The sequence below is a fragment of the Chryseobacterium paridis genome, from assembly GCF_016595215.1.
GTDB lineage: Bacteria > Bacteroidota > Bacteroidia > Flavobacteriales > Weeksellaceae > Chryseobacterium > Chryseobacterium paridis.
Genome location: NZ_JAENHK010000008.1, coordinates 115,343 through 173,013, shown reverse-complemented (window position 1 = coordinate 173,013; position 57,671 = coordinate 115,343). Strand labels below are relative to the sequence as shown.

At 34.8% G+C, this 57,671-nt stretch carries 45 protein-coding genes (2 of these 45 running past the window's edge); 12 read left to right on the top strand and 33 right to left on the bottom strand.

Features of this window, described 5'->3' with window-relative positions; translation table 11 throughout:
• A protein-coding gene (locus tag JHL15_RS09305) for a TonB-dependent receptor (RefSeq protein ID WP_200245268.1) crosses the window boundary here: on the top strand, positions 1–1,348 show its 3' portion. The gene continues 1,157 nt to the left of window position 1, outside the view; the window shows 1,348 of its 2,505 coding nt (coding positions 1,158–2,505); the start codon falls outside the window, past its left edge; the stop codon is at positions 1,346–1,348.
• Between the two features lie 38 nt (positions 1,349–1,386).
• Here the strand turns inward: JHL15_RS09305 and JHL15_RS09300 are convergent, their stop codons facing one another.
• From JHL15_RS09300 to JHL15_RS09285, 4 genes are all read right to left on the bottom strand, one after another.
• Positions 1,387–1,827, bottom strand: coding sequence for an adenylyltransferase/cytidyltransferase family protein (locus JHL15_RS09300; RefSeq protein ID WP_200245266.1), 441 nt, complete (start codon positions 1,825–1,827; stop codon positions 1,387–1,389).
• 76 nt (positions 1,828–1,903) lie between these two features.
• Complete coding sequence (galE, locus tag JHL15_RS09295) at positions 1,904–2,929, bottom strand: UDP-glucose 4-epimerase GalE (RefSeq protein ID WP_200245265.1); 1,026 nt, start codon at positions 2,927–2,929, stop codon at positions 1,904–1,906.
• A 21-nt stretch (positions 2,930–2,950) separates the two neighbouring features.
• The gene (locus JHL15_RS09290; RefSeq protein ID WP_200245264.1) at positions 2,951–3,367 is read right to left on the bottom strand and encodes a hypothetical protein; all 417 of its coding nucleotides are present in this window, start codon (positions 3,365–3,367) and stop codon (positions 2,951–2,953) included.
• 3 nt (positions 3,368–3,370) lie between these two features.
• Entirely contained in the window at positions 3,371–4,495 is a 1,125-nt protein-coding gene (locus JHL15_RS09285) for a DegT/DnrJ/EryC1/StrS family aminotransferase (RefSeq protein WP_200245263.1), read from the bottom strand.
• Between the two features lie 86 nt (positions 4,496–4,581).
• Here JHL15_RS09285 and JHL15_RS09280 point away from each other — a divergent pair, with 86 nt between their 5' ends.
• Positions 4,582–6,186, top strand: coding sequence for a S8/S53 family peptidase (locus tag JHL15_RS09280; RefSeq protein ID WP_200245262.1), 1,605 nt, complete (start codon positions 4,582–4,584; stop codon positions 6,184–6,186).
• A 217-nt stretch (positions 6,187–6,403) separates the two neighbouring features.
• Here the strand turns inward: JHL15_RS09280 and JHL15_RS09275 are convergent, their stop codons facing one another.
• The gene (locus JHL15_RS09275; RefSeq protein ID WP_200245261.1) at positions 6,404–8,938 is read right to left on the bottom strand and encodes a phosphoenolpyruvate carboxylase; all 2,535 of its coding nucleotides are present in this window, start codon (positions 8,936–8,938) and stop codon (positions 6,404–6,406) included.
• 151 nt (positions 8,939–9,089) lie between these two features.
• On the opposite strand from JHL15_RS09275, the gene JHL15_RS09270 reads away from it, so the two are divergent.
• Complete coding sequence (locus JHL15_RS09270) at positions 9,090–9,713, top strand: hypothetical protein (protein WP_234047727.1); 624 nt, start codon at positions 9,090–9,092, stop codon at positions 9,711–9,713.
• Positions 9,714–9,760: 47 nt separating this feature from the next.
• On the opposite strand, the gene lpdA is transcribed toward JHL15_RS09270, so the two are convergent.
• On the bottom strand, positions 9,761–11,161 hold the full coding sequence (lpdA, locus tag JHL15_RS09265; protein WP_200245260.1) for a dihydrolipoyl dehydrogenase: 1,401 nt from the start codon (positions 11,159–11,161) through the stop codon (positions 9,761–9,763).
• A gap of 97 nt (positions 11,162–11,258) precedes the next feature.
• Here lpdA and JHL15_RS09260 point away from each other — a divergent pair, with 97 nt between their 5' ends.
• The 4 genes from JHL15_RS09260 (at position 11,259) to JHL15_RS09245 (ending at position 14,392) form a co-directional block, all read left to right on the top strand.
• Entirely contained in the window at positions 11,259–11,663 is a 405-nt protein-coding gene (locus JHL15_RS09260; RefSeq protein WP_200245258.1) for a winged helix-turn-helix transcriptional regulator, read from the top strand.
• A 169-nt stretch (positions 11,664–11,832) separates the two neighbouring features.
• Positions 11,833–12,996, top strand: coding sequence for an iron-containing alcohol dehydrogenase (locus JHL15_RS09255; protein WP_200245256.1), 1,164 nt, complete (start codon positions 11,833–11,835; stop codon positions 12,994–12,996).
• A gap of 206 nt (positions 12,997–13,202) precedes the next feature.
• Positions 13,203–13,664: a lipocalin-like domain-containing protein gene (locus tag JHL15_RS09250; RefSeq protein WP_200245254.1), complete on the top strand. Its 462-nt coding sequence runs from the start codon at positions 13,203–13,205 to the stop codon at positions 13,662–13,664.
• A 71-nt stretch (positions 13,665–13,735) separates the two neighbouring features.
• Positions 13,736–14,392: a GDSL-type esterase/lipase family protein gene (locus JHL15_RS09245; RefSeq protein ID WP_200245253.1), complete on the top strand. Its 657-nt coding sequence runs from the start codon at positions 13,736–13,738 to the stop codon at positions 14,390–14,392.
• 44 nt (positions 14,393–14,436) lie between these two features.
• On the opposite strand, the gene JHL15_RS09240 is transcribed toward JHL15_RS09245, so the two are convergent.
• From JHL15_RS09240 to JHL15_RS09230, 3 genes are all read right to left on the bottom strand, one after another.
• Positions 14,437–15,789 (bottom strand): DEAD/DEAH box helicase, encoded by a 1,353-nt coding sequence (locus tag JHL15_RS09240; protein ID WP_200245252.1) that lies wholly within the window; start codon positions 15,787–15,789, stop codon positions 14,437–14,439.
• 254 nt (positions 15,790–16,043) lie between these two features.
• Complete coding sequence (locus JHL15_RS09235; RefSeq protein ID WP_200245251.1) at positions 16,044–16,553, bottom strand: hypothetical protein; 510 nt, start codon at positions 16,551–16,553, stop codon at positions 16,044–16,046.
• A gap of 37 nt (positions 16,554–16,590) precedes the next feature.
• Positions 16,591–18,240 carry an ABC1 kinase family protein gene (locus JHL15_RS09230; protein ID WP_200245250.1) on the bottom strand — a complete coding sequence of 550 codons (1,650 nt, stop codon included), beginning with the start codon at positions 18,238–18,240 and terminating at the stop codon, positions 16,591–16,593.
• 141 nt (positions 18,241–18,381) lie between these two features.
• Here JHL15_RS09230 and JHL15_RS09225 point away from each other — a divergent pair, with 141 nt between their 5' ends.
• The 3 genes from JHL15_RS09225 (at position 18,382) to JHL15_RS09215 (ending at position 20,635) form a co-directional block, all read left to right on the top strand.
• A complete protein-coding gene (locus JHL15_RS09225; protein ID WP_200245249.1) occupies positions 18,382–19,935 on the top strand; it encodes a rhomboid family intramembrane serine protease in 1,554 nt (517 codons plus the stop codon).
• 159 nt (positions 19,936–20,094) lie between these two features.
• Complete coding sequence (locus tag JHL15_RS09220) at positions 20,095–20,256, top strand: bacteriocin-like protein (RefSeq protein WP_200245248.1); 162 nt, start codon at positions 20,095–20,097, stop codon at positions 20,254–20,256.
• Positions 20,257–20,479: 223 nt separating this feature from the next.
• Positions 20,480–20,635 carry a hypothetical protein gene (locus tag JHL15_RS09215; RefSeq protein ID WP_200245246.1) on the top strand — a complete coding sequence of 52 codons (156 nt, stop codon included), beginning with the start codon at positions 20,480–20,482 and terminating at the stop codon, positions 20,633–20,635.
• A gap of 158 nt (positions 20,636–20,793) precedes the next feature.
• Here the strand turns inward: JHL15_RS09215 and JHL15_RS09210 are convergent, their stop codons facing one another.
• The 11 genes from JHL15_RS09210 to JHL15_RS09160 all read right to left on the bottom strand — a co-directional run bounded on the left by JHL15_RS09210 (position 20,794) and on the right by JHL15_RS09160 (position 35,474).
• A complete protein-coding gene (locus tag JHL15_RS09210) occupies positions 20,794–22,302 on the bottom strand; it encodes a carbon-nitrogen hydrolase family protein (protein ID WP_200245244.1) in 1,509 nt (502 codons plus the stop codon).
• 78 nt (positions 22,303–22,380) lie between these two features.
• A complete protein-coding gene (locus JHL15_RS09205) occupies positions 22,381–25,353 on the bottom strand; it encodes a glycoside hydrolase domain-containing protein (RefSeq protein WP_200245242.1) in 2,973 nt (990 codons plus the stop codon).
• Between the two features lie 326 nt (positions 25,354–25,679).
• Entirely contained in the window at positions 25,680–27,209 is a 1,530-nt protein-coding gene (gene guaA, locus JHL15_RS09200) for a glutamine-hydrolyzing GMP synthase (RefSeq protein WP_200245240.1), read from the bottom strand.
• A 161-nt stretch (positions 27,210–27,370) separates the two neighbouring features.
• On the bottom strand, positions 27,371–28,609 hold the full coding sequence (gene purD, locus JHL15_RS09195; protein ID WP_200245239.1) for a phosphoribosylamine--glycine ligase: 1,239 nt from the start codon (positions 28,607–28,609) through the stop codon (positions 27,371–27,373).
• A gap of 92 nt (positions 28,610–28,701) precedes the next feature.
• On the bottom strand, positions 28,702–30,219 hold the full coding sequence (gene purH / locus JHL15_RS09190; protein ID WP_200245237.1) for a bifunctional phosphoribosylaminoimidazolecarboxamide formyltransferase/IMP cyclohydrolase: 1,518 nt from the start codon (positions 30,217–30,219) through the stop codon (positions 28,702–28,704).
• A 121-nt stretch (positions 30,220–30,340) separates the two neighbouring features.
• A complete protein-coding gene (locus JHL15_RS09185) occupies positions 30,341–31,369 on the bottom strand; it encodes a proline-specific peptidase family protein (RefSeq protein ID WP_200245236.1) in 1,029 nt (342 codons plus the stop codon).
• 22 nt (positions 31,370–31,391) lie between these two features.
• The gene (purN, locus tag JHL15_RS09180; protein WP_200245235.1) at positions 31,392–31,955 is read right to left on the bottom strand and encodes a phosphoribosylglycinamide formyltransferase; all 564 of its coding nucleotides are present in this window, start codon (positions 31,953–31,955) and stop codon (positions 31,392–31,394) included.
• 76 nt (positions 31,956–32,031) lie between these two features.
• Positions 32,032–33,024, bottom strand: coding sequence for a phosphoribosylformylglycinamidine cyclo-ligase (gene purM, locus JHL15_RS09175; RefSeq protein ID WP_200245234.1), 993 nt, complete (start codon positions 33,022–33,024; stop codon positions 32,032–32,034).
• 275 nt (positions 33,025–33,299) lie between these two features.
• Complete coding sequence (locus tag JHL15_RS09170) at positions 33,300–33,854, bottom strand: NADPH-dependent FMN reductase (RefSeq protein ID WP_200245233.1); 555 nt, start codon at positions 33,852–33,854, stop codon at positions 33,300–33,302.
• 36 nt (positions 33,855–33,890) lie between these two features.
• Positions 33,891–34,619, bottom strand: coding sequence for a pirin family protein (locus JHL15_RS09165; RefSeq protein ID WP_200245232.1), 729 nt, complete (start codon positions 34,617–34,619; stop codon positions 33,891–33,893).
• A gap of 459 nt (positions 34,620–35,078) precedes the next feature.
• On the bottom strand, positions 35,079–35,474 hold the full coding sequence (locus JHL15_RS09160) for a winged helix-turn-helix transcriptional regulator (protein ID WP_234047726.1): 396 nt from the start codon (positions 35,472–35,474) through the stop codon (positions 35,079–35,081).
• Between the two features lie 89 nt (positions 35,475–35,563).
• Between JHL15_RS09160 and JHL15_RS09155 the strand changes: the two genes are divergently transcribed.
• Positions 35,564–36,160, top strand: coding sequence for an FMN-dependent NADH-azoreductase (locus tag JHL15_RS09155; RefSeq protein WP_200245230.1), 597 nt, complete (start codon positions 35,564–35,566; stop codon positions 36,158–36,160).
• A 136-nt stretch (positions 36,161–36,296) separates the two neighbouring features.
• Here the strand turns inward: JHL15_RS09155 and JHL15_RS09150 are convergent, their stop codons facing one another.
• From JHL15_RS09150 to JHL15_RS09110, 9 genes are all read right to left on the bottom strand, one after another.
• Positions 36,297–37,463: an MFS transporter gene (locus JHL15_RS09150; RefSeq protein WP_200245228.1), complete on the bottom strand. Its 1,167-nt coding sequence runs from the start codon at positions 37,461–37,463 to the stop codon at positions 36,297–36,299.
• Positions 37,463–38,992, bottom strand: a complete 1,530-nt coding sequence (locus JHL15_RS09145; protein WP_200245225.1) for a GMC oxidoreductase — start codon at positions 38,990–38,992, stop codon at positions 37,463–37,465. The genes JHL15_RS09150 and JHL15_RS09145 overlap by 1 nt, the downstream gene beginning before the upstream one ends.
• Positions 38,993–39,323: 331 nt before the next feature.
• The gene (locus tag JHL15_RS09140) at positions 39,324–40,706 is read right to left on the bottom strand and encodes an MFS transporter (protein WP_200245223.1); all 1,383 of its coding nucleotides are present in this window, start codon (positions 40,704–40,706) and stop codon (positions 39,324–39,326) included.
• 6 nt (positions 40,707–40,712) lie between these two features.
• Complete coding sequence (locus JHL15_RS09135) at positions 40,713–41,228, bottom strand: nuclear transport factor 2 family protein (protein ID WP_200245222.1); 516 nt, start codon at positions 41,226–41,228, stop codon at positions 40,713–40,715.
• 26 nt (positions 41,229–41,254) lie between these two features.
• The gene (locus JHL15_RS09130; RefSeq protein ID WP_200245221.1) at positions 41,255–43,117 is read right to left on the bottom strand and encodes a glycoside hydrolase family 13 protein; all 1,863 of its coding nucleotides are present in this window, start codon (positions 43,115–43,117) and stop codon (positions 41,255–41,257) included.
• A 73-nt stretch (positions 43,118–43,190) separates the two neighbouring features.
• Positions 43,191–45,347, bottom strand: a complete 2,157-nt coding sequence (locus JHL15_RS09125; RefSeq protein ID WP_200245220.1) for a glycoside hydrolase family 97 protein — start codon at positions 45,345–45,347, stop codon at positions 43,191–43,193.
• 72 nt (positions 45,348–45,419) lie between these two features.
• Positions 45,420–46,535, bottom strand: coding sequence for a SusE domain-containing protein (locus tag JHL15_RS09120; protein ID WP_200245219.1), 1,116 nt, complete (start codon positions 46,533–46,535; stop codon positions 45,420–45,422).
• A gap of 19 nt (positions 46,536–46,554) precedes the next feature.
• A complete protein-coding gene (locus JHL15_RS09115; protein WP_200245217.1) occupies positions 46,555–48,153 on the bottom strand; it encodes a RagB/SusD family nutrient uptake outer membrane protein in 1,599 nt (532 codons plus the stop codon).
• An 11-nt stretch (positions 48,154–48,164) separates the two neighbouring features.
• Positions 48,165–50,912, bottom strand: coding sequence for a SusC/RagA family TonB-linked outer membrane protein (locus JHL15_RS09110; RefSeq protein ID WP_200245215.1), 2,748 nt, complete (start codon positions 50,910–50,912; stop codon positions 48,165–48,167).
• A 335-nt stretch (positions 50,913–51,247) separates the two neighbouring features.
• Between JHL15_RS09110 and metG the strand changes: the two genes are divergently transcribed.
• Positions 51,248–53,284, top strand: a complete 2,037-nt coding sequence (gene metG, locus JHL15_RS09105; RefSeq protein WP_200245213.1) for a methionine--tRNA ligase — start codon at positions 51,248–51,250, stop codon at positions 53,282–53,284.
• Positions 53,285–53,494: 210 nt separating this feature from the next.
• On the opposite strand, the gene JHL15_RS09100 is transcribed toward metG, so the two are convergent.
• From JHL15_RS09100 to JHL15_RS09085, 4 genes are all read right to left on the bottom strand, one after another.
• Positions 53,495–54,199 (bottom strand): class I SAM-dependent methyltransferase, encoded by a 705-nt coding sequence (locus JHL15_RS09100; RefSeq protein WP_200245211.1) that lies wholly within the window; start codon positions 54,197–54,199, stop codon positions 53,495–53,497.
• 183 nt (positions 54,200–54,382) lie between these two features.
• Positions 54,383–55,192 (bottom strand): siderophore-interacting protein, encoded by an 810-nt coding sequence (locus tag JHL15_RS09095; RefSeq protein ID WP_200245210.1) that lies wholly within the window; start codon positions 55,190–55,192, stop codon positions 54,383–54,385.
• Between the two features lie 262 nt (positions 55,193–55,454).
• Positions 55,455–57,047: an efflux MFS transporter permease gene (locus JHL15_RS09090; protein WP_200245209.1), complete on the bottom strand. Its 1,593-nt coding sequence runs from the start codon at positions 57,045–57,047 to the stop codon at positions 55,455–55,457.
• Positions 57,048–57,142: 95 nt separating this feature from the next.
• Positions 57,143–57,671, bottom strand: the 3' end of a protein-coding gene (locus JHL15_RS09085) for an HlyD family secretion protein (RefSeq protein WP_200245208.1). 587 nt of this gene lie beyond the right edge of the window; the window shows 529 of its 1,116 coding nt (coding positions 588–1,116); its start codon lies beyond the right edge, outside the window — the gene reads right to left on this strand; it ends in the stop codon at positions 57,143–57,145.

The following is a 57,671-nucleotide window of genomic DNA, read 5'->3' as shown; positions in this document are numbered from 1 at the left end:
AGATCATAAATTCGATGATAAAGGTCAAAATTTATCATTATCAGCAAGCTTACAAAGAAACCGATCTAATAATGATACGGATATATCAGATACTAATAATGGAATTTTTCAATTACAAGATTTAGTAACACAGAAGACTCTTAACAAATCGTTCATAGGAAAAGCAGATTATGAACTACCTATTGGAGAAAACTCTAAAATTGAAGCGGGTTATAGAATAGATGTTAACAGAAATAACTACAATAATATGGTTATAGAAAGTACAGCATCTCATCCTCTTTCTTCATATCTGGAAGATTATTCTTACAATGCCACTTATAAAGAAATGTTCAACGCATTTTATCTTCAGTTCAAAAGCAAGGTCGGGAAACTTGGATACCAGTTGGGATTAAGAGATGAGATCTCTAAAGTGGATATTGACTATCTAAATCTTGCTGGTGGTGCTCAAAAAACAACAAAGAATTATAACAATCTTTTTCCAAGCGTTTTCTTAAGTTATGAAATTGCCAAGGACAACCAATTTTTAATTAACTATTCGAGAAGGATTGACCGTCCCCGTTCTTTCTTTATGATACCAAATCCTAGTTATAATGATAACCAGAATATTTTTGATGGGAATATTGACTTGAATCCATCTTATGTAGATTCTTATGAATTTGGATATAGTATTTCGAAAAAGAATTTCACGATTAACCCTACACTATATTATAGACATTCTAGCGATGATGTAAAAATGCTGGTTTATAAAACAGTGGATGCTAATGATATCACAACCTTCCACACCAAGCCTATCAATCTTGGAAATGATGATCGTTATGGTTTAGATTTAAATTTTAACTGGGATGCTACAAAATGGTTAAAATTCATGGGTAATGTAGATTTATTTGGATATAAAACGACAGGTACTTTCTTTGATGCTAAAACAATGGATAAGCCTATGTCTTTTGATGGAAGTGGATTTTCTACAAGAGCCAGACTTACTTCTACATTCAAAGTGGATAAAACTTTCAATTTCCAGCTTCAAGGTTTCTACAGAGGAGCACAGAAAACTCAGAGTCAGGATAGAAAAGATATGTATGCTGTAAGTTTTGGAGCTTCTAAGACGATCTGGAATGGTAATGGAACTATTGGTTTCAACATTCAGGATATCTTCAATACGAGAGCAATGAGAGCTACGACCTATGGTACTGACTTCACCAGAGATTCTTATATGCAATGGCAACCAAGACAGTTTGCTCTGTCTTTAACATACAGATTCAAACAAGGTGAGAAGATAGACCAGCCTAAAAAGAAAAAAGACATTAACTCCAATGCGGCTGGAGACGACCAGCAAGGCGGACCAATGTAAAATAAAAAAATCCCGATCAAGGTTGATCGGGATTTTTTTTATTTTACAGCTAATTTACTTTTTTCAGCTTCAAAAATTCTTTTTCTTAAGTCGCTCGAGGAAAATCGGTGATCCCTTTTATTATAAAAGATCTCTATTCCTTTTTCTTCACAGTATTTCTTTCCAGTAAAATCTTTGTCCATGTAATCATCTCCAATTATTCTTACATCGATTACAAAAGATTTTAAAATATCTTCTAAATCCTCTTCCGTATAATAAGGAATAATTTCATCTACCGCATTTACAGCTTTTAACTGAATATATCGCTCAACAATAGTTTGAGTAGGTTTATTTTTGGTAGGACGATCATGGGAAGGATCAATCTGCAAACCAACGATCAGATAGTCGCAAACTGTCTTTGCTTCTTCTAACATTTTTATGTGACCTGCATGGAGTAAGTCAAATGAAGAGAATGTAATCCCTATTCTTTCTGTTTTCATATTAGTCTATTTAGAACTTCGCTAAGATAGAAATCTTTTATACAATTCCTTTCATAGAGAAATAATTTGTTATTATTTAATTAGAATTTCTTGAGTTCAAATACTTCTGCCATTCCCAGACTGTTTTCAATGCTTCTTGCAAACTGGTTTCTGACTTCCAGTTCAACTCCTTTTCAGCTTTGTCAACATTAGCATATGCTATTGTAATATCTCCTTCTCTCCTATCACAAATCTGGTAAGCAACCTTTACATCATTCGCTATTTCAAAAGCATTTACTACATCCAATACAGATGAACCTTTTCCTGTTCCCAGATTATAAATATCAATGACTGTTTTTTCTTCGTTATCTGCCATTAATTTCTTTAAAGCAGCAACATGTGCCTTCGCAAGGTCTACCACATAAATATAATCACGAATAGGTGTTCCATCTTCAGTATCGTAATCGTTCCCCCAGATACTTAATTTCTCACGAATTCCAGCTGCAGTCTGCATGACATAAGGAACCAGATTATTAGGAACTCCAATTGGTAATTCTCCTAATTTCGCTGATGGATGTGCTCCAATAGGATTAAAATATCTCAATAAAGAAACTTTTCTTTTATACGCATTGGCAAAATCTTTAAGAATTTCTTCTCCCATCTGTTTGGTTTTGCCATATACACTCTCAGGCATCTTCAATGGAGTGTTTTCATCAATTGGCATTACATCTGCCTGACCATAAACCGTACATGAAGAACTGAAAATAAAATTAGAAATCTCTCTTCTCTTAAATTCCTGAAGAATATTGATCAGAGAAAATAAATTATTTTCATAATAATCAACTGGCATAATCTGACTTTCTCCCACTGCCTTTGAAGCTGCAAAATTAATGCATCCATCAATCTGGTGAGCATCAAAAACCTGAGTCAAAAGCTCCTTTCTCTTTAAATCAAAAGGATAGAATACAGGTTTCTTTCCTGCAATTTCTTCTATATTATTTAAAATAAACCGTTCTGAATTGGATAAATCATCCACAATAACAACATCAAAATTGTTATTCAGAAGTTCTACAACTGTATGCGAACCAATATATCCAAGACCTCCCGTTACGAGTATTGCCATTTATGTTTTATGTTTTGATTTTTATTCTTCTTGTTCTCCAATATTTTCTATTTCATTGTAATCTGGCTTTTTCTGAACTTTGTATTTATTTACAACTATAATAGTAACTATTAAAATAATAAGAAATTTAAAATATGAATAACTCATCATCTCATAAAATCCCTTGTTTAAAATTATTAATAAAACATAATAACCAATAAAAACAGTAGATACTACTAAACCCAGATTTAAAAATAAAATAGCTTTGTCATATTTTTCAACCAAATTAACAAATGCAAAAGAATTAACCACAATGGAAAAACCAGTAATTAATAATTTAAAAAAGCTGAAATCATTAAATAATGAAAAGATAGAAAATGCAGATATAAGAAAGAGTATTAGGCTAACAGTTATAGCTAAATAATAAACTGCCTTATACTTAAATATTCTTCTTTTCATTCATTACCCCATAAACTCCAACACAGCATCCGTAATATATTTCAACTGTTCTTCATCCAATTCTGTATGCATTGGAAGAGAAATAACCTGATCCAATAATTTATCTGTATTTACAAAATCAGCATCATTACTTTCCTGGAAGTATGCTTTTTGTTTTCTCAATGCTACCGGATAATAAATCATTGCAGGAATTTCTTTTTCTGTAAGGAATTTTTGCAATTCATTACGCTTCCCATTGAGTATTCTTAAGGTATACTGATGAAATACATGGGTTGTATTATCTGCTCTTTTTGGTGTTAATATATTTGGGTTTCCAGCAAAAGCCTCATCATAGTAATCAGCAGCCTTTCTTCTCGCTTCATTGTAAGAATCAAGATTAGGAAGTTTTTTTCTTAAAATAGCAGCCTGAATACTATCTAAACGTGAGTTCACCCCTACCTCATCATGGTAATATCTTTCGTACATTCCATGATTAACGATACCTCTTAAACGGTGAGCAAGTTCATCATTGTTGGTAAAAATAGCTCCACCATCTCCATAACATCCTAAGTTTTTAGATGGAAAGAAAGAAGTAGTTCCCACGGTAGACATAGTTCCAGCCTGTTTTACAGTGCCATCCGAAAAAGTATAATCTGAACCGATTGCCTGAGCATTGTCTTCAATAACAAATAAATTATTCTCCTCAGCTATTTTTAAGATTTCCTCCATATTAGCACATTGTCCGAATATATGTACAGGGATAATTGCTTTTGTTCTTGGAGTAATCGCTTTTCTAATTTCTTCTGTTGATATTGTGAATGTATCGTAATCTACGTCTACTAAAACTGATTTAAGCTTCAATAAATGGATAACTTCTACAGTAGCTGCAAAAGTAAAATCGGCAGTGATTACCTCATCCCCTTCTTTAAGGTCTAAAGCCATCAAAGCAATTTGCAAAGCATCCGTCCCGTTTGCACATGGGATAACGTGCTTTACCTCTAAATAAGATTCCAATTCATTCTGGAAGGACTTTACTTCTGGGCCATTAATAAAGGCCGCTGAATCCATTACATTTAACACTGCATTATCTACATCATTCTTTATTTTGTAATACTGACTTTGCAAGTCAACCATCTGAATTTTTTTCATAAATAAATATTTCCGTAAAAATAAGGAATTTAAAATCCATTCAAAAATTTTATTGATTTTGTTTTACCTTTATACAAAATAACTCCATGAAAAAAACTCTACTCTTTTGTCTCTTAATTGGTTATTCCCTCAATTTCGCACAAACAACGCTTGTTTTTGTTTTTTTTAACGACAAACCTAATAAAGCTGCATTCTATGCAAATCCCCTGTCTGAGCTTAGTCAGAAATCATTGAATAGAAGAACGTCCCTTGGAGTTGCTTTAAACGATCAGGATGCTCCCATTGAACAGTCATATATTCAAAACATCCAGAATCTTGGTTTTACAGTTATTGATTATTCAAAGTGGTTGAATGGTGTTGCAGTGAATGCCACTCCAGCGCAAATTACTACACTCCAATCTCAACCCTACGTACAATCTGTAGAAAGCTTTGCAAGAAACGCTTCCACAGGAACCAAGCAGATACATTTGAATAAATGGAGCGATCTTAACAATACAAATAAAAACTTAACCACTTTTGATTATGGTGTCGGCTCTGAACAGATTGATCAGATCAATCTCCGTCCACTTCATCTGGCAGGTTTTACAGGAACCGGAGTCTCAATTGCTGTAATAGACACAGGGTTTCCAACCGTGAATACAGGTTCTGCTTTTTCCAGATTATGGGCCAATAATAAAATTAAAGCAGGTTACGATTTTGTCACGAAGACCAATGACATTTATAATCCATCACTCAACGTTCATGGTTCTGTGGTTTTAGGAGCTATCGGAGGTTATATTCAGGATACATTTGTAGGTGCTGCACCCGATGCCGATTTTTATCTTTACCGCAGTGAAAACTCCCTTGTAGAAATTCCGGAGGAAGAACTCTATTGGATCGAAGCCGCCGAAGAGGCTGACAGGAAAGGCGTAGATCTCATCACAACTTCGTTGGGATATACCACATTTGATGATCCACGTTATAATTATGAGTATTCGGACATGAACGGAAGTACTTCTTTTATTGCAAGAGCTGCTGGAATTGCTACAACTAAAGGGATTTTTGTTTTAATTGCCGCAGGAAATTCTGGCCAGCAACCCTGGCATTATATCAATACTCCCGCAGATAATGCTCAAGTCTTTACAATTGGGTCTGTAGATTCAGTGGGAAATTCTTCTGGTTTCTCCTCTTATGGACCGAACGCATTGGGCACAGTAAAACCAGATGGTAGTACGAGAGGTTCAGCTGCTGCTACCGTTTTCAATAATGCAATAACTTCTGCTACCGGAACTTCTATTGCAACACCTATTGCCGCAGGTGGAGTTGCCTGCCTAATACAAGCTTTTTCCAATATGAATAGAGATCTAATGAAAAACAGATTACGACAAACGGCATCCTTATATCCTGGTCATACCGATCAAATGGGTTATGGAATTCTTAATTTTGGAAGCTTTTACAATGGAACTTTAAGCACATCGGAAACCGTAAAAAAGCAGAAAGTTGCTATATTTCCCAATCCGGCTAAGAGCATTTTAAACGTAGCTTCAGAAACAGATGTTTTATCATTGGAGATCTATGATAATCTTGGAAGGCTGATTATGAAAAATGCTCAACAAAGATCAATTAAGGTTGAAGATTTCCCGAAAGGAACTTATTACCTAAAGATCCAAACGAAGGATAAAATGTATTATGAGAAATTTATAAAAGAATAAACAACAGGCCACTCAAATTGAGCGGCCTGTTGTTATAATGGTTGAGTAATTAATTACTATTGTTTTGAGATTCTTCGCTTCGCTCTGAAATCGAAGATTAGACGGAGTCAATGACAATACCCTAGTTGACTGTTAATATCAATCTTAAAATTTTAAAATCTCAACTAAATTGAAGTTAGTCTCTTCAATGTCATTTCGAACATCGTGAGAAATCCCATTAAGCCGAATTTCTACTCGCATTAATATTTCCAAACAGCGATCTGGTTACCAGCTTTTCATAAGCTTCTTTGTTTCCTTCACCTTTCTGGATCTTCATTAAAGCATATTGCTGAATACTCAATAATGGCAAGACGATCTTTTCACGAATTTTTACTGATTTTCTGGATAACGGATCTTCTTCCTGAAGCATTGTGAACCCGGTTAACTCAAGCATGATATCTTTTGAAAGTGTATACTCTTCAAACAATACATTCCAGAATGCTCCAAATTTTGGATTATTTTTGATATAATATGTAAGTGGGAAATAAGACTTGTTCATACTCATCATGGAGTTTAAAACTAAAGTTTTAAAGAAGTCTGAACCTTTATACAATTCTCTTACTTCTTCAAACCTACCTTGTTTCTTCATCTCTTCCATTGCAAAGCCAAAACCGAAGAACCCAGGCACGTTTTGTTTCAGCTGAGACCATGAACCTACAAAAGGAATAGCCCTTAGGTCTTCAAACTTTAATTCATTCCCATTTCCACGTTTTGACGGGCGGCTGCCAATATTTGTTTTACCATAATATTCCAACGTACTCATCTCCTGAAGGTAAGGAACGAACATTGGATGCGCCTTCAGATCCGAATATTTTTCATAGCTAATCTCAGCTAGTTCTGTAATCAGCTTTCTTTCCTTTTCCGTCAGATCTTTTTTAGAGTTTTTGAATACATCATTCTCAACTCCGGCAGTCAATAACTGTTCAAAGTTATATTTCGCCTGCTCTTTATTACCAAAAATACTGGTTATAGTCTGTCCTTGAATCGTTAATTCAATCTTATTGTTAGCAATAGTATTTCCTTGAGAAGCATAGAAATCATGGGTTTTACCTCCTCCTCTCGCTGGCGGACCTCCTCTACCGTCAAAGAAAACAACTTTAATCCCACTTTCTTCAGAAAGTTTGGTGAGAACTTCTTTAGCCTTATAGATTTCCCAATTGGCTTTTAAATACCCCCCATCTTTTGTTCCATCAGAGAAACCTAGCATAATGGTTTGTTGGTTACCCCTTTTTTCAAGATGTTTCTTATAAACAGGATTTTCATAAAGCTCCTTCATTACATTTTCAGCATTATCAAGCCCTTCCATAGTCTCAAACAGGGGAACAATATCCATATTGATATCTTCTTCATTATAACCACAGACTTTGAAAAATGCATACACATTCATCACATCTTTCACTGCATCAGAGTTAGAGATGATATAACGGTTCATCCCTCTTAACCCGTTCAATTGTTGAATTTCAGTAACCTCTGAAACAGTAAGTAAGGTATCTTTCACAATCCCTTCAAAATCATCAGCATTTACTTTATCTGTAATTTGAATGAGTGTATTAAATTTTTCGTTGTGATCAGCTTCAACTTTCCCATATACTTTAGCAAAAACCTCATCAATGACCTGCTGATGAATTCTGCTGTCCTGGCGAATGTCCAGTGTTGCAAAATGAGTCCCGAAAATCTTAACACGATCTTTGAAATTCACCAGAAGCTCTAAAAACAATGAATTATGCTCCTTTACAAGAATTTGTTCGGCTTCATCAGCTCTTTTTAAAATATCTTCAGTGGTAATCTTGCGATTATTGAAAATGGCAGCATATAATTCATCATTGAGTTGTTGCAGTACTTCTGACACCCCTCTGAAACTTAAACGCCTTCTGATATACTTCAAATGGCTATAATAAGATTTTAGAATAGCAGAACGAAGTTCTTCAGCGACTCTTTTGGTAACATCAGCCGTTACAAAAGGATTTCCATCTCTGTCACCTCCTGGCCAGAAACCTAGTTGAATGATATCTTCATGCAAATGAAAGTGTCCATTTCCAAAAGTTTTCCTGATCTTGGTAAACAACTCACCAATCGTATCATAATACACATATCGTAAATAAGAAATAATACTCAACGCCTCATCAATGGGTGTTGGTTTCTCTTTATTTACAAATGGGGTTTTCCCCAACTGTTGCAATAACATATCTATATTGGTGACAGAATCTGTAGTAATCGCTGACCTTAGGTCCTGAATGATCCTTTGAACAGAACTTGGATAGAATTGCGTAGGATGAGCTGTAAAAACAACCTTAACTGTAAAATCTCTTAATTTTTCACGAACCTTTTCAAGTTTATGATCTTGCTGAGAACGTTCAAAAAGATTGGTTACCGTCCCATTATCACTTTCGGAATGAAGATTAGGAAAAGCAGCATCCTCAATACTATCGAATAAAACCACCTGCCTTTCGATATACTGTATTATTTTAAAGAGCAATTCCAGCTTTTGTTCTTCGGTATTTAAATCGGTGTGGCTTTTAAAAAACTCCTCTACAATTTCTTCGGGGGTCTTTCCGGCTTCGTAACCATTTTTACTTTCTTCATATAAAAACGGGAGCAACATCCCGATATTAGTCATTTTATCATACGGCAAACTCATAAATAAAGAGTTGTAGATCTGAAACTTATTTTCTACAATTTGCCTGAATTTTTCTGCGCGTTGGTCATGTATCATATAACAAATTTAGGAGATTTTGTTTTTAATTGGTATCTATTTTAATTAAAAAAATATAAAATTAAAGGAAGAATTATTTTATTGCATATCCCCTATTTCAGATATACAAAATTTTAATCTGATTTAAAAAAACCCTTTTTTGTAAATTTGTATGAAAACACTTTCATCTATGAAAATAATCGTTATCCTTTCCCTCTTCGTATCCAATCTGTTTTTTTCTCAGATTGTAGTTCCCAACGATTATAAAAAAATCCCGGATATTTTAGATACGGTTGATTATCTGTATCCCTTCATTAATCCAGGTAAAGAGTATCAATACTGGAGAGTGCTTAGTAATATTAACGATCCTGACAAAGCCGTCATCTATGAAAGTCAGATGCCCGACCCTATGACCATTAACGAACCTTTTCCCGTAAAAGGCTTTTTTCAAAAATGTATCGGTGAAGGATGCTTTTCATACATCTTGGCCTGTAAAGAAGACAGGTCAGTATATTTTTCCAACGAGCAACAGCTTAAAGATTTTATAGGATACGTTGACAATCTTCCTGAAGCACTTCTTATTGCAAGAATTAATGGTTTTTGGATCGACACTAAAAATCGATTTACTGGTTCCTATAAAATAGAAGACAAATACATTTCTCTGTACGGTTTAAAGTCAAAAGACTGTCCTGTGACAAAAGAATCTTTCCTAATTAAAATTAATAGAAAAACCGGAAAACTCGAAGCCAAAAGTAATGGAGTGTATTACAAAAGTGACGAATGTATTAATCAATAAAAAAACTACTCTTTTCAGAGTAGTTTTTTTATTGAGATTGTAAAATATTAAATATTAATTGCCCCCTGCCCGGATGCAATCAAATAAGCCTCCTTCAATGTTTCTGAATAGGTAGGATGAGCATAAGAAATACGAAACATGTCTTCAGCTGTTACTTCAAATTCCTGGGCAATCACTGCCTGAGCAATGAGATCAGCCGCTCGTACTCCGATAATATGCACTCCCAAAACTTCTCCATATTTAGGATCTACCAATACTTTTGCAAAACCCTCCGTATCCATGGAAGCTCTTGCTCTCGCACTCGCTGAAAATGGAAACTTGCCGGCTTTGTATTCAATCTGGTTATTTTTCAGATATTCCTCCGTATAGCCTACAGACGCAACTTCCGGCCATGTATATACCACAGATGGAATACGGTTATAATGAATATGGTGATTCTGCCCATTAATGGTCTCTGCAACCAGAACACCTTCTTCTTCGGCTTTATGAGCTAACATTGCACCACCGATAACGTCACCTATTGCGTAAATATGAGATACCGATGTCTGGGATTTCTCATTGACCTCAATAAAACCACGGTTACTAAGCTTTACGCCAGTTTTATCCAAACCTAAGCCTTCTGTAAATGGTCTTCTTCCCACTGCAACAAGGACATAATCTGCTTCCATTTCATTTTCTTTCCCACTTTGATCCCGGAAAAGTATTTTGGCAGACGATCCCAGATTCTCAGCTTTATACACAGATTGATTAAGATAAATATCAATTCCTTCTTTCTTTAAAATCTTCTGAAGATTTTTACCCAGCTCATGATCCATAGTAGAAATAAGATGATCAGCATATTCAAGAATCGTCACCTTGGTACCAATACGGCTGAAAATAGACGCCATCTCCACTCCTATTACTCCACCTCCGATAATCACCATCGTTTTAGGTTTCTCTTGAAGTGAAAGAGCTTCCGTAGAAGTAATGATCCTTTGTTTATCAATTTCAATTCCTGGTATTGTAGAAGGCTTGGAACCTGTCGCAATAATGTAGTTTGTAGCAACTATCGTCTGACTTCCTTCTTTTCCGGTAATTTTTATGGTAGAATCATCTATAAATTGTGCCACACCTTGTAAATGCGTAATTTTATTTTTAGACATTAAAAATTCAAGCCCAGAAGTATTTTTACCCACAACCTCTGATTTCCTTTTATACATCTGGGAAAAATCAAGATCAATTTCATTAATCCCAATCCCGTGGGTGGCAAATCTATGCTGTGCATCTGCATAATGATGAGTACTATCTAGTAAAGCCTTTGTCGGAATACAGCCCACATTGGTACATGTCCCACCCAATACATCATACTTTTCTACAATTACGGTCTTATAACCTAATTGTGCACTTCTGATTGCTGCTACATATCCTCCAGGACCAGAGCCTATTACGGCAACGTCATAATTTTCCATTGATTTATTAATTTATTTATGATTAAATTTGCTTGCAAAATAAAAGTAAATTTAAATAAAAACTTTCATTTTGCAAGTATTTTTTAATTTAAAAATTATGTCTAAAAAAAGATCTGACTGTCCGATTAGTTCATCCCTTGAAATATGGGGAGATAAATGGTCCCTGCTAATCATTCGTGATCTGATGCTCAAAAAACAATGTACATACGGAGAATTCCTTAAAGCAGATGAAAAAATTGCCACCAATATATTGGCCTCACGCCTTCATCAGCTATTGGAAAATAATGTTATTGCTAAAAAAGATCACCCGGATAGTAAATTAAAAATCCTTTATCACCTTACAGAAAAAGGTATTGATCTGATCCCTATCATTGTTGAAATTAACCTTTGGGGAGACAAATACCTGTCTACTCCTCCTGATAAAAAGAAATTGGTAGAAAATATGAAGAAAAATAAAGAGAAGTTTATAGAAGCGGCTAAAATTTACCTAAGTGAAAAATAATCAATCAATCAATCAATCAATCAATCAATCAATCAATCAATCAATCAATCAATCAATCAATGTCTTCATCAATAGTTTCCATAAAATAAAAGTATTTTAATTTTAAAACTTCGTTAACTCAATTTTCATATTGCAATGCGTAAATTTGAGTTAAAATAAATTTACAATAATGCTCAATTTCGAATTTAAAAATCCAACCAAAATACTTTTTGGAAAAGGTGAAATCGCTAAAATTTCAAAAGAAATTCCTGCTGATGCCAAGATATTAATGATTTATGGAGGCGGAAGCATTAAAAATAATGGTGTTTACGATCAGGTAAAAGAAGCCCTGAAAAATCATGAAGTACATGAATTTGGGGGTATTCCGGCCAATCCGGAATATGAAGTCCTCATTAATGCACTTCAGGTCATCAAAGAAGAGAAGATTACTTTCCTACTGGCTGTAGGTGGTGGTTCAGTTATCGACGGAACTAAATTCCTTTCTGCAGCAGCTAACTATAGTGGTGAGCCATGGGAAATTCTAACGAAACCTGTCCGAACATTTGAAGGAGAAGGTATGCCTTTCGGTAGTATTTTAACACTTCCTGCAACAGGTTCGGAAATGAATTCCGGCTATGTTATTTCCAGAAGGGAAACTAACGAAAAATTATCAACAGGAGGACCTGGCCTTTTCCCCCAATTTTCAGTTTTAGATCCGGAGGTTGTACAATCTATTCCTAAAAGACAAATTGTAAACGGAATTACTGATGCTTACACCCACGTACTGGAACAATATATGACCGCTCCTTCTTCTGCGGATCTTCAGGAAAGAATTGCTGAAAGTATCTTGATCAGTCTTCAGGAAACGGCTCCAAAAGTTCTTGCTGATCATTTTGATTATGATGCTGCCGGAAACTTTATGTGGTGCTGTACAATGGCTCTTAACGGACTCATTCAGAAAGGTGTGATCACTGACTGGGCTGTTCATGCAATGGGTCATGAATTAACAGCTTACTATGGCATCGACCATGCAAGAACCCTTGCTATTATTGCTCCATCGCACTATCGCTATAATTTTGAAACTAAAAAAGGGAAATTAGCACAATATGCTGAAAGAGTTTGGGGAATAACAGAAGGAAGTCTTGAAGAAAAAGCAGAAGCCGGAATAAAAAAAATGGAGGAGTTCTTTCACCGTTTAGATATCCAGACCAAACTTTCAGAATATACAGAAGATTACAAGGGAACTGCTGAAAGAGTAGAAAAGGCTTTTACAGAAAGAAATTGGCTTGGTTTAGGAGAATATAAAAAATTAACTCCACAAGATGCTTATAAGATCGTAGAAATGAGCTACTAATAAGTTTGAGGCAAGAAGTTAGAAAGTGGAAGTTTTTAGAATTCTTTAATCATTTAAATTTTTAAATCTTTAAATTTTAAACGCTTCTAACTTCTAGTCTGCCTTATAAAATGAATTTATTTGTAAACATATGTTTAAAAAACCTTAATTTCATTGCAAATATTTCAAATTTATTTATATTTTAGCATATTCTTAAATTTGTGAAAATGAAAAAACAACTACTTTTATTTGCCATTTCAGCGCTAGCGCTTACTTCTTGTGAAGATGATAATATGCAAGCTTATGAATTAGATATGATGAAAGGAGACTGGAAGACAAGTAAAACAGAAATTATCTCCGGAAAAGACAATAAAACTGTACTTGCCTCTGACACTCCTAGTGGATGTAGTACCAAAAACATTACAACATTCAGAACAGATTATTTTACTTCATATACTTCTTATGCAGGAGTTGGTGCAGATTGTCAGCAAAATGGAAAAAGCGAAGGTACCTTCACATATAATACTGATTCAAAAGATTTAACAATAAAATACAACAACGATACCGAGCTGAAGTATAGAGTCGTTATTTTAAACAATACAGAGCTAAAGCTACAGCAGCTATTTGGAAATATTGATATTAATGGTGATACGGTAGTAGATATTAACTACATCACTTACAAAAGATAAAAACCACACTCCCGAAAAGTTCGGGAGTTTTTTTTGAGATGGGTTTTCAATAACTAAAAATTATTAAAAAAATGAAGAAGATTTTATCAGCATTCTTATTGCTGTCATTTGCCATTTTCTTTTCGCAGGAGAAAAAATCAATGTTCTGGCAGGACATCCAAAATTTCAAAAAATTAGACAGGGAAAACCCACCTCCAAAAGATGCCATTCTCCTAATTGGAAGTTCATCTTTTACCAGATGGACGGACATAGCCAGTTATTTTCCCGATAAAGTACTTATCAACCGTGGATTTGGGGGCTCAAGGTTGACGGATCTTAATGAATTTGCCGATGATTTGCTTGCTCCTTATCAACCAAAACAAATTATTATTTATTGTGGAGACAATGATTTTGCAGATGATCATCAGCTAAAATCTAAAGTGGTAGTGGAACGCTTTACAACATTTTACAAAAAAGTTCGAAAAAGATTTCCTAATATAGAAGTTGATTATATTTCAATAAAATTTTCGCCGAGCAGAGAAATCCTTTGGCAGCAAATGAAAGAAACCAATACAGAAATTGAGGCTTTTATGAAGAAACAAAAAAACTCAAAATATATTGATATTACAAAAGTGATGGAAGATGCCAATGGAAATGTAAGAAGGGATCTTTTTCTGGAAGACATGCTACATCTTACCCCGGAAGGAAATAAAATATGGGCGGATGTTATAAGACCATATATGAAATAAAAAAGACATTAAAAAAGCTTCATCTTAATTGATGAAGCTTTTTTTTATTTCTTTCTTTTCGATTTTGAAATCGCTTTCTGTTGTGCCCTGTTAGCTCCAAATTTCTTTGGTGCTTTTCTTTTAGAAGGTCCACCCCAGTTTTCTTTTTTATTCTTATCTTTTTTCTCATGAAAAGCTCCGCCACCTTCATACAGTTTTACCTGTGCCGGATTTTTCATTACAATCTGTTCTTCTTCAGAAGCGATCTTCTTAGGATTTATTTTCACTCCTTCAGGGAAACCAATGAATTTTAATTCTTTATCCATTAATAACTCAATGTCAAGCATCAAGGTTTCCTCCTTTTTTGTTACGAAAGTAACCGCTTTACCATTTTTATCTGCTCTACCTGTTCTACCAATTCTGTGAATATACTGTTCCGGTACATCAGGAGTTTCAAAATTGATTACGTGCGTAATATCAGAGATATCAAGACCTCTTGCCATTACATCTGTTGTGATCAATCCTCTGATCTCTTCATTCTCGAAACGTTTCATTGCTTTTAATCTGTAGTTCTGAGATTTATTCGAGTGAATAACATCAAACTGTCCAGGGAAAAGCTCATCGATTTTAGTAAACAAAAGATCGGAATTCTTTTTATTATTAGTAAAAATCAATACCTTAGACATATCTGCTTCGCTTTTCAATAAATGCTCAAGCAAATTGATCTTGGTATTGAAGTTTTCAACTTTATAACCAGTCTGTTCTATCTTTTCAAGTGGAGTTCCGGATTTTGCTAATGAAATTTCAATAGGATGAGCGAAATACTGATCCAGCATTTCATCTACAGCTTCTGTCATTGTTGCCGAGAAAAGAATGTTCTGTCTTTTCTCTTTCATCATTTCAAAAATATGTGTCAATTGAGGTCTGAAACCTAAATTAAGCATTTCATCAAACTCATCAATGATCAGTTTCTGAACCTCTTTTAGTGAAATGGCATTATCAATTGCCAAATCCATTACTCTTCCAGGAGTTCCAACTAAAATATCACATCCGTTATCGAACAAAAGTTTCTGAGTATTGATATTCTTTCCTCCATAGATTCCTATAACTCTTGCAGTAAGATTTTCTGTTAATTTCTCAACAATTTCTGTTACCTGAACCACCAATTCTCTTGTAGGAACCAATACCAGAACTGTTGGATTTCCAGTTTTATTATATTTCCAGGTCTTAAGAACTGGTAAAAGATAAGCTAAAGTTTTCCCGGTTCCGGTTTGAGCAATTCCCATAACGTCTCTTCCGGAAAGTATCGGGCTGATGCTCTTTTCCTGAATGGGTGTAGGTTCGAATAATTCTAAATCTGCTAAAACATCAAGAATTTTAACCGGCAGGCCAAAATCTGCAAAAGTGAGTTTTTCCATTTTGCAAAGATAGGTATTAATATGTATAATGTGAAATGTAGAGTTTGATAGGTTGTAGATAATAGGTTATAGGTTGCAGGAATAGGGTTTAGTGAAATTAAGGATTTGTTTCGGGGTTCGGGGTTCGGGATGCGAGGTTTGAAGTGTATATTATTTAATTTTAAATTTTCCACTCTCCATTTTCATCTTTCATCTTTCCATTTTCAACTTTCAACTTTCAACTTCTAATTCTAATTCTAATTCTAATTCTAATTCTAATTCACTTTAACGCTTCGGCTTATTATTTTAATATCATCATCTTTCCACTGACTGGAAGTAATAATCACATGCCCTTTCTTTTTGGGATCTTTTTTAATAGGGAACTTATCTGCTTCCCATTGGGAACAGTGTGTAGAAATTGGTTTCACCAGTGGTTTCCAATCCGTTTTGCTGTATGTATATACATAAAAAGGAGCCCAACAGCTTGTACACCACAAGGTATACGCCCCTACTTCATCTTTTCCATCACCATTTAGATCTCCCAGATTATACAATTCAACACCATTTGCTTTTGAAATAGTAAATGATTTTATCTTTTTATCACTAAAATAAATTGTTGTTTCACATGCTCCATCACACTCTTCAGTACAATCATTTATTTTAATATAGGCATATTCTTTTGAGCCATTTCCGTCATAATCACCCAATATACCTTTGTTCTCTGTTTCCTGAGCGGTTAAAAAAGAACTGCATAATGCTATAGCAGCTAAGGTTAATAATTTCATCTGGTTATTTTTTTAATCAATTTCTAAACTTCCGAACTTACTTTCTGGTTATTCTAAGCAAAAGTACTATTATTAATATAATTGAAAAGATAAAACCTAAAACAGCAATTAGAGACATTTCTCCAATTCTCGGTGGGGCTTCGGATACAAAAACGATCGCTGTAGCTATCATATTAGCTCCAAGGATAAGCGCTATAATCATGTTAACAGCGCTTGATTTAATGATCTGGTTTGTCTTATCAATATTTTTGATTTCACTGGAAATGGTAAATTTATTTTCATCCAGTTTCTGTAAAACAGATCGAAGTTCTTTAGGAATTTCATCAACATTATCTGTGAAATTCATCATTTTATCCATCCCCGTTTTTAAAATATTCTTCGGACTGATTTTCTTGGCAAATATTTTTTTTGTGTAAGGGCTAAGACTTTTTACAATATCTAAATCAGGATTAATAGTTCTTCCTACTCCTTCTATCAGGCTAATTCCTTTAAACAAAAGATAAAAATAATCAGGCATATGCAGTCGATTATCCTTAAGAATATCTTTCATTTTATTGATCATCACCTGAACATTGATCTCCTGTAACGAAGAACTATGGACAAAGTTCAGAATGTCATTGACATCATTTTCAAATCGTCTTTCGTCGGGGATCTCATAGCTAATAGCCATTTTCTTAAGATATCGGACTATTTTGTGAGAATTCTTGGCTACGAAACTAACAATCAAGTTTTCAAGAATTTCTTTATCGTTAGGTTGGATTTGTCCTACTGCTCCAAAATCGATAAAAACTACTTTTCCGTCTTTTTTCACTAATATGTTTCCTGCATGTGGATCAGCATGGAAAAAACCATAATCTAAGATCTGTGACACAAATAACCTCAATCCCACCTCTGAAATTTTTACAGGATCAATAGCACTGGCTAACAGCTGGGCTTTATCAATCACCTTTATCCCATCTATAAACTCCATACAAAGAACATTATTGTTGGAGAACTCTTCATAGACTTTTGGAACATAGGTTTCTTTATTGTTTTTAAAGTTCCTTGCAAATTGTAAAATATTATCCTTCTCATTGATCAATGAAACTTCTTCCAACAAAGATTTTTCAAATGTGGAGATGGCCTGTTTCAAATTAAGTTTTTCTCCTATTTCAGAATAAGAAGAAACCAGTTTTTCAAGATCTTTTATTAAGAGTAAGTCATCCTCTATAACTGTTTGTACATCTGCTTTTTTTATTTTTAGAATCACTTCGGTTCCATTAAGCAAAGTGGCTTTGTACACCTGAGCAATTGAAGCAGTAGCCAAAGGCTGGGCCTGAATTTCCTGAAAATGATCTTTAATGGAAATATTGAATTCATTTTCCAGAATTTCGTTCACATTCATATCTACGGTGTCTACTTTGTCCTGTAGCTTCTGTAACTCCTGGATCAATTCTGGGGGAAGTAGGTCTTCCCTGTTACTGAATGTTTGTCCCAACTTCACAAAGGTAGGTCCCAATTCTTCCAGAACCAATCTGATTCGTTCGTAAACGGTACCTTTTGATATAATTTCATCTGTATTGGTAGAATCCAGCTCTTGTTTATTTCCTCCATTCATTCTTGCCAGCATATCCTTAAATCCATATTTACTTAATACAGAAATCAGCCTCGCAGATCTTTTCAGTTTTCTTTGTTGTTTATCAAACATGTTGTAAAAATAAGTAGTCGCAAGGTAACTCCAAAAATTATTCCTATTAGAATATTATTTAGAATTATGTGAAGTATATCCGTCTGTATTTAGAAAATATTAAATTTGCCGGAAAATAAACAAGAGGTCAAATCATTAATCATGCAAAGAATTTTAAAAAAGATACGATTAATATATATCCCATTTTTAATTATAGCAATTTCATTCATTATCCTTTATACTTTTCTAAATTGGTTATTATTGATAAAGTACGAAATGTTTTCAATTAAAGATAGTATCATAAACTTTTGGCTCCCTTTTGGGCTTCCCTGGATTCCTGTTCTTATTTGGCTTAGACCTAGAATTAATCTTTTACAATTAAATGGGGGAAATGGAAATGGTTCTTTTTTATTCCAATTCGCTGCAGCTGCAGCAATCGCAATTCCAACTATTATTGCTCAAAATTATGTTGAAAAAGCATCAGGATCATTAACGCAGCTTACTGCTATAAGCCAAATTAACAAAGTACAGAAGACAAAGTATTATCAATTAAAAAATATCTATATAAATAAAAAAAGCCTTGGAGTACATCCTCATTTTGAAGTTGGAGGAAAATATAATGAACACTTTAAAATGAATCTATATGTGGCATTACCTTTATTTGATGATAAATCAGAAACAAATAATACCGATTGTTCAGCTTGGTTAGGGGTTAATTATTCTAAAACAATAAGTAATAAACTTAGTGAAGAGGAAAAAGAAAAAAAGTTCCAAGATTTCACAAATGAAAGTCAAAAAGACTTCGATAATAAAAATATAAATGAATTTATTTACTTAGAAAGAATTGCTAATTCTGATGCTGCCGAAGGATTTAAAGAAGCCATTAAAGAAAATCCTAAATACAACTCAATTGATGCTCCTGTTTTGGTTGCCATAAATGAACCTTTCCAAAATCGAACTGGAAATAGTTTTGCCTGGATATTTATATCATTTGGTATTGCCTCAATTGTCTGGCTAACTATGATTCTCTTAGCAAAATTTGATCCTGGTAAATTATTGTATTTTGAAACGGATAAAAAAATTCCTGATGCAGATTTAAATGATTTATTAGAATTATTAAAACCACAAGCAAGTCATCTTATTACACAAATCCTTATTTTTAGTAATATCTTAATTTTCATTATTATGATATTTTGTGGACTGGGGTTTATTTCTTTTAATGGTCAAGATCTATTGAAGTGGGGTGCTAACTTTCGTCCTTTGACCATAAATGGCGAATGGTGGAGGCTCTTAACTAATACTTTTTTACATGGTGGATTAATGCATATTATTTCAAATATGTTTGGACTTATTATTGTTGGAATTTTCCTTGAACCATTACTTGGCAGAACAAAATATTTATTAATTTATTTACTAACTGGGATATTAGCTAGTTGCGCTAGCATTTGGTGGTATAAAGCTACAGTAAGTATTGGTGCATCAGGTGCTATATTTGGACTTTATGGGGTTTTCCTTGCATTTCTGCTAACGAAAGTATTTCCATCAGATTTTAGTAAAGCTTTTCTATTAAGCACATTAATTTACATTGGTTATAATTTATTAATGGGATTAACCGGAGGTATTGATAATGCAGCTCACATAGGAGGCTTATTAAGTGGATTTATCATTGGACTTATAATTAGTCCTAATTTAAAAAAAAAGATCAAGATCCCATAAAGTAAAGAGGATGTTTTGTTTATTACTACTTTTGAATTAAATAATAACAAACTTATTATTTGAATTAAAATTTTCACATCCTTTAGGACACTTGATTAAACAGTTTTTTTTATCTTTATCAAGTACAAAAATTATTACTAACCTGTAAAATATTACAAAATGAAAAATTTACCTATCAAGAAATTGTCAAGAGAAGAATTAAGAACTGTTTCAGGAGCTGGAGTTATTGTTGGCTGTTCAAACCAATGCTGCCCTACAGATGGAAGACCAAGATGTCCTAGATTGATTTGCCCAGCTGTGGTTTGCCCGCAGTTAAGCTAAAAAATATATCTTAAGTTATAGAGAGCAGAATTATAATCTGCTCTTTTTTTGTTTTGATGATAGAGAAAGTGTAAAAGTGATGTTTATATTACAGGGATAAAAAACAATTTGTTTCGTCAGTGTAAGGGGTTGAATAGGAAAGATTTAATTATTCTATTTATTTGGAGTATTTCTTTATCTTTATCTGGTACAGAATATTAATACTAACCTAAAAAATTACAAAATGAAAAATTTACCAAGTAAAAAACTTTCAAGAGAGCAATTAAAAAATGTGTCAGGAAGTGGTATCAAGCTTGATTGTACATATCAATGCTGCCCTGAAGATGGAAGACCATTATGTCCGGGATATGTTTGTCCAGATGTAATTTGTCCACAATAAGCATGATATTTTATATAATTATTAATTTCAGAACAGGTATTGCCTGTTCTTTTTATTTCGTCCCATTTTGAAACTAGAAATTTTCAAAAGTAAGTAAGAAAAAATACCTAAAAGATCTAAAAGCAGAATCCCACTTTTTATAAGTGGGATTCATTTTTTTATTTTAAATAGGTCTCATAAAGATCATTTCGTCTGTCTTTAAGAATCTGAACAGAACCGTTATAATGCAGATCTTTTAAAAGATTTAAATCCACATCCACAATTAAAGTCATCTCTGTATTCGGAGTGGCTTCTCCTTTTATAGCATTGGAGGGGAAAGCAAAATCTGAAGGGGTAAATACCGCAGCCTGTCCAAACTGAATATCCATATTATTTACTCCCGGTAAATTTCCTACACAACCTGCTATGGCTACATAACACTCATTTTCTATTGCTCTGGCTGCAGCACAATGACGAACTCTCATATATGCATTTTGAGTATCGGTCAGATAAGGTACAAACAGAATTTTCATCCCTTGATCCGCCAGAATTCTTGGAAGTTCAGGAAACTCCACATCATAACAGATAACCAACCCGATTTTCCCACAATCGGTATCGAATACTTTAATCTCATTGCCCCCCTTCATCCCATAGTACTTTCTTTCATTGGGAGTGATATGTATTTTACGGTATTCATCAATACGTCCATCACGATGCATCAGATAACTTACATTATAGAGATCATTATTATCGGAGTCAAAAACGGGCATACTTCCGGAAATAATATTAACATTATAACTGATAGCCAGTTCGGAAATCTTCGCTTTTATCTGCTCCGTAAGCTTAGCTAGTTCAATCATACTATCTCTTTCTGATAGCTTATTAAATGGAGCTAATAAAGGTGTATTGAAAAGTTCAGGAAAAAGAACAAAATCTGATTTATAATCCCCCATTACATTCACAAAGAATTCAACCTGCTCATAAAAGGCATCAATATTCTTAAAATGCCTCATCTGCCATTGCACAAGACCTAATCTGATGATACTATCCTGCATCGTATTAGGCTTTTTACTATAGTAGATATTATTCCACTGTAGTAAAACAGCATTCTCTTTTGAAGATTCATCTTCGGGAAGGTATTTTTTTAAAACCCTGATCGGTAAGAAATTATTGGAAAGCTGAAAAGACAGAACAGGATCATAAATTTCTTTATCCCTTACCCTTCTGATATACTCTCTGGTGGATAGTTCATCACTATATTTGTGATAATTAGGGATTCTTCCTCCCAACACTATGGATTTCAGATTCAATTGTTCACACAATTCTTTTCTCGCATCATATAACCTTCTTCCTAATCTCAATTCCCGGTATTCCGGGTCTACAAAAACTTCTATTCCATACAACACGTTTCCTGTTGAAGAATGGGTATTAAAGGTATAATTTCCCGTAATGTCACTATACGTATGATCATCTCCAAATTCATCATAATTCACAATAATGGAAAGAGCTACTGCCGCTAGTTTACCATCTACAGTAATACAGATTTGTCCTTTAGGAAATATTTTGGTTAATTTTTCGATGCTTTTTTTTGACCAGACATACTCAGACATTTGAGGATAAGCCCGCCTCATGGTTTCCACCAATCCATCATAATCCTGAACTTGTAAGGTCCTTGTATCTACTTGCATTTGATATAAATTTTATTAAATTTAGGTAAAATAAATTGATTTATAGCCGGAATTCCCCTGTTCTTTGAGGGTTTTATCTTATTGAATAATTAACAAGCAGCCTTTATTCTTCGCTATGCTTATCTCATCATTAATATTAAATACTTTTGCTTCCTGAAAATCTTTGATGGCTGGAGCATTGATTTTCAGCCTCTTTGGATCAAGGTTTAATTTTTTCCAATCCACTTTTAAATGCACCTTCGTATCTTCCGGAGCCCAACTGGCCAAAGAGATCATGATTTTCTTACCTTGTTGGTAAACTGTAGCAAGAACTGCAGGATTATCAGTTTTCACAGGATTGTCATTGACCCAATACCCAATCATTCGGGAGCCTTTGATACCAAAATCATCCCAGGCTTTCCACAGATGAGTTGGATTACTTTTTTCGGACCAACCTAAACGGCTTGTCATACCATACAACATTCCTCTCCAAGGGTTACCATCATCCTGTAGCATTTCTCCCATTAATCCAAACGGAATACCGCTCACTTCGGTTAATAAAAATTCAGGACTGTTATTGTTATAGTCGAAATATTCCCCGAACCATAAGCGGTTGATATAAGGAAAATGTTCAAGATAGAGATTAGCACTATTGTTAAAACCATCTTTATCATTGTATTGATTGGCAGAATGCAGATCGATAATACCAGGATGTCCATTCTGAGTCATTACTCGTTTTATCCTTTTCATCGTTACCCTGTCGAAGGCTACATCATCAAGGTAAATCCCATCGATCCCTAAATTATTGACCAACCAGTTCATCCCTTCCACATAATAATTATGCCAACGGTTCATCCCACTATTGATGATGGCAGCATCTTTGAATTCCGGTACATACCAGGCTGCTATATAATTGTCATGCAAATGTTCCTGTAGCCATGAATAACCTCCTCCCTTTCCTGTAGAAAAAACTTCCTGACCTAAACTTTTCACCGGATACAGCTCATACATTCTGTTCGAGACTTCACGAATGGTGTTGTAAATTTTCACCTTTAGTCCTTTTTCATGAGCTTTAGTAATATACTCTTTCATTTCTTTAGTCGCAACGAAAGGATAGTTGATATAAGGATTAATTTCATTACCATGATGAATATTGATCACATTCGCACCACTAGCTTTGATGGTTTCAACAGGTTTATAGGCGTGATAGAAACGATTATTCCACTGATCTTCTGTATTGATCGGATGAAATGGTGTAATCAAAAGATGAAAGTTGTAATAAAGTTCATCCCCTTTTTTCATACTTCGGGCACCACTAAAGTTATTTACTACGACTTTGTTGCCCATTTCATTGATATTGATTCCACCCTTGTTATCATTCCCCCAGGAAGAAGGAAGAATTAAAGGTTTTTGTAAATAAAAATTGGTATTAAGAGGTCTTGAGTAATTTTGATCGCGTAAAGAAAATTGTATCCCTGCATTTACATTTCCTATCCATGCACCATCTTGATTTTTCTTGGCTACATCCCATTTCCAGTCAAGACTTCCAGGCCTGTATCCTCCTTTTTGCCCCAGCCCTATCATATATATTGCCTTATCTTTTGCAAAAGGAATCTGCATTGCAATGTCCTGAAGTTGAATATCATTCAATGCTGTGATTTTCACTGTATACTCCATAAATCCATCGAATTCAATGGAACCTTCCACCTGCATTTTCAAATTCTCAGAAGTATTTATACTGCTCCAGGATACTTTACCTTCTTCTTTTCCTGTAAACTGAATTCCTGAACTCTTCCAGTTTTCCGTCTTCGATCCGGGGCCTTTCGCTATAAAATGTATAGGTTCATTCAAAATTGAATTCGCTTTATTTCCAATGGAGGTCATTTCTGGAGTAAAGAAAGTCAGAATCTGTTTTGGAAATCCTGATGCATCCAATATTACTTTTCTTCCAAGCAATGAAACCTCTTGTCCTTTAAGTTGTAAAGGAGTGTAAGGCTTTATTACGGTATTAGCTTGTGCCAGAGTTGAATTAAGCCATGGCAAACGAGTCATTTTCCATGGCTCATCAAACCCTTTATTAATAGATTTCGCTTCATTAATTGTTAATATAATTTTTACTGTTTGAGCAGCCGCATTCTCAGGTTTAATAGTAAGTGTTCCATCGTAGGTTCCTGGAGAAGCATTTTCAGGAATATCAAAACCACACCAAAAAGCTTGTAGATCATCTTTTTTTACATCTACATTGAATTGAAGCTTTTCTCCTTTATAATCAGTTCCGTCAGTATTAATACAATTGAAGTACCTGGATTCTATTGTTCCCCCTGAAGTACTTTTTAAAGGAGAAGCTGTAATCTTGACTTTTTTAAGGTCCAATTTTACAGGGAGTACCCCCAATTGAAAAGCATAAAATACTCCCCTATCCGTTTTGCCCTCTAGTATTGATGAGTTCTTTTTATCGTCTGTCCAATGCTGAGGGATTCTATTCATTTTAATAGGTCTTTCCCTAACTTCTGGAAAAACAAAATAAGAATCATCCTGATGCTTCTTCTTATACTGATCAATCTCTTTTTGCGTAGCAATTACTTCCATTGGATCATTACTGTTGAATGCATCTACTGATTCTATTCTTACAATACTTGCCAACGATGCTCCAGTGTCTTTAGCTAACGTTTTATCCGTTCTCTTCAAATAAGTGGCCGTAGGATAATTAGTTCTCTTATCCAGCTGATAAGGAAGAAAATAAACATAATAAATTCCTTTTCCCGACATAGGAGTAAACATGAATGAACCTTCTTCTTCATTCACATTAAAATAAGCATCCGGCTCATACTGTTTTTGAGTAAGGCTATCGACAATGATCACCTTTTGATCCGAATTTACTTTTATATTTCTCCATGGAATAACAGCTTTAGCTTGTTTTGACGATGCATTCCATCGCAATACGGCCCGCTGGTTTCCCAATTCATCAGCATTCCATTTTGGAGTTTGAGGGGGATAGATATGTTGTGCGTAAATTAGGTTGGGAACTAGACCTCCTATCAGGATAAGTGGAAATATTTTTTTTAAAAGCATATTAAATTTTGAATAAAAATGGAAAAATGGTTCTTGTCTTCCAAATTTAATACAAATCAGGTAATTCGCATGCAAGAGAAATAACAATTATCTGTAGAATGATGAAAAGAGCCTAGATAATAGTGGAAGTTAAAAACAAAACCTCCCCGAAGGGAGGTCAAAAACACAAATGATGAAAAAAAATTATTATATCTATTCAATATAAATCATGTAATTCTTATACAAAGGTACAGCGTAAAAATTGAATTACCCATGAGTATAATCATAAAAAAGCAAAATCCTACTAAAAAAGTAGGATTCTGTTTTTTATATGCTTTCAAGTAAGATTATTCCCACTCAATAGTTGCAGGTGGTTTGCTGGAAATATCATAAGCCACTCTGTTAATTCCTCTTACTTCATTGATGATTCTGCTAGAAACAGTATCTAAAAACTCATAAGGAAGTCTGCTCCACGTTGCTGTCATAAAGTCGATGGTGTTTGCGGAACGAACTACAGCAGTATATTCATACGTTCTTTCATCTCCCATTACTCCAACAGATTTAACCGGAAGTAATACTACGAAAGCCTGAGAAACTTTTTCATAAAGATCATTTTTGTATAGTTCTTCAATGAAGATATCATCAGCTTCCTGAAGAATTTTCACTTTTTCAGCATCTACAGCTCCTAAAATTCTGATTCCTAAACCAGGACCAGGGAAAGGGTGTCTGTGTACCAGATGATTAGGAATACCTAGCTCTTCCCCTACTTTTCTTACTTCATCCTTGAAAAGCTCTCTCAGAGGCTCTAAAAGTTCAAATTCCATTTCCTCCGGAAGTCCACCAACATTGTGGTGAGATTTGATCACTGCAGAAGGTCCATTTACAGACTGACTTTCAATAACGTCAGGATAAATGGTTCCCTGTGCTAAAAACTTAGCCCCTTCAATTTTATGGGATTCTTCATCAAAAACATGGATAAATTCGTTTCCAATGATCTTTCTTTTTTGTTCCGGATCGTCTACTCCCGCAAGTTTCGTTAAGAATCTTTCTGATGCATCAACCAGTTTAATGTTCATATGGAAATGTTCTCCATAGTTTTCCATTACCTTTACATCTTCATTTTTTCTTAATAAACCTGTATCCACGAAGATACATGTCAATTGATCTCCAATTGCCTTATGGATCAATACAGCAGCTACAGAAGAGTCTACCCCTCCAGAAAGTCCAAGGATTACTTTCTGATCTCCTACCTTTTCTTTAATTTCAGCTACTGTTTTTTCAATATAATTGGTCAGCTTCCAGTTTTTCTCTGCATTACAAATCGGGAAAACAAAGTTTTCAAGCATTTTACCTCCTTCTTCAGTATGAGAAACCTCAGGGTGAAACTGTACGCAGTAAATTTGTTTTTCAGGATTGGAAATAGAAGCGATAACTCCTGATTTTGCATTCAATTCAAAACCTGCCGGTAGATCACCCACCTCATCAAAATGGCTCATCCAAACAACAGAATTCTGGCTTACCCCTTTTAATAAGGCATTTTCTTTAATAATATCTAAGTGAGCCTTTCCATACTCCCCTTTTTCTCCTTTGTTTACTTTTCCTCCTAAAACATGCGCCGTAAGCTGCATTCCGTAACAGATTCCCAATACAGGAATTCCCTGCTCATATAATGCTTTCTCAACCAGGTGAGCATTTTCTGCATTCACTGAACTTGGACCACCTGAAAGAATAATTCCTTTAGGCTGACGTTCTAAAATTTCCTGTAATGGTGTATTGTAAGGCAAAATTTCGGAATATACACCCATCTCACGGATTCTTCTTCCGATAAGCTGATTGTATTGTGATCCGAAATCTAATATGATAATACCGTTGTTCATTTTTATAATTGATTTGTTTGAAAGATATCAGATTTCAGACATCAGATATCAGATTTTTAGGTCTGAAGTCTTGAATCTGGCATCTGAAATCTTATTTCTAATATTAACTGTTTTACAAAAAAAGACTTGGAAACGTTCCAAATCTTTTTTTATGATTTTTATTAAAACTTTCCGATGTCTTCTCTGTAGAAACTGTAATCGAAGTGAACGGGAAGCGCATCTTCGTATACTTTCTTACGAGCCTCTTCATAAGTAGCTCCAGTTGCAACCAGGTTAAGTACTCTACCACCATTAGAAACAACTTTGTCTCCTTTTCTGATAGCACCTGCATGCAATAGCTGGCTATGTTTTACTTTGTCTTCTCCTTTGATCTCGAAGCCTATCTCTATGTTTCTTGGATAACCACCTGAACACATTACCAGACATACCGCTTTTTCGTCTTTAAACTTAAGCTCGATGTCTTTACCGTTCATACAATCGTTGATAACATCTAACAGATTGTTTTCCATAAGAGCCATCAACACCTGAGTTTCAGGATCTCCAAATCTCATGTTGTATTCAAGAAGGTAAGTACCATTTTTAGTAACCATCAATCCAAAGAAGATAATTCCTTTGAAGCTGAACCCTTCTTCTTTAAGACCATGAACTGTAGGTTCCAGGATATTCTTTTCGAAATCTGCCTGATGTTCTGCAGTAAATTCCGGGCTTGGTGCCACAGATCCCATACCTCCTGTATTTGGTCCTGTATCGCCATTTCCAGCTTTTTTATAATCTTTAGCAGCAATACAAGGGAATAATTTCTCCCCGTTTGAGAATGCTATAATAGATGCTTCAAAACCTTGTAAAAATTCTTCGATAACTAAACGGATACCCGCATCTCCATAAATTCTGCGAATCATGAAATCATGGATCGTAGCTTCTGCTTCTTCTAAAGTATCACAAATTACAACACCTTTTCCACCAGCTAAACCACTCGCCTTGATTACCAAAGGATATTCCTGAGTCTTTACATACTCTTTAGCCTCATTATAGGAATCAAATACAACAGCTTTAGCTGTTTTAATATCATAGGTCTGCATAAATTTCTTAGAGAAAGCTTTACTTCCTTCAAGACTTGCTACTTTTTGGCTTGGACCAAAAACTTTAAGATCATGCTTCTTAAATTCATCCTTCAAACCTGCTACAAGAGGAGCTTCAGGACCTACGATCGTCAAATCCACTTTTTCCTTAATAGCAAAATCTCTAAGTTCTTTAATTTCCGACAAATGGATATTTTTTCCTATTACATCTGTACTTGCATTTCCATTAGCAAAAAACATTTTAGTAACTCTGGAGTCTTTATGAAGTTTCGCTGCCAATGCAGACTCTCTACCACCTTCACCTATAATTAAGATTCTCATACTTTATTTAATTATCTAGTCTATATTATACAAATATATAATTTTGAAAGCTATAAATGCTACCTCAAAACTACTTTTTAATTCTAATTTAATTAATGTAAAAAATGTCTAACCCCAGTAAACATCATCGGAATTCCATGCTCGTTTGCGGCTTCGATGCTGTCCTGATCTTTTACACTACCTCCCGGCTGAATGATCGCTTTTATACCTTGCTCAGCGCAGAAATCTACTACGTCACGGAAAGGGAAAAATGCGTCTGAAGCCAGTACAAGATTTCCGGAGAATTTCTCCTTAGCTCTTTCGATTGCCTGCTGAGTAGCCCAGATTCTGTTAACCTGTCCGCCACCGATTCCAAAAGCCTGAATTCCGTTGGAAACCACAATCGCATTTGATTTTACATATTTTACTACTCTCTGAGAGAAAAGTAACGCTTTCTTCTGCTCTTCGGTAGGTTGTACATCGGTAACGACTTTAATATCTTCAGAAAAATAAGTATCATTATCCTGAACCAAAATACCTCCGTCAATCTTCACCCACGTCTGCTTATCAGAAACCGGATTAACTATTTTTATAATTCTTAAATTTTTCTTTTTTCTCAAAACTTCTAGAGCTTCCTCATCAAAATCAGGAGCCATTACAATTTCAAGGAAAGTTTTATTTAATTCTTCAGCAGTCGCTGCGTCGATCTTGTAGTTCATTGCAACAATTCCGCCAAAGATTGAAATTGGATCACATTCGAAAGTTTTTTGATACGTTTCTAATGCTGAAGTTCCGATAGCAACTCCACAAGGTGTAGAATGCTTCACTGCACAACAAGCCATTTCTTCTTTGAATTCAGTCACTACTTTCCAGCAAAGATCCATATCACGAAGATTATTGAAAGAAAGTTCTTTTCCTCCCAACTGTTCGAAATCTTTCATCGCTCCGTTTTCGAAAGTAGAAACATAGTAAGCTGCAGTCTGATGAGGATTTTCACCATATCGTAAGTCAGCTGCTTTTTTGTAAGATGCACTTAAATAAGTAGGATATTCTTCCTCTAAAAGCATTCTTGAAATAGCAGCATCATATGCTGAAGTAAGGTTAAATACTTTACCTGCTAACTTTTTACGAGTCTCGATATAAGTATCCCCGTTCTGCTCCATCTCAATTTTCACTGTTGTATAGTCTTCCACATCAGTAATCACGGTAACAGAGTCAAAGTTTTTGGCTGCTGAACGTAGCATAGAAGGGCCTCCGATATCAATAAATTCAACCTTTTCATGTAAAGAAATGTCTTTGTTTACATTTTCGAAGAAAGGATAAAGGTTTACGATAACCATGTCAATCAAACCAATCCCGTGCTCCTGAACCGTTTTCATGTGCTCTTCATTAGAACGAACTGCCAATAGTCCACCATGAACTTTTGGATGTAAAGTTTTCACTCTACCATCCAGCATCTCAGGGAAGTTGGTTACCTCATCAATCTGAATTGGATTTAAACCAGCTTCTTTCAAATGCTTGAATGTCCCTCCGGTAGAAATCAATTCATAATTCTGGGCTTCCAAAAACTGAGCGAATTCTATTAATCCATTCTTGTCAGAAACACTGATTAAAACTCTCTTTTTACTCATCTTACTTTCAATTTTTTACTTTTCACAGCTATTTCAAACTGTATTCCCGGTCTTTCACCTCCGGATTTACTTTATTTTACTTAGATTTTTTATACACTAATTTTTAGGAAGACGATCATTCTTAAAATTTCCTGGAATCAACGTCATTTATAAATTGAATAACTCCATTCATGAAGACTTTTTGATCGTCCCACATCGCAAGATGACTTCCATTTGGACAATAAAGGTATCTTCCTTTTTTCACCAATTTGCTTTGTTCTTCCATCGCTTTTGGATCCATCGTGTCATATTTTGCCCCAATCATTAAGGTAGGAATAGTGATTTCCGGTAATCGTTTTTTAATATCCCAATGAGCTAAACGACCACTAATCCCAAATTCACTTGGCCCCTGCATCAATGTGTACACATTTTCATTGGAATGCTTTATTGCTCGATTTACTCCATCCGGCCATTCCTTCAAACGACAGATATGCTCATTATAAAAGTTGGGAATAAGCAACTCCATATACCGTGGATTACCAAAATCCTTTTTTGCTTCGATTGCTCTTATTTCTTTCAGGACTTCCGGTTTCATCTGCTTCGCTAAAACTTCATCTCCATATTTACCATACTCCGGCGCACTTGCCATCATATTGGCAACCATTAATCCTTTTAGATTTTTCTGATATTTCAGAGCATATTCCATTGCTAAAATTCCACCCCATGAATTACCTAAAACATAAAAATTGGATTCATCTGCTCCAATCGCTTTTCGCACCTGCTCCACTTCATCTACAAAACGATCTGTTGTCCAAAGTCTATCATCTTTGGGCTGATCACTGTAATAAGATCCCAACTGATCATATTCATAAAATTCAAAACCCTTCTTTTGGAAGAAAGTTTCAAAGCATTCCATATATTCGTGGGTCATTCCCGGACCTCCATGGAGAAGCAAAACTTTGATCTTTGGATTAGTCCCGAAACGTTTTGTCCATACTTTAAAATTTCCAACGGGTGTGGTGATCGGAATCATCTTCACACCTCCTGATTCAACCGAATCCCCATAACTAAAATAGTTTTTGAGGGTTATTTCCTGATCTTTCGTTGCTACCTTGTTACACGAAAACATGATAAAAATTGTCAAAAAAGAAATAACGATTCTGGTTCTCATTGTTGTTGGTTTTTATTGATAGTTAATTTCCTAATACCTTATTAATTGCTATTGGAAAAATTTCATATTCGACCAAATGTACTTTTTGAGCTAATGTTTCCGGTGTATCGTTCTCCGTAACTTCAAATGATTTCTGAAGAATCGCCTGCCCTTCATCAATTCCTGGAGTTACAAAATGTACCGTTGCACCGCTTTCTTTTTCTTTAGCTTCAATAATTGCATTGTGAACGTTCATTCCCCACATTCCTTTTCCTCCATATTTAGGAAGCAATGCAGGATGTATATTAATTATTTTCCCATTCCAGTTTTCACAAAATTCAGGCTTCAGAATAGATAAGAATCCTGCTAATACAATAAGATCTGTATTTTCAGGAATTACTTTACTCAATTCGCTGCTGAAGTTTTTTCCTCTTGGAATCAGTACGTTTTCTATATGATGATTTTTTGCTCTTTCCAGTCCGTAGCATTCTCTGTCTGCAACAATCAGGGATACTTTTGCATTTTGGATTTCTCCATTATCAATCGTATCTAAAATTCTCTGGAGATTGGTTCCGGAACCTGAAACGAGTACAACGATGTTTTTCATACTATTAATGTAACAATGTATCAGTCTAACAATATAACAATGAATTCAATTGGTACACTGGTACATTGATCGATTGTTATATTGCTAAATTAATTTTCTCGCTTCCTTCAGTGATTTCACCAATTTCATAAGCGTCATCCAGAAGGTGCAATACTTTTTCAGCATGCTGAGGGTCTACTACAACGATCATTCCTACTCCCATATTGAAAGTTCCGAACATTTCCTCGCGAGCTACTCCACCTCTTTTTTCCAATTCAAGCATAATGCTAGGAATCTTTATTTTTGAAGCATCGATAGACGCACATAAACCATCACCGATAATTCTTGGAATATTCTCGTATAAACCACCTCCTGTAATGTGAGCAATTCCTGAAACTTTAACTTCCTCAATTACTTTATGAACATCTTTGTAATATAACCTTGTCGGAACCAAAAGTGTTTCGAATAAAGGTTTTCCTTCAAATTCTTCTTCAAAATCCGGGAATACTTTTCTTACCAATGAAAACCCGTTTGAATGGAATCCTGAACTTGGTAATGCAATAATTTTATCTCCCGTTTTTATTTTAGAACCATCAATAATCTGGTCTTTTTCAACAATTCCCACACAGAATCCGGCAACGTCATAGTCTCCCGGTTGGTACATTCCTGGCATTTCAGCAGTTTCACCACCAATTAGTGCACAGTTATTGTCTTTACAAGCTGCTACCATTCCTAAAACGATTTCTGCAGCAATTTCAGAATCCAATTTACCACAAGCCAAATAATCTAAGAAGAATAATGGCTTCGCACCGTGGCAAAGAATATCATTAGCACACATTGCAAAACAATCTACTCCGATAGAGTCATACCTCTTAGAATCCAAAGCTACTTTAAGCTTTGTTCCTACCCCATCCGTTCCTGAAACCAATACAGGGTTTTTATAACCACCGATCTCATAGAAAGCACCAAAACTCCCCAAATGATTCAATACATTGGAATTGTGGGTTTCACCAACCGCTTTTTTGATCTTATCAACGGTTTTGTATCCTTCTTCTTTGTCTACTCCTGCAGATTTGTAAGTGTTGCTCATGTTGTATTTAGATTTTAGATGCGAGATTTCAGATTGCAGACTATTGTAAATCTAATATCTTACATCTGATGGATCTTATCTTTTTATATTAATTTTATTCAAAACTTAGAAAATAAAAAGCCGACAATCTTAGTAGATTATCGGCCAGTATTTTATCTGAGAATTTTAGAGCCCACAGTTTTCCCTTTTATGGAAAAACATTCTTTGAAAGTGGACTGAATTTTCATCTCTTTTTCTTTTTGCAAAAATAGTAATTTTAAATTAAACTTCAAATTCTATTTTTCCAAGATTGTTTCAATAGCAGAAATCTTAATTAATTTTTCTCTTAACTCCTTGTCTTTTTCTTCGTTAGAGATTTTCCCAGCCGCTTTATCAAAGTTATCATTGAAGAAAGGAAGCGAAAAAGTTTCTACCACATTTCCACCGTGGAAAGGAAAACGTTTACCTGCAGCTTCCAAAACTCCAGCTCCTCCTCTGCCACCAGGTGATGTAGACATTAAAAGCATCGGCACTTCATTCCATACTGTTCTGTCTTTAATTCTCGAAACCCAATCGAATACATTTTTAAAGGCAGTGGAGTATGTTCCATTATGCTCAGCTAAAGAAACCAAAAGTAAATTGGCACCATCGATCTTTGCAGCAAAATCCTTAGCCTCTTGAGGTACTCCATTAGCTAATTCTCTTTCATGCTTATAAATTGGCATTTCAAAAGGATTTAAATCTATTACTTCTACTTCTGCTTTCTCTCCAAATATAGAAGCTGCATAAGATACCAAATGCTTATTCATTGATACTTCGGAATTACTTCCTGCTATTGCTAAAACTTTCATTCTGTTTAATTTTTTTAATGTCTACAAATTTAATTTTTATTTCAAATATGATGGCAATTCCATAGGTACTTCCATCAATAATATTTCTGTGTCTTCGATCGCTTCAATATTAAAGCTCTGGGTATCCCAAATTCCTAATCCATCTCTCTCATTTAGCACTCTATCTCCTACCTTCGCACTCCCTTTTAATACAAAAGCATACACTCCATTTCCTTTTTTGTTAAAGACATAGTTTTTACCGTTTCCTTTTGTAAAATTAGCCAGGTTAAACCATGCGTCCTGATGAATCCAAACTCCATCATCGTTTTTGTTAGGGGAAAGGATCTGTTGAAATCCATTAACTTTTTCTCCTTCTTTAATACTTTTCTGATCATAACGAGGTTCCACATTAAGCTCTCTTGGAAACACCCAGATCTGTAAGAATTTTACTTCCTCATCTTTATTTTTATTATACTCACTGTGTTGAACACCCGTACCAGCACTCATTACCTGAATTTCTCCTTTTTTGATAACTGCTGTTGTACCCATTGAATCTTTATGTTCCAGATCTCCTTCTAAAGGAATGGAAATAATCTCCATATCTCTGTGTGGATGTGCTCCGAATCCCATTCCCTGAGATACGGTATCGTCATTCAACACTCTTAAAACTCCGAAGTTTGTTCTTTCAGGATTTTGGTAGTTTGCAAAACTGAAAGTATGGTAACTGTTTAACCAACCATGGTTAGCATGGCCTCTTGAATCTGATTTATGATATACTGTTTTCATCTCTGATTAATTATAGTACAAATGTAGGGAGTGTAGATTGGTTGGATGTTGATGTAGGATAAGAAAGGAAAAAAGGCGAAATCGTTGAAAGGCGAAATCGCAAAATTGCGGAACTGCAAAATCGCTATTTTTATCGATGAACGACTTTTACTCTTTTGCTTTGATTATTGTAAGGTATTTTAGATTGTAGATCCTCGAATCTATTTCTATTGTCAATGTCATTATCTATACTATAAGACTATCAACCCTGATTGTAATGGAAACTATTTTATAAAAAGCTTATCACGCTTTTGTCATTCCGTAGGAATCTAAGCCATTTTTGTAATCTTTATGATGTTGAGATTCTTACGGAATGACAAGAGTTCCTTTTACAACTAATACTTCTTACGATTTAACAATTTCACAGTTTTACGATTTAACAATTTAACGATTTCACGCTTCCGCCTTTTCGCCCTTCAGCTATTTTGCCTTTTCGCCATTACAATCAGTCCCCTTATCCTTTTCAACTGTTGCTCCAAAAATATGCTGGCGATGATTTTTACCCCAATTTCCCAATGATTCTACCACAGGGTGCAGTGTTTTTGTATATTCTGTCGGTAAGTATTCAATAGAAACAGGGTAAGTATCTTTCACCACTCTTTCAAGCAAACCATTCTGTTCTAATTCTTTTAATTCTTTGGCTAAAACTTTTGAGGTAAGCTTGGGAATGCTCCGTTCAATCTCTGTGAAACGCTTATTCCCGGCATTCAAAGAAATGATGATTTGTAATTTCCATTTCCCGTTGATTACATCTAATGTATCTTGCACAGGTCTGAGAGCCTGCATACAATCTTTATGATTATGTTGCTTTTCCATTATTTCACTTTCCTTTAGGTAACTACTATACTTTTGAAAGTAAATTTACAATAATTTTGTCATTAATAAAAACAAAAAATTTACACAAAATGGCAAACATTTTAAATATCAAAACAAGTATAAGCGGAGAGCAATCTGTAAGCAATCAGCTTTCCCAGGCTGTTATCAATCAGTTATTAGAAAAAGATCCTCAAAGTAAAGTTATTGTACGTGATCTGGCCTCAAATCCGATCCCACATTTGGAAGGTCATCATTTCAGTGCTTCCAGAGTTCCGGATGAAGAAAAAAACGAAGAACAGAAGGAGGCAGCAAAATATTCAGAAGAATCATTAAGACAAATTCAGGAAGCTGATATTATCGTGATTGGTGTTCCTTTTTATAATTTCACTTTCCCATCCACATTAAAATCATGGATTGATAGCATTGCAGTAGCCGGAAAATCGTTCTCTTATGCTGATGGAACTGCAAAGGGTCTTCTGCAAAACAAAAAATTGTACTTGAATTTTGCAATAGGAGGAGTATATGAAAATGGACTTATTGAAAACATGGAGCATTATTTACGAACTCTATTTGGTTTCATCGGGATTACGGATATAGAAGTTTTCCAATCTCAGGGAATGATGGTTCCACAGTTGAAAGAAGAAAATTTATCGAAAGTGATTGCAGAAATTGAAGAATTAGTTTAATTACAATTATTCATTAAAATATCAATAGGAGCGGGCTTTAGCCCGCTTTTCTCATATTATATATTCAAATGGTTTTAGCCGAAACATAATTTTAAATCTCGCAGATAACGCAGATTTCTAAATTTCAAATTGGTTATTAAAAGGCTTCTTTAATTTTAGAATTTCTTTTAAGATAAAAGAGCAAAACACAGATGATGAGCATAAAAAAGGTGAGAAATTTCAAGATGAGAGAAGTATCATTTGAAAAGTTACCTAAAACATTCGTTACGATACCCGTTCCGATTTGATTCGCGGCCATCAAAAATCCAGAAACTAATACGGAGAGCATTGGAAACTCCACAGTGCCCCAACCAATAGATCCGGGAAAAATGCTTCCCATAAAAAAACCAATGAAGAACATCAATAACAAAAGAATCTTCACATTATGGTCTATTAACATTATGAAAATTAGCCCTGCTACACATAAAGGAGCGGTTAGAAAAATATATGATAAATTGAATTTTTTTGAAAAAATCCCAAATAACAATCTGTTCAAAGCAATACCTCCCCAAAATAAGGAAAGTCCAAGGCTGGCTTTGCTATTATCTAAACCTTGAGTTTTAAGTATAATTCCCCCAAAGCTCCCAAAAGTACCTTCTATAAAGCCATATAAAATAATCGTGATAAAGAAAAACCATAATTTTGTTGGGATTTTAAAATGTCCAGGAAGTTCGAAAAATGTTCCTTTTTCTAATTTTAAAAATAAAAAAGCAACAAAGGCAATCGCTACAACAATAAATATACTGCCGGGAACATACATCCAATTGTTGACATCACCAATAAAGTTCATCATTAAAGGAGAAGTAGAAGTCCCTAATCCGACCAGAAATTGTAAGATTAAAATGGCAGAGGATCTTTTATCTTCAAATAGACTGGCTGCTAAAGGGTTTAAAGTGGTGATAGAAAGCCCAAAACCTGTTCCTGTAAACGCCACTAAAATCATTAGCACAGGAAATAATATAGATTTTTCATTCATAAAATAATGAAGTATCCACAAACTCCCTGTTGATATAATCATCAATAGCAGTCCACAGATCAAAACGATCTTTGGTCCTATTTTATTAACTAAAAATGGAGCTCCCAGGCAAGAAATAATAATACAGATCACCTGGGGTATAAAGAGATTTCCAAACTGTGATGAAGTTAATCCAAATAAGGATTGATCTGTAAAAGCAGTTCCCAATGCCGGAAATACTACAAAATTAACTCCTGTTAAAAAAGCCAATAAATAGACAACAACAATGGTAACTGTTTTAGAATTCATTACCGAAGAATCTGGTTTTTAATATAATCTCCAACACGCAAGGCCATCGCAATAATAGTAAGAGCCGGATTTACTGCTCCACTGGAAACAAAAAAACCACCATCTACAATATAAAGGTTTTCTAAATCATGTGCTTTACAGTTGATATCAACTACAGAAGTTTTAGGATCTGTTCCCATTTTCGTCGTTCCATTCTGATGAGCAGGAGATGCGACATCCATTCCTTTACTGAAGTAAAAACCTTTGAATAAAAAACTCTCAAATTTCCCTGACGCTTTTAAAGCTTTGATCAATTCGGCTTTTAATAACTCATGCCCTTTTTGATTGTTTTCAGAATAGGTGATTTTGATCTGTCCACTTTCCACAGTAACTCTGTTTTCAGGATCCGGCAAGTCTTCTGATGTCAGCCAAAAATCCACTGCATGTTTAGCCATCAATTCAAAAGTAAAACCAGGTGCCGGAATCGGACTATCTGCTTTAATCTGATGTTCATCAGATTTCCCTAGCATTTGAATATGTCCTAATGGAAATTCATACCCTTTGTTGGCATGGTAAAAATCATTAACGCCAAATGTCTTTCCGAATTTTGTAGGATTGGGCTCTGTATAAAGCGCAACCAATGCTGTATTCTGATGAAACATATAATTTCTTCCTACCTGATCAGAACTGTTGGCAATGCCATTAGGGAATTGTTCATTTTTACTTTCTAATAAAATAGCGGCAGAATTAATTGCACCAGCAGAAAGTATGACCAGATCAGCAGTTACTATTTTTATTTCTCCATTCTGTTCTATCAAAACTTCAGAAATCTTCTTTCCAGTGCTATCCGTATTCAATTTCAATACTTTTGCATTGGTCATCAACTCTACATTAGGATTCTCTAAAGCTTTTGACAACGAACAAAGATGAGCATCACCTTTTCTTTCAGCCGCATCTGGAAAACCATCAAACCGATCTAATGTGTAGGGTGCATTTGCTGTTTTATGAGGTTCAAAGTTAACCCCAACTGGTAATTCAAAAGGATGCCAACCGTAATTGGTTAATTCATCCACAATTTCCTGAATTCTTGGTTCGTGGGGTAATGGTGGATTGGGATAGGGTTCTGAATCAAAAGGCTCCGTAGGATCAGATCCTCTTTTACCATGAACATGGAAAAGCTTTTCAGCTTCCAGATAGTAATCCTTTAAATCTTCATATTGAATAGGCCAAGCTGGTGAAGTCCCGCCATAATGTTTGATTTCTTTAAAATCTTCTTCCCTTAAACGAAATAAAGCAGCTCCATAAAATTTGGTATTTCCACCTACATTATAATGCATTCCGGGACGAAATGGTTTTCCATGCTTATCCAACCAAAAATCTGTTGTCGTATATCTGTTTTTCTCAAAAACTTCTATCGAATCCCAGTTCTCTTTTTCAACAGGTACATAATCTCCTCTTTCTAAAACTAAAATTCTCTTTCCACTATCTGCCAGTCTATAAGCCATTGTTGCTCCTCCTGCTCCACTTCCTATGATAATGATATCGTACATTCATTTAAATTTAATCTATCTAAATTAAAGATTTAAAACCTAGCCTAGCTTAATAAAATATTAAATTCCAATTGATTGTATAAATAAAGAACAAGGATTCGATGTGGATATATGAACTTTATAAATTAAATAGATTTCACCTCATCATAAAAATCAAATCTGCGTTATCTGCAAAATCTGCGAGATTTAAAATTATCTTTTGGCTAAAGCCATTGGAATGTATAATATTAGAAGAGCGGGCTAAAGCCCGCTCCTATTGATATATTTTCGACATAAATTGTATTGCTGCCTTCTAACTTCTAATATTTGATGTATTATTTTTAATATAAAATTAAAAATGTACCTGTTGAATTTCTTCCTCAATTTCTTTAGGTGTTTCATCTTCTGATTTAATAAAAATCATCGTAAGGATAGCTCCAAGCAACATACAAACACCTCCTACAACAACATACCCAATTGCATAATTCCCAAAGAATCCGCTTACAATAGGTCCACCAAAAAGCCCGTTGATAATCTGTGGAATAACAATGAAGAAATTAAAAATTCCCATATATACTCCCATCTTCTTTTGTGGAATTGCATCAATTAGCATTGCATAAGGCATAGCCAAAATACTTGCCCACGCAAAACCAAGTCCTATCATTGAAATCTTAAGATAGCTTACATCTTTGATAAAATACATAGAAATCAATCCTACGCCACCGCAGAGGAGAGCAAGTGCATGGGTCTGTTTTTTTCCGATTACTTTAGCTATTGGTGTCAGTAAAAATGCAAAGGGAATAGCCCATAAATTATAATATCCAAATAATTTTCCTGTAAAATCTCCTGCTTTATTAAACTCAACAGAATGAGTATCCTGTGGTGAAAGTCCAAAATGATGAGTTGCTAAAGCACTTGTTGTAAATACCCACATTGTAAAAAGAGCAAACCATGAGAAAAATTGCACAGCACCCAATTTCTTCATGAGTGAAGGGATTTTAGCAAAATCTTTGAAAATATCAGTAAACTTTGAAGGCTCCTCAACGATCTCTTTTCCATTTTCAAATTCAGCAAACTCTTTTGGAGAATATTCTTTTGTGCTGACTATGGTATAAAGAATACTTAACAAAAGTACTCCTGCCCCAATATAAAAGGCATAAATTACATTATCCGCTACAAAACCAGGTTGGGCTTCATTAGAAATACCCCATCGTGTCAACCAATCAGGCAAATAAGAACCAATAACAGCTCCAATACCAATCAAAATTGTTTGAACTGAAAATCCAATTGTTCCCTGATGTTTAGGAAGCATATCTCCTACTAAAGCGCGGAAAGGCTCCATGGCAACATTAATGGATGCATCCATCATTGCTAAAAAGATAACAGCTAACAGTAAAACATTTGCAGCCATCATATGGGTTGCGGAAGCAGCATTAGGAAGTAACACCAAACCGATTGCGCACAAAATGGCTCCTATTAAGAAGTAAGGCTTCCTTCTTCCCAAGGGACTCCAGGTATTATCTCCCATATGTCCTATAATAGGTTGTACAATCAATCCAGTAACAGGTGCGACCAGCCAAAACCAGGATAATTCATGGACATCTGCTCCAAAATTGGCAAGAATCCGACTGGCATTTCCATTCTGCAAACCGAAAGCCATTTGAATTCCTAAAAAACCCATGCTCATATTGATGATCTGGGTCATAGAAAGGTTTGGTTTTACTTTTTTGGCCATTGTATCTTATTTGGTTTTCAATTGCTGTAAAAGTACATCTTCAATGGGTGCTTTCTCAGCCACCACTTTATCTACCACATCATTTGGAACCGTAACGGAAAGAACGTATTGTTTTACTTTCCAGCTTCCGTTTATTTTTTCTACAACACCTGAACCACGGCAAATCTTCATCTGAGTATCTAATAATTCATCAAACCATGCTAGTTTTCCATCTTTGCTGAAATAAACATTTCTTTTTAATGATGTAAAATTCCAGGTTCTTTTTTTATCAAAGTAGGGTTTCGCCCAAACCATAAAGGCTTTTTTATCCCATACTTCAGTAGCGTCTGTTCCAATGAATGTTGATTCGTCAGCAAAATAATTAAAATAAGCATTGAAATCTGCCTTCGCTGCAGCTACATTAAAGCCGTCAAGCATAGTTCCAATCTCCGTCTTATCTTTTTCAAATTTAGACTGTGCTGAAAAATGAGTTGCGGTAAACACCAGAAGCACCAGTGTATAAATGATTGTTATTTTTCTCATATTCTAATTTAAATAAATTGATGCAATTATTTTTGTAATTCAATGACTAACGATGTTTTTGCTGGGACTGTGATCACATTCTTTAATGAAAATTCCTTTCCTGAAATGATATCTTTTCCTTTTTTAACCGTACCGAGAGATTCGGCAAATCGCTTTAAATCCAAAACCTGTTCTTTTTTATTGTTATTCAGAACGACCATAACACTGTCTTTTTCATTGTACCTGAAATATACGAAAACATTGTCTTGGGGAATATAATTTTTGGTTTTTCCGGTATGAATAACTTCTTTGCCTTTTCGCCAGTTCAATAGTTTTTGGGTAAATGTATAGAATTCTTTCTGCTTTTCAGTTTGAGTTGCAGGATTGAAAGCATTTTGACGGTCAGATTTCCATCCTCCCGGAAAGTCTCTACGGATATCAGCATCACCACCTTTCTTCTTATTCCCCCGCATTCCAATTTCCGAACCATAGTAAATTTGTGGAATCCCACGGACAGTAGAAATAACAGTTAAAGCCATCTTATATGCTTCCGGATTATCTTTAAAAATTTCATTCCACCTTTCGGTATCATGGTTTTCAAAAAATACCATTACATTATTGATGTCTGGATAAAGAAAATCACTAGTAAAAACATTATACAATTTAATCAGTCCACTATCCCAACTATTTTTTCCGGTAAGTGCTTTAGATAGATCACCATACAACATGAAATCCATTACAGAAGGGAGATTGGAATTATAGTGAGCCGCTTCTCCTGTTTTTGAATCTTTCTGCCAGGCTGAAATTTGTCCAGCCGTATACAGCCATGTTTCTCCAACGATATTGAATTTGGGATATTCATCGGTAATTGCTTTAGCCCATTTTGCCATTGCTTCTTTATCATTATAAGGATAGGTGTCTACACGAAATCCTCCTAACTCAGCATATTCAATCCACCAGATCGCATTTTGTATCAAATATTTTAAAACCAAAGGATTTTTTTGATTAATATCTGGCATCGTCTTATCAAACCATCCATCTAGTGCATATTTTGTATCAATTTCAGATGCATTGGTATCAAACTGAGTGGTGGTTTTATAATTGGAGCGGTAGAAACCATTCTCTCCTTCTTTAAACCAATGAATCCAATCTTTGGTAGGCAAATCCTTGATCATCCAGTGGGAAACTCCCCAGTGATTGGTGACATAATCCAGCACTAATTTCATTTTTCGTTTGTTCAGTTGACGGGAAAGCTCACGGTATTCTTCGTTCGTTCCATAACGTCCATCGATTTTATAAAGGTCCGTTTGCGCATATCCATGATAAGAATACACCTTTTCATTATCTTCAGTTACCGGAGTCAGCCATACCGCAGTAGCTCCTAAATTTTGAATATAATCAAGATTATTAATAATCCCGCGAAGATCTCCGCCATGTCTTCCGTTTGGTAGATTTCTGTTTGCTTTTTCAGTAAGATCAGGACGTGAGTCATTCTTTTCATCACCATTAGCAAAACGATCCGGCATGATCAGATACATGACATCTTTGGAAGTATATGATTCGCGATTTGCCGAATTGGAATTTCTTTCTTTAAGTTCATAAGAATAAGAGGCTATGTTCTCTTTTCCTTTTCTTATGTTGATCTTAAATTCAGGGACATTTATTTCATCTGTGTTAACAGTAAGAAAGACATAATTGGGATTTTCCACTTTCTGGATATCCTTAATTTTAATACCATTTGAAAGTTCAATCTCATGATCTGCGATATTTTTTCCGTAAACCAATATTTGAAGTTCAGGATTTTTCATTCCCTTCCACCAAAAAGCAGGTTCTACTCTTTCCAACGTTTTTAATTGTGAGAAAGCAAATGAAACCGCCGAGAGAGCCAATATTACATATAGTTTTTTCATAATGGATTGGTTTAAAAAAACCTTACAGGATCATACACCTGTAAGGTTTAAGTTTTAAGGTAATGCTTAAAATTTATTTTATGGGTTTAATGGAAATTGCAAAACCTCCACTTCGTACCATTTTAAAATTGATCTTAGATTTGCTTGTGATCTCTTTTTTGTAGATGTTATAACTTTGTGGATTGTTTATATAATCAGCGTCTTTTCCATCTTCATAAATTGTTGCCTCATATTTCTGACCTTTATCCAGGAATGAAAAATCTACCGTGTATTCTCGTTTGTTTTCGTCAGTGATTCCTCCTACAAACCAGTTTGAAGTTCCTTTAGCTTTTCTTGCTGTGATCACATAATCTCCAGGTTCTGCAGCCAGGATTTTCGTATCATCCCAATCTGCTGCTACATCTTTGATGAACTGGAAAGCATCCATATGCTTTTTGTAGTTCTCAGGTAAATCAGCCGCCATCTGAAGTGGCATATACATTGTAACATATAATGCCAATTGTTTTACTAAAGTGGTTTTCACAAAACGTTTATCCCCAGGGAAGTAATAATCCAGCTTAGTCTGGAAAATTCCCGGCGTATAATCCATTGAACCTCCCATCCATCTTGTGAATGGTAAGATCGTTTGGTGATCTGCATTATTTCCTCCGAATGCTTCATATTCTGTTCCACGAGCTGCTTCAGCAGAAATGTAATTCGGATAGGTACGGCTTTCTCCAGTCGGACGTACAGATTCATGAGAATTAACCATGATTTTATATTCATTTGCTTTCTCAGCAATTCTGTAGAAGTGATTAATAGTCCACTGAGAATAATGGTGTTCTCCTCTTGGAATAATATCACCTACATAACCCGTTTTTACAGCATCATATCCATATTTATTCATCAATTGGAATGCTTTGTCGGACCATCTTTCATAATTCGTTGCTGAACCAGAGGTTTCGTGGTGCATGATCAGTTTAATTCCTTTTGAGTGGGCATAGTCATTTAGCATTTTGATATCGAAATCCGGATAAGGTGTAATGAAATCAAAAACAAACTCTTTTGAATGTCCGAACCAGTCTTCCCAACCAACGTTCCAGCCTTCAATCAACAGCCCCTGGAAACCATTTTCAGCGGCAAAGTCAATGTATTCTTTAACCTTTGTATTGTTCGCAGCATGCTTTCCGTTTGGAGTTAATTTTGTAAAATCAGTTTTACCTAAATGAACATTTTCTGCTGTAGAATAAGCCCACTGAGATTTACCAATGATCATTTCCCACCATACACCCATGTATTTTGTAGGGTGGATATAAGAGGTATCTGTATACTTAGTAGGTTCATTAAGATTGAAAATCATTTTTGAATCCATCACTTCTTCCGCTTTTGGTGAAACGATAATCGTTCTCCAAGGCGTAACAGATGGAGTCTGGATGTACCCTTTTGCTCCCTGCCTGTCGGCTGTAAGATGTGTTTTGAATTTAAAATTCTGAGCATCTACTTCTAAATGCGATGCCGGATAATCAAGAACAGCTGCTTCTGCAACATTAACATACAAAGGGCTCTTCCCTTCTTTCTTCAACATTAAAGGAGACTGAACCGCATTTTTAACCAATGACTGAGAAGCATTGGCATCAAATGCTTTATCCCATCTTGTAGGAATTTCAGAAATTTTTGTTTCCTGATATTGATATTCCTGGGAATCATAATCTGCTACGATCCACCATGCTTTCATATCTGTTGGAAAATCAATTTCAGAATCTTCTTCTCTGATGACAAAGTAATTCAGATTCTTCTGTTGTGGAAATTCATATCTGAATCCTAAACCATCATTAAACAATCTGAATTTTACCACGATACTTCTATCCGAAGATGCCTGATTCAAAGTGACTGCTAATTCATTATAATTATTGATGTAATTTTTCTTCTCACCCAATACTGGCTGCCAGGTTTCATTTTTAGAATCCCTTTTTTCATCTGTTTTTGTAAAACCGTTATTCAGATCAAATTTCGCATCCTCTGATTTAGCAATTTCAGAGGCAAATTTAATAGCTGAGTCTTTAAATAGTCTCAGTCCCAATTTAGAATCTTCAACAACTACTGCCCCATTATATTTTAAATTATAATATGGTACCCCCTGCTTAAGCTGAAAGTCCATTTCGAACTTTCCGTCCGGTGATTTTAAAGTTTGTGCATTAACACCCGCAAACATCATTGAGAACAATAAAGCTCCAACTGTAATTTTCTTCATAATGACTATTTATATGTTTAATAAATAAAGTGTTGCTTTTTAGCAACACTTTATCAGGCATCTCAGCCTGTTCTATAATTTTGTAATCGTTAATTTGTAATTAGCTGAATTATGTAAATCCAATTCTATTTTATATGCTCCCGTAACAGCAACCTTATAACCTGAATCACCAGTTACAGTGCCTTCAGTATTAAGGTATGTCATAACTCCTGTCCCAGAAACCAGTGTCTGGTCAGCATTGGCAGGTTGAAACTTCATTGCCCAATCGTCATTAGCCCTGAACTTAAATAATCCTGTACTAGACAATTGAATTGAAGGTATCTCATACTTTTTGGTAACAGGATTATATACAAAATCTGTATCTGAATTCCATCCAGTAGGCGTCGCATCCCCAATAATTCCAAAGTTAGCTGCTACAGCCGAATAGGTATTGGCTGTCCAATCAACCTTTAAATAATGAGTTCCAATAGCACTTGCTACTATATCTGCACCATCAACTTTTAATTTTCCAGTATTAGTACCATCATCTCCTTTGTTTCCAGGCCAAGCTTGATCAATCGCAAATTTATATTTGCCTTTATCACTTGCCAAAGTTGTTACATAGATAAATCCTCTATATTTTCCATCTTTTCCTGGTGAAAATAAATTGGGAGAATTATCAGGGGTCCAATCAGCATATCCTGCTGCCCCTGCATATGCTCCCGGAACGTTTATCTTAGGATAAACCAAATCCGGGTTCGGTGTATAAGGAGTGACAGTAATATTCACAACATTCGAATAGAAAAAAGCGGATCCTGCAATTGTTTTTAATCTAACTTCAATTTGATTCGAAATATCTGGAGTAGCTCCACAGCTATACATTGCTGCATTCATTTGAGCATGAGTTATGGAGACATTAGTTACATCATTACTAACATCAATAACCGAACTATCCTTAAAGCTCTTTCCTTTAACCCCAAATTCAATCTGCCTTTTTGGTACAATAGCTGTATTGAAGGTTGGATTTATCCAGGTAAAACTAATTGCTGCATCACCAGCTGTTATTTCATTTAGTACAATACTCGTTTTATCAGAAGAAAGTTTAGCTTGGCTACTTTCATTAAGTATGGCCTGATCTTCATCTTTTTCACAAGAAATAACCCAAAGGCCTAACAATGCAATTGTTACTATTTTAAAAAAATGTTTCATTTCTAAATGCTGTTTTAAATTAATAACCAGGATTTTGAATCAAGTTTGGATTAGCCACCAGATCTTTTGCTGGAATAGGGAAAAGATTTCTAAAGTTTTCGACTGCTTTTCCATCTTTTACATTTCCTTTCCAAGGCCATAAATAATCTCCTGTAGTAAATTTTCCAAAACGAATAAGATCAGTCCTTCTCGTCATTTCCCAAGATAATTCTCTTGATCTCTCATCTAAAATAAAGTCTAAGTTTATAGAAGTAACGTCTCCACTAGCATTTCCGTAAGCACGCTCTCTTAATTGATTAACATAGCTAATAGCAGTCGCCAGGCTTCCATTTCCACCCCTAAGAGTTGCTTCTGCATACATTAAATAAATATCTGCTAAACGGTATAATGGAATATCAGCTTCTACCCAAGTTTTATCAGCTCCAGCTGCTCCATTACTTTTAATATTTTTAAACTTAACAAATGCATAACCATCATTAAATGAACCTAAATCGTTAATTTCCAGATTTTGGTCTGTAGTAAAGAAATTACCTCTTTTATCTGCACCATTTGCAGGAAATTTAGCAACAAATGCTTTTGTCGTTCTAAGACCACCCCAGCCTCCATTTACACCATAATCGGAAGCTTGCATTGATCCACCAATAGCTGCATGAACCAGATACGTAGTTCCACCATTGGTTTGGGTGTTTACCCCATCAAAATTAATTGAGAAAATAGCTTCAGGATTATTTACATTGTTGTCTGCAAGAAACAAATCTCCATATTTAGGTTTCAAAGAATAACCAGCTCCAATAACTTTATTACAGTAAGTAATACAGTCATTATTTCTTTGTGTTCCTGTATATACTGAAGCATTTAAATATAGTCTAGCTAATAGTGACCAAGCTGCCGCTTTGTCTGCCCTACCATATACATTAGCTTTCGGGTCTTTTAAATCATTGCTACAAGCCAACAATTCCTGTTCAACAAAATTGAATAAAGCTGCTCTTTCAATTCTTTGCGGTGGATTTACAGATCCTGGAAGATAATCTTCCTTTACAAACGGGACATTTCCAAACATATCCAATGCATGATAATAAGATTGTGCTCTTAAAAACCTTGCTTCTGTACGCATTAATTTAGCTTGAGCCAGATTATCACCGGTAATATTGTTTTCTGCCAATTTTTCATCTGTTACATTCCTCAAAAATTCATTACAAAAAGCTATTTCAGTAAAGATTCTATAATATAAAGCTGAAATAAATTCATTAGAGGAATCCCAGGTCATTTTATGAATCGTATGTAGGTTACCATCATTCCACGCAATTACAGCTTCATCTGTAGATATAACATTCATCGTATACATCAAACGTGTATACTGAGAAAATCCTCCATTAATCCCATTAATATCTGTATCAGGATAATTAGCTCCATCACCGCTCACCTGTCCACCCATTGCTAATCCTCCATAAAGCTTAGCCAAAAGATTAGGATAATTTCCAAAATCCTTGTATACATTTGCAGAAGTGATATCTGTAATAGGTTCCCTTTCCAGGTCGTTAACACATGACGTAACTGATAACAACCCAATAAAAGAGGCTGTTAAAAATATATTTTTAATTTTTTTATTTGATTTCATTTTACTGCTAATTAAAATTGAAAATTAAGACCTAGTGAATAAATTCTAGGCATTTGGTAATAACCATTATCTATCCCATTGAAAACCTCAGGATCTATCCCCGAATATTTTGTTATAACAAAAACATTCTGAGCCATACCATATACTCTCAGGCTACTTCCTTTAGAGAATACCTCACCAAAATTGTATCCGATATTAATATTATCTAATCTTAAGAATGAAGCATTTTCCACATAAACATCTGAAAAGTATTGTGGTAGCGAAAACTGATAAGTTGGTGCAGTAGAATAAACATTTTGAAGATATTCATTAGTAGAGGCCGACTGCAGTGAACTATTTGATGCTGCATTATTGTAAACATAATTTCCTAATACAGCTCTGGCACTTAAACCAAAATCCCAATCCTTATAGGAAACCTTAGTCGAGAATCCTAAAATTGCATCAGGTGTTGTAGACTTATAATAGTATTTGTCAGCAGTATTTATAACTCCATCTCCATTTCTATCAACAAATACTCCATCTAGAGGTTTTCCATTATTGTCATAGACCTGTTGATAAACCCAGAAAGCATTAGGAGCATACCCTACAGCATGGGCCTGGATCGTATTTCCTGAACCTCCATCAATTCCTCCTACCGGAATATTAAAAGTTTTATCTGCCCTTTCTAAAAGGTTTGTTATTTCCGGTTTGTAATGTGTTGCATTAAAACTCAATTCCCAGGTTGTATTTGAATTTTTTATAGGAACAACTGTGATACTACCTTCAATTCCTTTATTTTTCATATTACCCACATTCAGCAAGTTTTGATTACTTAAATCACCTGCTGCAATTGGAGAAAGTACCAATAGCTTTTCAGTATCTTTTTGGAATAAATCTATTGAACCGAAAATTCTATTATTTAAGAACCCATAATCTACTCCTAAGTTCTTTGTAGTAGTAGTTTCCCAGGTAAGGTTTGGATTATATATATTCGGTCTAAACATATAGTAATACTGATTTCCAAATTGATAGTATGCTCCATCATTACTTGGATTATAAGCAGCATAAGCCGGATAATTAAAAGGTCTGTTACCATCCAAACCAGGTAATTCCTGCTGTCCTGTTTTTCCCCATCCAGCTCTTAGTTTCAAGGTACTGATTGAAGAAATATTTTTAATAAAGCTTTCTTCATTTAACTTCCAAGCAAGAGATACTCCTGGGAAATTACCCCAAAGGTTATCCTTCGTGCCGTTAAAAAATCGGGAAGAGCCATCTCTTCTTAAAGATCCGGAAACAATATATTTATTCGCAATGGTAAATATAGCCCTTCCGTAAAATGATATCAGAGTATTTTGTGTCTCAAAATCATTATTAATTTTCGTAGGGGCATTCCCTTTGTAATTAATTGATCCTGGTATAATGGTACGGAAATCCTGATATGAATAACCGGCAGTAAGATCAATTCCTGTATTGATTGCAGAAATATTCTTAACATAATTAAAATAAGTTTCTAATAACTTATTCTTTTTCTCCATTCTATAGATAGAAGAACTTCCTATATCATTAGCCCCAGGTCTATATAATGGGCTAACCTTTTTCTGCCCATCACTTCTTGTATAATCATAACCAGCATTTACGTTAAAATGCAAATCAGGCAGAAAGTGAAATTTATAGTCTAATTGTATATTTCCTAAACCTCTTAAAACAGATGAAACATCATGAATTCCATCAATCATCCCCAAAGGATTCGAAGTCGAATTAACATTAAATCCATTTACAGATCCAGCATCTAACCATTCATAATATCCCCCGAAATTAGAGTTTCCAGAATATACAGGTTGCGTAGGATCAAAATAAGTAGCAGACTTAATAACCCCTCCATCTACAAATCTATTATCTGTGAAAGTTCCTTTTGTACTTACATTCACAGATAAATGATTATCAAAAAATTTAGGGTTTAAGTTCAATCCTACTGATGTTCTCTTAAATGAATTGGTTTTTACAATACCATTTTGTTCGTTATAACCAATTGATAAACGGTAAGGCAAACCTTTAATTCCTCCTGAAAATGCGACATTATTATCTGTTCCCCAAGCAGCCTGATAAATCTGATCCTGCCAGTTTGTATTTGCATTTCCAAGTTTTGTTTTATATGCTGCCGGAGCATAAGTGTTTACAAAGTCTCTAAACTGGTCAGCATTTAAAACATCTACATTTCCCATTTTTGTAGACACTGAAGCTACTGTTGAAAAATTAACTCTAAATCTACCTGCAGTTCCTTTTTTTGTCGTGATCAAAATAACACCATTAGTAGCACGGTTACCATAAATAGCAGTAGCAGAGGCATCTTTTAAAATATCAAAGGTTTCAATATCATTTGGATTAATTAATGATAAAGGATCAGATGCACCGTTTACTCCTACAAAATCCTGTGGAACACCATCTATCACGATTAAAGGTGAGTTGTTACCATTTAAGGAAGCGGTTCCTCTAATCCTTATAGCTGTTCCTGCACCTGGCGCGCCACTATTATTTGTAATCTGTACTCCGGGAGTCTTTCCTTGAATCAACTGTCCTGCAGAGGTAGCACCGCCGTTAAAATCTTTCGAAGATACAGAAGTTATGGAACCTGTAAGGTCCGATTTCTTTTGCTTCCCATATCCAATCAGCACCACTTCCTCTATTTTCTTTTCTTTGGTCACAGAGTCTTGTGCGTAAACCATTGAACTAGCCAATAAAAAAGCAGGCGCAATTTTTAATACCGTTGTAAAATTTCTCACAATATTGTTTTTATATAGTTTCGTTTTTGTAGTAATAATGGCGTGAAAACCGTGCTTGCAATTTAGAAAAAAATTAGAATTATCATAAATTTAATAAAACTTTAGATAATTTTATGTAAATTAAACGCGGCCCAAAGATTAGATTTCTGCTTTTCATCTGTTTACACGATCTTATGCAATACATAACATTATTTCGGTATTAACAAATAGTTAAACAAATGTTTAACAAAATGTAATATTTATTTCTCAATTATCGCTTATTGTTGCTAATATTAAGGGCTATCAAGAATTTTCGGGAGATATTCCGTATATTTGTAGTTAAATTATTACTATAAATGTCAAACAGAAAGATGATTACGGCAGCTTTGCCTTACGCAAACGGACCGGTTCATATAGGACATTTGGCAGGTGTTTATATTCCTGCGGATGTTTACGCAAGATTTCAAAGAAGATCAGGAAAAGATGTAGCGTTTATCTGTGGTTCAGATGAGCACGGAATTCCTATTACCATAAGAGCAAAAAAAGAAGGGGTTACACCTCAGGATATCGTGGACAAATACCACGAAATCATCAAAAAGTCTTTTTCAGATTTGGGGATATCTTTTGATGAATACTCAAGAACAACTTCCAAAAACCATTATGAAACCAGTCAGGATTTCTTTAAAACTCTTTATGAGAAAGGAAAATTTACTGAAGAAGTTTCTGAACAATATTTTGATGAGCAGGCTAACGAGTTTTTAGCAGACCGATATATCGTAGGAACATGTCCCAATTGTGGAAATGAAAATGCTTACGGAGATCAATGCGAAAAATGTGGTACTACCCTTTCTCCTTCGGAGCTTATCAATCCAAAATCAATGTTAAGCGGAAATGTTCCGATTCTTAAAGAAACCAAAAACTGGTACCTTCCTTTAAATGAATACGAAGATTTCTTAAATGAATGGATCATCGAAGGACATAAAGATGACTGGAAGCCTAACGTATACGGACAGGTAAAATCATGGTTAAATGATGGGCTAAAACCTCGTGCTATGACCAGAGACCTGAACTGGGGAGTTCCGGTTCCACTTCCGAATGCAGAAGGCAAAGTACTTTATGTATGGTTTGATGCACCGATCGGCTACATTTCTTTTACTAAAGAATGGGCTGAGAAAAATGGAAAAGACTGGAAAGACTACTGGCAAAGCGAAAACAGTGACCTGATACACTTTATAGGGAAAGACAATATTGTTTTCCACTGTATTATTTTCCCGGCGATGATGAAAGCACATGGTGATTACATTATGCCAAAAAATGTTCCTGCATTTGAATTCCTGAATCTTGAAAACGATAAAATTTCAACATCAAGAAACTGGGCGGTGTGGGCGCATGAATATGTGGAAGATTTTCCAGGACAACAGGATGTTTTGAGATATGCTCTGCTTTCATCTGCTCCTGAAACAAAGGATAATAATTTTACATGGAAAGATTTCCAGACTAAAAATAATTCTGAATTGGTAGGAATTTTTGGTAACTTCATTAACAGAGTTGCCGTTCTTATTCATAAATATTATAACGGAGTTGTTCCACAAGGAGATCAGAATTCTCCTGAGCTCAATGAAATCAATAAGTCGGCTAAAGAAATTTCAGGATTCTTAGAAAACTATGAATTTAGAAATGCTTTAACAGCTTTAATGAATTTAGCTCGTTTCGGAAATCAATATCTTCAAACTGAAGAGCCTTGGAAAACCATTAAGGACAACCCTGAAAAGGCAGCACATTCATTATTTGTTGGTGCTCAGATTGCTGTGGCCCTTGCTCAGCTTTGTGAACCTTTTATGCCTTTCAGTTCAGAAAAATTATTGAACATGTTCAATGTTCAAAAATTAAAATGGAGTGATATTGAAACAAAATCTGTTTTAATTGAAAGCGGACACACTATCAATGAATCATCTCTACTTTTCTCAAAAATAGAAGATGATGTTATTGAAGCGCAAATCCAAAAGCTTGAAGACACAAAACAAAACAATAAGAAAACAAACCCTAACGCCAACCCAATGAAAGAGGAGATTACTTTTGACGATTTTTCAAAAATTGATTTAAGAACAGCTACTATTTTAGAAGCTGAAAAAGTAGAAAAAGCTGATAAACTTTTAAAGTTCAAAGTGGATACAGGTGTTGATATCAGAACTGTTGTTTCTGGGGTGGCAGAAAGCTTTACTCCGGAAGAATTGATTGGGAAGCAGGTAATGATCTTGCTGAACCTAGCACCAAGAAAAATTCGTGGAATTGAATCTCAGGGAATGTTCTTATTAACGACTAAACCAGATGGTAAGTTATCCTTCGTTACTCCAGACGACAGCAATGTTGAAAATGGTATTGAGATAGGATAACCAACAATACATTATTATAGAAAAAGAGACACATGATTTTCATGTGTCTCTTTTATTTTATTTCCGTCATTTCGAGGAACGAAGCAATCTCAACTTCATAATCTTAAAACTTAACCATCTTAATGGTTTAAATCTTTTACCATTAAGATTAATTTTAGAAATTAAGGTTATTAAGAGATTGCTTCGCTTTGCTCGCAATGACAAGGTAGTTTATCTTTTTGTCAGTTTGGCTAAATAAGCATCTTCGTCCTGCATTACTTTTTCGATTGTAAAATCATTATTTTCGGCAGCATTTTTTAAGGTTTCAAAATCGAGATATAGCCATTTAATGGGATCTTCCGATTCTCCTTTATAATGAACGACATAATCCAATTCCCCATAATAGCCTTCTGCCGGAATATAAACTCCACCATCTTCATCACGATCAAACATATACAAAATATCTGTACTATCAATTAATATCTGTCCTTTGTCGCTAAGTAAAGATTGCAATTTTTGAAGATAGGTATCAACGGTCGCTAAACTTCCAAAAATTCCGGTTCCATTCATTAATAATAGAATAGTATCAAAAGTTCCCCCAGTGAAATCAAGCATATTTTGGCAGATCCCTTTTTTAATTCCTCTCAACTCGCAAACCTCAATAGATTTTGGTGAAATATCTAATGCCGTTACATCAAGGTTTCTTTCATTTTGAAGATACAACGAATGTGAACCCGCTCCAGCGCCAATATCCAAAACTTTTCCCTGAGCTAATTCCAAAGCTTTCTGCTCAAGACTATTCATTTCTTCAAAATCCCTGAAAAGGTAATCTACAGGAAGTTCATCGAGTTCTGAGATTGAGGTTTCAGTCTGCAGATCTTCCGGATTCTCATTATGATGATAATCCCAGATTGCCTTACCCATTAAATCTTTCATAACTATTTTTAAAGGAGCAAAGATACAGGTTTTGGCTTCAAAAAATAACTACGATATTATGATTAATGATACTTAATAGTGTACATGTCCCTATTGAAAGAGATTGTTTCATTTGTTCGCAATGACAATTGGTTCCTTATTATTTTATGCATAAAAAAACCGGGCATCCCGGACATATTTTTATTAGTCAGCTCTCAGTTCCTTTCTTCTTTCGGCTTGTGAGTCATCTTGTGTCACACCAGCTTTCCAGTAAGAATAGGCATATAACTCAGATTGTTTCCAGTTCTTTTCTTTTCTGAAATAGTTGCGAATCTCTTTTACAGTTGAAAGCTCACAGGCCAAGTATCCGAATTTTTGAGTTTCAGGTATTGGTATACTTCTTACAGTCTCTGTTAATTTATTTCCTAAATGAGCATCCGCATTATGAACCCAAATAAATTCAATATCTGCTTTAGTTTCCAATTGTTGTTCATCTTCTTTTCCGTGGACTTCAATAACACAAACTCCTTTAGCAGTTTCAGGAAGAGCTTCTAAAATAGTACTTAAAACAGGAATAGCTGTTCCATCTCCAATAAGAAAATACCAATCAACCAAAGGATATAGCTCTCTTGGCTCGGTTCGCATCATCACTCCTAATTTAGAGCCTGCTTCAGCTTCTCTTGCCCATTTTGAGGCAGGACCACCATCACCGTGGTCTACAAAGTCTATATACAGTTCATTGGTTTCCCAATTGATTCCCCGATGGGTATACGTCCTTATAGAGGGTGCAATTTCTTTTTCCGGATAGATCCATTCATGATTATCACCCCAGCTTGGAAAATGAATTTCGTTTAATCCTTCAGGAGGAATAGCTATTTTATTATTATCACCAATTGTAGTATTTTTAAACTGCAAAATATCTTCGGAATGAAGGTATACTCTAATAAAATGAGGTGTTAGGTATTCTTTTTTTGTGACTTCGGCAACGATCTGCCCTGCTTGCATTTTAGCCATAACTGAAATTTTTAAATTATATACAGCATCATAGTTCTAGTATGCCGGGAATAAATGATAATTAGGATGTATCATTTATATATTCAATTAAGTAATGCAAATGTAAGTAATTATTATTTTTATTACGACTAAATAAAAATAATATTATTAAAATTCTTCATATTTATTTCATCAGCCTCCCTAAATACCATCGCCACCAATAAAACGTAAAACCCCAGCCTATAAAAAGTCCGGGGTTTTACTAGTGAAAAACAAGGTATCTTTACATAGCGGGCCCTGCCGCGTCTTTTATTTCTTCCAATAATTTTTTTCTTTCTCTCAACCTTCTTCGGGCAATGACTGATTTACCACTAAGCATTCTTATAAATCTTCCATATTGAAAGCGCTCTCTTCCAAAATGATGAGTTAAAACATATACCAATACTCCAAAGCCAATGACAACGATAAAGCCAAATATCTTTTTAGTTGCCACAATAATAGCATTGAGTTGAACCACTTTCATACTACCCGCTAATGTTTGCGGAGTTATCGTCATTCCATCCATATAAACTGCTAAATCTCCTATTGCAATGACCTGAAAGTGGTATTGAAACCATGAATACAGAGCCGAAAAAATACCAACAGCAAGGAAAGTTCTCCAAACCAATACCAATCCGATCGCTGCCAACATATCATCTAATTCCAATTTATCCAATGTATAAAACCAAACAGAAACAAATAATGAACACATCCCGTAGCCTTTTAAAAACATCGGAAGATACCAGCCTTCATAATTAAATTCCAGAACCATAGAAAAATACATGATAATCGCATATCCTATCATTGCGGAGAATCCTGAGAAGATGAACATTTTCAAAGGTTTTTCTTTTTTAAACCAGAAAATGGCAACAATTCCCGCTAATATGATCCCTGGAATCATCAATAGATTGAGTCTGGCATTGGTTAATTGATCATAACCCAAAACTCCTAAGGCAAAAGTATTTTGTAATGTGGTCGTTCCCAAAAACATCCCCAACCAAAAAAGCATAAACAAACCATTCTGTACATTATTCTTTTTAAATATGACGAAGGATAAGTAAGGTCTTTTTAATGTTAATTGACGAGTAGCCAACAGAGCAAAACTTATAAATGCAGCAATACTGGAATACATTATTTTTGATGAATTCCACCAGTCTTGCTGTTTTCCAAATGAATATACATAGGCAGAGAACATAAATGTTGAAATGAAAAGCAAAATACTCAACCAATCAATATAATGTAATGGAACTTTAAGTGCAAAGTATTTATCATGCATAAATACCCAGTGTAAAAGTGCCAAAATAAAACATAAAACCGCTACGATCACATAAAAATGCTGCCAATTATAAAAAGTAGAAACCTCCACAGCATAATAGCTCGCAACCTGGTTCATCATTAAAACAAAAGAATAAAATGCACCATAAAATATCCCCCTGTTTCCAATCATTGCCATTAATGGTAAAAATAATTCTATAGCTACCATCATTTTTAAAAATCCAATGATAAGAGAACTCGTTACCATAACCATAGGTTGTAAAGTCGTTGAATTGATATAACTCAATAGTCCCAATACAACTAAAATCAAAGTGATCTTATCACGAACTTTAAATCTCATCTTCATTCTTAGAACCACAGGCATACAAGCTCCCATTCCTATTGTTGTGGCATAATTTGCCCATAGAAAATATTCGGAAAGAGCACCTGTACCCCCAACAAGGTAACTAATGTTTCCTGTATAAACACCACCCAGCGGCATCACTACAGATAACAGTAATACCATTAGCAGCAACTGAACCGGCTTAGGTACCCAATCATGATATAGACCTTTGTTATACATTTTTTTTTGTTAGTTATTAATTAATAGTTGAAAGTTGAAAATGGAAAGCTGAAAGCTAGTATGAATTTAAATTTTCCACTTTCCACTTTCAATTTTCAATTCTTTGCGTCTATACTCACATTCATATTCATCCCCGCACTAAGTTTATCTATATCTTCTTTCTTATTAGAAGCCGTAAACTCGATTCTTACAGGGATCCTCTGTTGTACTTTAATAAAGTTACCCGTAGAATTATCAGTTGGAACACTTGAATATCTGGATCCGGTGGCTGCAGAAACGGCTTTGATGATTCCTTCGAATTTTTGTCCTCCTAAAGCATCTGCAGACATTGTGATTTTCTCTCCAATTTTAATATTCGGCATCTGACTTTCAAGAAAATTGGCAGTTACCCATTTCTGACCATTCAATACAATAGTTGCAACCTGTTGTCCTGGTTGTATCAATTGTCCTTCAGAGATTGTTCTTCTCCCCATAACTCCATCATAAGGAGCGGTTATAACTGTGTAAGAAAGATTGATTCTCGCCATATCCAAAGCTGATTTTGTTCTTTTGATTTCAGCGTCATTGATCCCTAATTTACTTTTAACTTCAGTTGTGGAAAGATTAGCTGATTGTTTTTGATTA

Excerpts from the sequence above, each read along its gene's own strand:
- JHL15_RS09300 (WP_200245266.1), bottom strand. The coding sequence starts at position 1,827 with ATGAAAACAGAAAGAATAGGGATTACATTCTCTTCATTTGACTTACTC.
- galE (WP_200245265.1), bottom strand. The coding sequence starts at position 2,929 with ATGGCAATACTCGTAACGGGAGGTCTTGGATATATTGGTTCGCATACA.
- JHL15_RS09290 (WP_200245264.1), bottom strand. The coding sequence starts at position 3,367 with ATGAAAAGAAGAATATTTAAGTATAAGGCAGTTTATTATTTAGCTATA.
- JHL15_RS09285 (WP_200245263.1), bottom strand. The coding sequence starts at position 4,495 with ATGAAAAAAATTCAGATGGTTGACTTGCAAAGTCAGTATTACAAAATA.
- JHL15_RS09280 (WP_200245262.1), top strand. The coding sequence starts at position 4,582 with ATGAAAAAAACTCTACTCTTTTGTCTCTTAATTGGTTATTCCCTCAAT.
- JHL15_RS09275 (WP_200245261.1), bottom strand. The coding sequence starts at position 8,938 with ATGATACATGACCAACGCGCAGAAAAATTCAGGCAAATTGTAGAAAAT.
- JHL15_RS09270 (WP_234047727.1), top strand. The coding sequence starts at position 9,090 with ATGAAAACACTTTCATCTATGAAAATAATCGTTATCCTTTCCCTCTTC.
- lpdA (WP_200245260.1), bottom strand. The coding sequence starts at position 11,161 with ATGGAAAATTATGACGTTGCCGTAATAGGCTCTGGTCCTGGAGGATAT.
- JHL15_RS09260 (WP_200245258.1), top strand. The coding sequence starts at position 11,259 with ATGTCTAAAAAAAGATCTGACTGTCCGATTAGTTCATCCCTTGAAATA.
- JHL15_RS09255 (WP_200245256.1), top strand. The coding sequence starts at position 11,833 with ATGCTCAATTTCGAATTTAAAAATCCAACCAAAATACTTTTTGGAAAA.
- JHL15_RS09250 (WP_200245254.1), top strand. The coding sequence starts at position 13,203 with ATGAAAAAACAACTACTTTTATTTGCCATTTCAGCGCTAGCGCTTACT.
- JHL15_RS09245 (WP_200245253.1), top strand. The coding sequence starts at position 13,736 with ATGAAGAAGATTTTATCAGCATTCTTATTGCTGTCATTTGCCATTTTC.
- JHL15_RS09240 (WP_200245252.1), bottom strand. The coding sequence starts at position 15,789 with ATGGAAAAACTCACTTTTGCAGATTTTGGCCTGCCGGTTAAAATTCTT.
- JHL15_RS09235 (WP_200245251.1), bottom strand. The coding sequence starts at position 16,553 with ATGAAATTATTAACCTTAGCTGCTATAGCATTATGCAGTTCTTTTTTA.
- JHL15_RS09230 (WP_200245250.1), bottom strand. The coding sequence starts at position 18,240 with ATGTTTGATAAACAACAAAGAAAACTGAAAAGATCTGCGAGGCTGATT.
- JHL15_RS09225 (WP_200245249.1), top strand. The coding sequence starts at position 18,382 with ATGCAAAGAATTTTAAAAAAGATACGATTAATATATATCCCATTTTTA.
- JHL15_RS09220 (WP_200245248.1), top strand. The coding sequence starts at position 20,095 with ATGAAAAATTTACCTATCAAGAAATTGTCAAGAGAAGAATTAAGAACT.
- JHL15_RS09215 (WP_200245246.1), top strand. The coding sequence starts at position 20,480 with ATGAAAAATTTACCAAGTAAAAAACTTTCAAGAGAGCAATTAAAAAAT.
- JHL15_RS09210 (WP_200245244.1), bottom strand. The coding sequence starts at position 22,302 with ATGCAAGTAGATACAAGGACCTTACAAGTTCAGGATTATGATGGATTG.
- JHL15_RS09205 (WP_200245242.1), bottom strand. The coding sequence starts at position 25,353 with ATGCTTTTAAAAAAAATATTTCCACTTATCCTGATAGGAGGTCTAGTT.
- guaA (WP_200245240.1), bottom strand. The coding sequence starts at position 27,209 with ATGAACAACGGTATTATCATATTAGATTTCGGATCACAATACAATCAG.
- purD (WP_200245239.1), bottom strand. The coding sequence starts at position 28,609 with ATGAGAATCTTAATTATAGGTGAAGGTGGTAGAGAGTCTGCATTGGCA.
- purH (WP_200245237.1), bottom strand. The coding sequence starts at position 30,219 with ATGAGTAAAAAGAGAGTTTTAATCAGTGTTTCTGACAAGAATGGATTA.
- JHL15_RS09185 (WP_200245236.1), bottom strand. The coding sequence starts at position 31,369 with ATGAGAACCAGAATCGTTATTTCTTTTTTGACAATTTTTATCATGTTT.
- purN (WP_200245235.1), bottom strand. The coding sequence starts at position 31,955 with ATGAAAAACATCGTTGTACTCGTTTCAGGTTCCGGAACCAATCTCCAG.
- purM (WP_200245234.1), bottom strand. The coding sequence starts at position 33,024 with ATGAGCAACACTTACAAATCTGCAGGAGTAGACAAAGAAGAAGGATAC.
- JHL15_RS09170 (WP_200245233.1), bottom strand. The coding sequence starts at position 33,854 with ATGAAAGTTTTAGCAATAGCAGGAAGTAATTCCGAAGTATCAATGAAT.
- JHL15_RS09165 (WP_200245232.1), bottom strand. The coding sequence starts at position 34,619 with ATGAAAACAGTATATCATAAATCAGATTCAAGAGGCCATGCTAACCAT.
- JHL15_RS09160 (WP_234047726.1), bottom strand. The coding sequence starts at position 35,474 with ATGGAAAAGCAACATAATCATAAAGATTGTATGCAGGCTCTCAGACCT.
- JHL15_RS09155 (WP_200245230.1), top strand. The coding sequence starts at position 35,564 with ATGGCAAACATTTTAAATATCAAAACAAGTATAAGCGGAGAGCAATCT.
- JHL15_RS09150 (WP_200245228.1), bottom strand. The coding sequence starts at position 37,463 with ATGAATTCTAAAACAGTTACCATTGTTGTTGTCTATTTATTGGCTTTT.
- JHL15_RS09145 (WP_200245225.1), bottom strand. The coding sequence starts at position 38,992 with ATGTACGATATCATTATCATAGGAAGTGGAGCAGGAGGAGCAACAATG.
- JHL15_RS09140 (WP_200245223.1), bottom strand. The coding sequence starts at position 40,706 with ATGGCCAAAAAAGTAAAACCAAACCTTTCTATGACCCAGATCATCAAT.
- JHL15_RS09135 (WP_200245222.1), bottom strand. The coding sequence starts at position 41,228 with ATGAGAAAAATAACAATCATTTATACACTGGTGCTTCTGGTGTTTACC.
- JHL15_RS09130 (WP_200245221.1), bottom strand. The coding sequence starts at position 43,117 with ATGAAAAAACTATATGTAATATTGGCTCTCTCGGCGGTTTCATTTGCT.
- JHL15_RS09125 (WP_200245220.1), bottom strand. The coding sequence starts at position 45,347 with ATGAAGAAAATTACAGTTGGAGCTTTATTGTTCTCAATGATGTTTGCG.
- JHL15_RS09120 (WP_200245219.1), bottom strand. The coding sequence starts at position 46,535 with ATGAAACATTTTTTTAAAATAGTAACAATTGCATTGTTAGGCCTTTGG.
- JHL15_RS09115 (WP_200245217.1), bottom strand. The coding sequence starts at position 48,153 with ATGAAATCAAATAAAAAAATTAAAAATATATTTTTAACAGCCTCTTTT.
- metG (WP_200245213.1), top strand. The coding sequence starts at position 51,248 with ATGTCAAACAGAAAGATGATTACGGCAGCTTTGCCTTACGCAAACGGA.
- JHL15_RS09100 (WP_200245211.1), bottom strand. The coding sequence starts at position 54,199 with ATGAAAGATTTAATGGGTAAGGCAATCTGGGATTATCATCATAATGAG.
- JHL15_RS09095 (WP_200245210.1), bottom strand. The coding sequence starts at position 55,192 with ATGGCTAAAATGCAAGCAGGGCAGATCGTTGCCGAAGTCACAAAAAAA.
- JHL15_RS09090 (WP_200245209.1), bottom strand. The coding sequence starts at position 57,047 with ATGTATAACAAAGGTCTATATCATGATTGGGTACCTAAGCCGGTTCAG.